This window comes from Roseovarius ramblicola, assembly GCF_042430665.1.
Lineage (GTDB): Bacteria > Pseudomonadota > Alphaproteobacteria > Rhodobacterales > Rhodobacteraceae > Roseovarius > Roseovarius ramblicola.
On the sequence record NZ_JBHMEC010000002.1, the window covers coordinates 1 to 55978 of the forward strand.

General features: G+C 64.6%; 51 protein-coding genes and 1 tRNA gene. 27 read left to right on the plus strand and 25 right to left on the minus strand.

The window, feature by feature from the left end; genetic code table 11:
* Positions 1–33 precede the first annotated feature (33 nt).
* On the minus strand, positions 34–459 hold the full coding sequence (locus ACFFU4_RS00635; RefSeq protein ID WP_377065993.1) for a response regulator transcription factor: 426 nt from the start codon (positions 457–459) through the stop codon (positions 34–36).
* Between the two features lie 257 nt (positions 460–716).
* Positions 717–4007 (minus strand): PAS domain-containing protein, encoded by a 3291-nt coding sequence (locus tag ACFFU4_RS00640; protein WP_377065995.1) that lies wholly within the window; start codon positions 4005–4007, stop codon positions 717–719.
* 884 nt (positions 4008–4891) lie between these two features.
* On the opposite strand from ACFFU4_RS00640, the gene ACFFU4_RS00645 reads away from it, so the two are divergent.
* The 3 genes from ACFFU4_RS00645 (at position 4892) to ACFFU4_RS00655 (ending at position 6378) form a co-directional block, all read left to right on the plus strand.
* The gene (locus ACFFU4_RS00645) at positions 4892–5596 is read left to right on the plus strand and encodes an OmpW/AlkL family protein (RefSeq protein ID WP_377065997.1); all 705 of its coding nucleotides are present in this window, start codon (positions 4892–4894) and stop codon (positions 5594–5596) included.
* A gap of 76 nt (positions 5597–5672) precedes the next feature.
* The gene (gene nrtS, locus ACFFU4_RS00650) at positions 5673–5966 is read left to right on the plus strand and encodes a nitrate/nitrite transporter NrtS (RefSeq protein ID WP_377065999.1); all 294 of its coding nucleotides are present in this window, start codon (positions 5673–5675) and stop codon (positions 5964–5966) included.
* On the plus strand, positions 5926–6378 hold the full coding sequence (locus tag ACFFU4_RS00655) for a MerR family transcriptional regulator (protein WP_377066001.1): 453 nt from the start codon (positions 5926–5928) through the stop codon (positions 6376–6378). The genes nrtS and ACFFU4_RS00655 overlap by 41 nt, the downstream gene beginning before the upstream one ends.
* A 14-nt stretch (positions 6379–6392) precedes the next feature.
* Here the strand turns inward: ACFFU4_RS00655 and ACFFU4_RS00660 are convergent, their stop codons facing one another.
* The 3 genes from ACFFU4_RS00660 to ACFFU4_RS00670 are packed head-to-tail and all read right to left on the minus strand — an operon-like array spanning position 6393 to position 8972.
* Positions 6393–7376: a GlxA family transcriptional regulator gene (locus tag ACFFU4_RS00660; RefSeq protein WP_377066003.1), complete on the minus strand. Its 984-nt coding sequence runs from the start codon at positions 7374–7376 to the stop codon at positions 6393–6395.
* 10 nt (positions 7377–7386) lie between these two features.
* Entirely contained in the window at positions 7387–8073 is a 687-nt protein-coding gene (locus ACFFU4_RS00665; RefSeq protein WP_377066005.1) for a class I SAM-dependent methyltransferase, read from the minus strand.
* 50 nt (positions 8074–8123) lie between these two features.
* A complete protein-coding gene (locus ACFFU4_RS00670) occupies positions 8124–8972 on the minus strand; it encodes a 3-methyl-2-oxobutanoate hydroxymethyltransferase (RefSeq protein WP_377066007.1) in 849 nt (282 codons plus the stop codon).
* 362 nt (positions 8973–9334) lie between these two features.
* Between ACFFU4_RS00670 and ACFFU4_RS00675 the strand changes: the two genes are divergently transcribed.
* Positions 9335–10531 (plus strand): hydantoinase/carbamoylase family amidase, encoded by a 1197-nt coding sequence (locus ACFFU4_RS00675; RefSeq protein WP_377066009.1) that lies wholly within the window; start codon positions 9335–9337, stop codon positions 10529–10531.
* 131 nt (positions 10532–10662) lie between these two features.
* Here the strand turns inward: ACFFU4_RS00675 and ACFFU4_RS00680 are convergent, their stop codons facing one another.
* Both ACFFU4_RS00680 and ACFFU4_RS00685 read right to left on the minus strand, forming a co-directional pair.
* A complete protein-coding gene (locus ACFFU4_RS00680; protein WP_377066011.1) occupies positions 10663–11376 on the minus strand; it encodes a response regulator transcription factor in 714 nt (237 codons plus the stop codon).
* Positions 11373–13280, minus strand: coding sequence for a hybrid sensor histidine kinase/response regulator (locus ACFFU4_RS00685; protein ID WP_377066013.1), 1908 nt, complete (start codon positions 13278–13280; stop codon positions 11373–11375). Before ACFFU4_RS00685 ends, ACFFU4_RS00680 begins: the two co-directional genes overlap by 4 nt.
* Positions 13281–13466: 186 nt before the next feature.
* Here ACFFU4_RS00685 and ACFFU4_RS00690 point away from each other — a divergent pair, with 186 nt between their 5' ends.
* The 8 genes from ACFFU4_RS00690 to ACFFU4_RS00725 all read left to right on the plus strand — a co-directional run bounded on the left by ACFFU4_RS00690 (position 13467) and on the right by ACFFU4_RS00725 (position 21447).
* On the plus strand, positions 13467–15458 hold the full coding sequence (locus tag ACFFU4_RS00690) for an AMP-binding protein (RefSeq protein WP_377066015.1): 1992 nt from the start codon (positions 13467–13469) through the stop codon (positions 15456–15458).
* The gene (locus ACFFU4_RS00695; protein WP_377066017.1) at positions 15455–16276 is read left to right on the plus strand and encodes an ABC transporter ATP-binding protein; all 822 of its coding nucleotides are present in this window, start codon (positions 15455–15457) and stop codon (positions 16274–16276) included. The genes ACFFU4_RS00690 and ACFFU4_RS00695 overlap by 4 nt, the downstream gene beginning before the upstream one ends.
* Positions 16269–16748, plus strand: coding sequence for a hypothetical protein (locus tag ACFFU4_RS00700; RefSeq protein WP_377066019.1), 480 nt, complete (start codon positions 16269–16271; stop codon positions 16746–16748). The genes ACFFU4_RS00695 and ACFFU4_RS00700 overlap by 8 nt, the downstream gene beginning before the upstream one ends.
* Positions 16749–16784: 36 nt before the next feature.
* Complete coding sequence (locus ACFFU4_RS00705; RefSeq protein WP_377066021.1) at positions 16785–17771, plus strand: branched-chain amino acid ABC transporter permease; 987 nt, start codon at positions 16785–16787, stop codon at positions 17769–17771.
* 4 nt (positions 17772–17775) lie between these two features.
* Positions 17776–18033, plus strand: a complete 258-nt coding sequence (locus tag ACFFU4_RS00710; protein ID WP_377066023.1) for a hypothetical protein — start codon at positions 17776–17778, stop codon at positions 18031–18033.
* A 1-nt stretch (position 18034) separates the two neighbouring features.
* The gene (locus ACFFU4_RS00715) at positions 18035–19111 is read left to right on the plus strand and encodes a branched-chain amino acid ABC transporter permease (protein ID WP_377066024.1); all 1077 of its coding nucleotides are present in this window, start codon (positions 18035–18037) and stop codon (positions 19109–19111) included.
* Between the two features lie 97 nt (positions 19112–19208).
* Positions 19209–20495: an ABC transporter substrate-binding protein gene (locus ACFFU4_RS00720; protein WP_377066026.1), complete on the plus strand. Its 1287-nt coding sequence runs from the start codon at positions 19209–19211 to the stop codon at positions 20493–20495.
* Between the two features lie 127 nt (positions 20496–20622).
* The gene (locus ACFFU4_RS00725; RefSeq protein ID WP_377066028.1) at positions 20623–21447 is read left to right on the plus strand and encodes an ABC transporter ATP-binding protein; all 825 of its coding nucleotides are present in this window, start codon (positions 20623–20625) and stop codon (positions 21445–21447) included.
* 5 nt (positions 21448–21452) lie between these two features.
* Here the strand turns inward: ACFFU4_RS00725 and ACFFU4_RS00730 are convergent, their stop codons facing one another.
* Entirely contained in the window at positions 21453–22304 is an 852-nt protein-coding gene (locus ACFFU4_RS00730; RefSeq protein WP_377066030.1) for a hypothetical protein, read from the minus strand.
* Positions 22305–22426: 122 nt separating this feature from the next.
* Between ACFFU4_RS00730 and ACFFU4_RS00735 the strand changes: the two genes are divergently transcribed.
* A complete protein-coding gene (locus ACFFU4_RS00735; protein WP_377066032.1) occupies positions 22427–23647 on the plus strand; it encodes a phenylacetate--CoA ligase family protein in 1221 nt (406 codons plus the stop codon).
* An 18-nt stretch (positions 23648–23665) separates the two neighbouring features.
* Complete coding sequence (locus ACFFU4_RS00740) at positions 23666–25294, plus strand: peptidoglycan-binding domain-containing protein (protein ID WP_377066034.1); 1629 nt, start codon at positions 23666–23668, stop codon at positions 25292–25294.
* A gap of 6 nt (positions 25295–25300) precedes the next feature.
* On the opposite strand, the gene ACFFU4_RS00745 is transcribed toward ACFFU4_RS00740, so the two are convergent.
* From ACFFU4_RS00745 to ald, 5 genes are all read right to left on the minus strand, one after another.
* The gene (locus tag ACFFU4_RS00745) at positions 25301–26545 is read right to left on the minus strand and encodes an NAD(P)/FAD-dependent oxidoreductase (protein WP_377066036.1); all 1245 of its coding nucleotides are present in this window, start codon (positions 26543–26545) and stop codon (positions 25301–25303) included.
* A 90-nt stretch (positions 26546–26635) separates the two neighbouring features.
* Positions 26636–28723, minus strand: a complete 2088-nt coding sequence (locus ACFFU4_RS00750) for a dipeptide ABC transporter ATP-binding protein (RefSeq protein ID WP_377066038.1) — start codon at positions 28721–28723, stop codon at positions 26636–26638.
* Between the two features lie 29 nt (positions 28724–28752).
* Positions 28753–29937, minus strand: coding sequence for an ABC transporter permease (locus ACFFU4_RS00755; RefSeq protein ID WP_377066040.1), 1185 nt, complete (start codon positions 29935–29937; stop codon positions 28753–28755).
* Between the two features lie 151 nt (positions 29938–30088).
* Complete coding sequence (locus ACFFU4_RS00760) at positions 30089–31135, minus strand: ABC transporter permease (RefSeq protein ID WP_377066042.1); 1047 nt, start codon at positions 31133–31135, stop codon at positions 30089–30091.
* Between the two features lie 129 nt (positions 31136–31264).
* Positions 31265–32377: an alanine dehydrogenase gene (ald, locus tag ACFFU4_RS00765; protein WP_377066044.1), complete on the minus strand. Its 1113-nt coding sequence runs from the start codon at positions 32375–32377 to the stop codon at positions 31265–31267.
* A gap of 135 nt (positions 32378–32512) precedes the next feature.
* On the opposite strand from ald, the gene ACFFU4_RS00770 reads away from it, so the two are divergent.
* Together ACFFU4_RS00770 and ACFFU4_RS00775 are read left to right on the plus strand one after the other, a co-directional pair.
* Complete coding sequence (locus ACFFU4_RS00770) at positions 32513–32977, plus strand: Lrp/AsnC family transcriptional regulator (protein WP_377066046.1); 465 nt, start codon at positions 32513–32515, stop codon at positions 32975–32977.
* Between the two features lie 81 nt (positions 32978–33058).
* On the plus strand, positions 33059–34723 hold the full coding sequence (locus ACFFU4_RS00775) for an ABC transporter permease (RefSeq protein ID WP_377066048.1): 1665 nt from the start codon (positions 33059–33061) through the stop codon (positions 34721–34723).
* A gap of 110 nt (positions 34724–34833) precedes the next feature.
* Here ACFFU4_RS00775 and ACFFU4_RS00780 read toward each other — a convergent pair whose 3' ends face one another.
* Together ACFFU4_RS00780 and ACFFU4_RS00785 are read right to left on the minus strand one after the other, a co-directional pair.
* Complete coding sequence (locus ACFFU4_RS00780) at positions 34834–35178, minus strand: hypothetical protein (protein WP_377066050.1); 345 nt, start codon at positions 35176–35178, stop codon at positions 34834–34836.
* A gap of 264 nt (positions 35179–35442) precedes the next feature.
* Positions 35443–36045 (minus strand): flavin reductase family protein, encoded by a 603-nt coding sequence (locus ACFFU4_RS00785; protein ID WP_377066052.1) that lies wholly within the window; start codon positions 36043–36045, stop codon positions 35443–35445.
* 91 nt (positions 36046–36136) lie between these two features.
* Between ACFFU4_RS00785 and ACFFU4_RS00790 the strand changes: the two genes are divergently transcribed.
* Positions 36137–36628: a GNAT family N-acetyltransferase gene (locus ACFFU4_RS00790; protein WP_377066054.1), complete on the plus strand. Its 492-nt coding sequence runs from the start codon at positions 36137–36139 to the stop codon at positions 36626–36628.
* A 61-nt stretch (positions 36629–36689) separates the two neighbouring features.
* On the opposite strand, the gene ACFFU4_RS00795 is transcribed toward ACFFU4_RS00790, so the two are convergent.
* From ACFFU4_RS00795 to ACFFU4_RS00810, 4 genes are read right to left on the minus strand one after another with little or no spacing between them, the layout of a single operon-like run.
* Entirely contained in the window at positions 36690–38186 is a 1497-nt protein-coding gene (locus ACFFU4_RS00795; protein WP_377066056.1) for a phosphomannomutase/phosphoglucomutase, read from the minus strand.
* A 19-nt stretch (positions 38187–38205) separates the two neighbouring features.
* Complete coding sequence (gene kdsA, locus ACFFU4_RS00800; RefSeq protein WP_377066058.1) at positions 38206–39039, minus strand: 3-deoxy-8-phosphooctulonate synthase; 834 nt, start codon at positions 39037–39039, stop codon at positions 38206–38208.
* 1 nt (position 39040) lies between these two features.
* On the minus strand, positions 39041–40708 hold the full coding sequence (locus ACFFU4_RS00805; protein WP_377066060.1) for a KpsE/RkpR family capsule polysaccharide export protein: 1668 nt from the start codon (positions 40706–40708) through the stop codon (positions 39041–39043).
* Positions 40686–41345, minus strand: coding sequence for an ABC transporter ATP-binding protein (locus tag ACFFU4_RS00810; RefSeq protein ID WP_377066062.1), 660 nt, complete (start codon positions 41343–41345; stop codon positions 40686–40688). Before ACFFU4_RS00810 ends, ACFFU4_RS00805 begins: the two co-directional genes overlap by 23 nt.
* A gap of 242 nt (positions 41346–41587) precedes the next feature.
* Between ACFFU4_RS00810 and ACFFU4_RS00815 the strand changes: the two genes are divergently transcribed.
* The 7 genes from ACFFU4_RS00815 (at position 41588) to ACFFU4_RS00845 (ending at position 47694) form a co-directional block, all read left to right on the plus strand.
* Positions 41588–42541, plus strand: coding sequence for a LuxR C-terminal-related transcriptional regulator (locus ACFFU4_RS00815; protein ID WP_377066064.1), 954 nt, complete (start codon positions 41588–41590; stop codon positions 42539–42541).
* A gap of 545 nt (positions 42542–43086) precedes the next feature.
* The gene (locus ACFFU4_RS00820) at positions 43087–44073 is read left to right on the plus strand and encodes an MBL fold metallo-hydrolase (protein ID WP_377066066.1); all 987 of its coding nucleotides are present in this window, start codon (positions 43087–43089) and stop codon (positions 44071–44073) included.
* A gap of 126 nt (positions 44074–44199) precedes the next feature.
* Positions 44200–44679, plus strand: a complete 480-nt coding sequence (locus tag ACFFU4_RS00825) for a UPF0262 family protein (RefSeq protein ID WP_377066068.1) — start codon at positions 44200–44202, stop codon at positions 44677–44679.
* Between the two features lie 4 nt (positions 44680–44683).
* The gene (locus ACFFU4_RS00830; RefSeq protein WP_377066070.1) at positions 44684–45151 is read left to right on the plus strand and encodes an arsenate-mycothiol transferase ArsC; all 468 of its coding nucleotides are present in this window, start codon (positions 44684–44686) and stop codon (positions 45149–45151) included.
* 146 nt (positions 45152–45297) lie between these two features.
* A complete protein-coding gene (locus ACFFU4_RS00835) occupies positions 45298–46653 on the plus strand; it encodes a hypothetical protein (protein ID WP_377066072.1) in 1356 nt (451 codons plus the stop codon).
* Positions 46654–46717: 64 nt separating this feature from the next.
* Positions 46718–47113 carry a ketosteroid isomerase-related protein gene (locus ACFFU4_RS00840; RefSeq protein WP_377066074.1) on the plus strand — a complete coding sequence of 132 codons (396 nt, stop codon included), beginning with the start codon at positions 46718–46720 and terminating at the stop codon, positions 47111–47113.
* On the plus strand, positions 47110–47694 hold the full coding sequence (locus tag ACFFU4_RS00845) for a GNAT family N-acetyltransferase (protein WP_377066076.1): 585 nt from the start codon (positions 47110–47112) through the stop codon (positions 47692–47694). The genes ACFFU4_RS00840 and ACFFU4_RS00845 overlap by 4 nt, the downstream gene beginning before the upstream one ends.
* Positions 47695–48267: 573 nt before the next feature.
* On the opposite strand, the gene ACFFU4_RS00850 is transcribed toward ACFFU4_RS00845, so the two are convergent.
* The 3 genes from ACFFU4_RS00850 to ACFFU4_RS00860 all read right to left on the minus strand — a co-directional run bounded on the left by ACFFU4_RS00850 (position 48268) and on the right by ACFFU4_RS00860 (position 49001).
* Positions 48268–48582 carry a hypothetical protein gene (locus ACFFU4_RS00850; protein WP_377066078.1) on the minus strand — a complete coding sequence of 105 codons (315 nt, stop codon included), beginning with the start codon at positions 48580–48582 and terminating at the stop codon, positions 48268–48270.
* 136 nt (positions 48583–48718) lie between these two features.
* Positions 48719–48844 carry a type B 50S ribosomal protein L36 gene (gene ykgO, locus ACFFU4_RS00855; protein WP_377066080.1) on the minus strand — a complete coding sequence of 42 codons (126 nt, stop codon included), beginning with the start codon at positions 48842–48844 and terminating at the stop codon, positions 48719–48721.
* A gap of 82 nt (positions 48845–48926) precedes the next feature.
* Positions 48927–49001 (minus strand) — tRNA-Val (locus ACFFU4_RS00860).
* A 107-nt stretch (positions 49002–49108) separates the two neighbouring features.
* On the opposite strand from ACFFU4_RS00860, the gene ACFFU4_RS00865 reads away from it, so the two are divergent.
* Positions 49109–49972, plus strand: coding sequence for an N-formylglutamate amidohydrolase (locus ACFFU4_RS00865; protein WP_377066082.1), 864 nt, complete (start codon positions 49109–49111; stop codon positions 49970–49972).
* A 224-nt stretch (positions 49973–50196) separates the two neighbouring features.
* The gene (locus tag ACFFU4_RS00870; protein ID WP_377066084.1) at positions 50197–52023 is read left to right on the plus strand and encodes a patatin-like phospholipase family protein; all 1827 of its coding nucleotides are present in this window, start codon (positions 50197–50199) and stop codon (positions 52021–52023) included.
* 99 nt (positions 52024–52122) lie between these two features.
* On the opposite strand, the gene ACFFU4_RS00875 is transcribed toward ACFFU4_RS00870, so the two are convergent.
* On the minus strand, positions 52123–53376 hold the full coding sequence (locus ACFFU4_RS00875; protein ID WP_377066086.1) for a DNA polymerase IV: 1254 nt from the start codon (positions 53374–53376) through the stop codon (positions 52123–52125).
* Positions 53377–53579: 203 nt separating this feature from the next.
* Between ACFFU4_RS00875 and ACFFU4_RS00880 the strand changes: the two genes are divergently transcribed.
* The gene (locus ACFFU4_RS00880; RefSeq protein ID WP_104019830.1) at positions 53580–53897 is read left to right on the plus strand and encodes a hypothetical protein; all 318 of its coding nucleotides are present in this window, start codon (positions 53580–53582) and stop codon (positions 53895–53897) included.
* A gap of 534 nt (positions 53898–54431) precedes the next feature.
* On the opposite strand, the gene ACFFU4_RS00885 is transcribed toward ACFFU4_RS00880, so the two are convergent.
* Together ACFFU4_RS00885 and ACFFU4_RS00890 are read right to left on the minus strand one after the other, a co-directional pair.
* Positions 54432–55265 carry an ATP F0F1 synthase synthase gene (locus tag ACFFU4_RS00885; RefSeq protein WP_377066088.1) on the minus strand — a complete coding sequence of 278 codons (834 nt, stop codon included), beginning with the start codon at positions 55263–55265 and terminating at the stop codon, positions 54432–54434.
* 3 nt (positions 55266–55268) lie between these two features.
* Complete coding sequence (locus ACFFU4_RS00890; protein WP_377066090.1) at positions 55269–55814, minus strand: KwaA family protein; 546 nt, start codon at positions 55812–55814, stop codon at positions 55269–55271.
* Positions 55815–55978 lie beyond the last annotated feature (164 nt).

Below are 55978 nucleotides of genomic sequence, written 5' to 3' on the forward strand. Positions count from 1 at the left end.
TTCGTCGAAGATCAGCAGACTGCAAATCGTAGCTTATGTCAGTGTCCGAATTTCGGGGGGTAGCTCAGCACGGCCTTGGACTGTGTTTTCTTGTTGCGTTCGGCGCAAGACGGCGCGCACACGCGCCATAAGTTCGCGCATCCGGAACGGCTTCTGAATGAAATCGTCTGCTCCAATCTCAAGGCCAACGATACGATCAGTGTCCGCTACGCGTCCACTCAAGATAATCACACCGCAAGCCGGGTTTCGCGATAGCTCTTGAATCAAGGACATGCCATTGCCGTCAGGTAGCCCAAGGTCGATGATATAGATTGCAAACGCCTCTTCGGCCTGTTTGTCCTGAAACTCGGAGATCGTTCTGACAGTGCTTACGTCATACCCGTCTCGGGACAATGCATGGTCGAGCATTGACGTGATTTCATTTTCGTCATCCAACACCAAGACCTTTGGCCGTAGCACGAGTAACTCCCGTTCGATGGCGCGACAGAACCTAGCTAGAAGTATATTCAAAATTGACTATATTGATACAGGCTTGTGACCTCTCGGCACCGAAGCCCCGCAACGGGAACACATCTACTCGCACGCAGTCTCCAAGGGGGCTGTTGAGTGTTGGCGGGACTCGCCAACCGCGGCACCGCTGAGGCGCGCACGCGGCGGGTGGTGATGCAAGCTGGCCTTTTACCAAGCCGCCGCCATACTGGCAGCATTGCGATGGCCTAAGCATCCAACTGTTCTCGCAGGCGCCGCGCAAGGTCTTCGCGGCGATAGGGTTTGCTCAGCAACTCGACATTCTCGTCCAGTCGGCCTTTTTGCAGGGTCACATTCTTCGTATAGCCAGACGTAAAGAGAACCTTGAGGTGCGGATATCTCGCCCTCGCTTCACGGGCAAGATCTGCACCATGCATACTTCCCGGCATGATCACATCGGTGAACAGCAAGTCGATATCTGGTTCGCGCTCCAGAAGAACTAGAGCCTCGTCGGCATTCTCGGCGACCGACACGCGATATCCAAGGGCCCGAATCAGGGCCTCGGCATGCTGGCGCAGGTCGGGATCATCTTCCACCACCAGTATGTGTTCTCCGTGACCAACCACGACCTCTTTCTGGGAGGAAGGTGCGAATCCATCCTCCATTTCCTTCGCCAAGGGCAGGAAAATATAGACACTCGTTCCCTCGTCCGGTTCCGAGTAGATCCTCGCCTCGCCGCCGGACTGCTTCACGAACCCGTAAGTAGAGCTGAGACCCAGGCCCGTGCCTTCCCCTGCAGGCTTCGTCGTGAAGAACGGATCGAACGCCCTCTGTTGGACCTCCCTCGACATGCCGATGCCATCATCAGACACTGAAATCGCCAGATAGCGCCCGGCTCCCATGTCCGCAGCCTTGAGCTCCGAGGAGTCATCAAAGATGCGGATCGAGGTTTCCACCGTGATTGTACCGCGCTCCTCAATGGCATGACGACTGTTGATCACCAGATTCAGGATTGCGGTCTGCAATCTCGCCGGATCAACGAGCACGACCGCATCCTCTGCCTCCAGTACAAAGCGCAACGTGATGCCCTCCTCTACCCCTTGTCGCAACAGGGCTTCCGACCGCAGTATGAGATCATTGACGTCAACCGGCACCGGATCCAGCGGTTGGCGACGAGAGAAGGCCAGCAGGCCGTCCGTCAGGTCGGCCCCCCTTTCAGCGGCGTTGAGGATTGCATTGACCATTTTCTCCTGACTCGGTTCGAGCATGCCATCAATGAGCAAGTCAGCATTGCCGAGTATGATGGTCAGCAAGTTATTGAAATCATGCGCGACGCCACCCGTCAGATGACCGATGGCTTCAAGCTTTTGAGATGCCCGGAATTTCTCATCCAATTCGCGCAGCGCGGTCACATCTGTCATGCCGGCCACCATCCGCAAGGCTTGCCCTTCCGGATTGCGAATGATGAATGCGCGATCCTCCACGATCGAGTATCCGCCTTGTGCGTTTCTCACCCTGTATTCAGCACTCCAGGTGGACAGTTCGCTCTGAATGGCGTCCAGAAGACTGCTACGTATCCTATCCTGATCTTCCGGGTGAATGCGGGCAACCGAGGCATCGAATGTCTGCGGTTCACTACTGATATCGAAGCCGAAAACCTCCTCGTAGTTGTCGCTGAGCCAAAAAAATCCGTTCGTAATATCCCAATCCCAAATCACATCGCTACTGGCGCGGCTAATGAGGCGGAAGCGCTCTTCGCTCTCGAGAATACGTTCTTCATATCGCTTGCGGTCAGTGACATCGCGAAGAACTGCAACCCGGTGCGTGATCTGCCCCTTTCGGCCGTGAATCGGGCTGGTGTGGGCTTCGAACCATTTGCCGCCACCCGGCTTGGCTTTCAAGAACACCTCAGCAGTGGCTGACTTTCCACTGCTTATGGCATGCTGCAGTTCTGCTACAGCCCGACCGGAACGTCCTATATCAACGAAGAACCAAGGGGACTTGCCGATGAAATCTTCGGAGCTGTAGCCTAGCTGCTTCTCGACAGTATTATTGGCATAGATGACTTCTTGGTCGCCCGGTTCACCTGGTCCGACTTTTACCACCGTTAGTATATCGTCCAGGCTTTGAACTGCAGATTCCAGCAATTTAAGCCATTGACGCGCATTCTGTTTTTCGCTGTCGTCTCGGAAATAGATTGCCAACCCACTTGGTGTGGGGTGGACATTCACATCCAACCAACGCGATATGGCGGACACGTATTCGACCGACGAGCGGCTCGCGCCTGTCTCGATTGCTTCCCGGCACTTGTGTTCGAAACTTGAGCCGCGGGCCGCAGGGAAAAGATCCCAGAAGTTCCTGCCTGGCACGTTCCTCAGGTCCAAGCCGAACAACTCGCTGCCGCGACGGTTGATGAAGGTCACGGTCCAAGCCTGGTCCAGGGTTACGAAGCCGTCCCCGATTGAGGCGAGAACGCTCTGCAACTGAGCATTACGGTGATCGGCTTCCTCTCGAGCCGACACGAGTTCAGTTACATCCTGAATCGCGCCCTGCACGGCGACGACCTCGCCTGCTTCGTTACGCTGGGGTTCCCCAAGCGTTCTGACCATGATCTGTCGCCCGTCGGCGGTGTTCATTCTGAAAATATCATCGAACGCTTCGCCGTCCTTAACGCAGGATTCGAAAAGGCGTCGCATGCGCTCACGGTCACCATTGGCATAATGCTCTATAGCCTCTGCCGGCGAAATCCTGCTATCTGGCTGAAGGCCGCGGACACGTGCGGTTCCATCGGACCACATCTCGTGCTCATCACCAACTTCATAGCGCCAGCCGCCGAAGCTGGCCTTTTCCGCTGCCATGCGCACCAGTGCTTCGCGTCGCTCGGCGCGGGCCTCAGCGGCGTCTCTTGCTGCCTTGGCCGCCTTGAGTTTCGAGATGTCGTGGATCGTGCCGACCGCATAGCGGATTTCGTTACTTCCATCTTCTACAAACTCGGCACGCTCCTCAATCCACCTTATCATCCCGTGCGGACCTGCGAGACGGTATTCCAGCTCCAGCGTGCCGCCGTCGCGCCACCAGGCATCGCGCAACTGCGCAACACGGTCCCGGTCATCGGGGTGGACGTGAGCACGCAGCACGTCCTCGAAACTTTCTGTGGCTGCGATGGACGTGCCGAGCAGTACCTCGCAGTTCTCGCTGCAGAACGTGCGTCCATCACGCAGGTCCTTTTCCCAGCTGGCGATCTCGCCGACGTGCTCTGCGCGAACGAGATGTTCTCGAAGACGCCGTTCAAGACGGTAGTATCCCAGAAGCTGGGCATGGACGCGATCGCCGAGATATTTCGCCAAGGCGGCGCAAAGGAAAACGAACAGTAGGCCCTTGAGCGTTTGCACCAGCTCGACATCGATCACGTCGCCGGTCTGCGCCACAAGATAATCACCAATAATGATCCAAGGCACCGAAAGTAATAAAAATATTCCAGCGAGCCACGAGCCGGCCCGGGGCTCTATCTCTTCGCTACGTCGCATGTGCTCTGCCATGGCTGTTCCAAACTTGAGTCTTGAAGGCAGGCACGAAGCGTATGCCGGCAGGTTGGCTTCCAGGCACGTCATCCAGATTGTGCCTGCTTTTCCGTATTCCCCAATGGCTTGGGGCCGGAGCCGCGGCCACCAGGTTCGAAATTACCAAAGAAGAGGCCACAACGAAACGCCTCGTTTGAGCGGTGAGATAGGATTTGGTTGTTCGGGACGCTTTTGACTTTGGTGTCGCGCTTCGGTGGTGGTTTTGATGGGCCGGGGAGATTGGTGAGGGAGCCGGGTTATCAGCCGTATCCCGTTTTGAGGCCTGCGCCTTTCCACAGGTTCCGGCCGATGGCCGCAAGACTGGTCAGGATTTGCATTTTGGCCCCCCGGGAACCGGGTTCGTCTCAGGCCCCAGTGCCGCTTCCAGTGGCCAGAAATCGCCTCCACCTGCCCGCGTGTGACGCCGATTTTAACGTTCCGGGTACGCTCCTGCGGCGTCAGCTTGGGCCTGCGGACCCCGTGCTTCTGAACCTGATCGCACATCCCGTGATCCGCCAGAATGGCCCGGGTTCGCGGCCCGATATGGGCGCTGTCCGCATAGAGGGCGGCCTCGCCGCCGGCCACCAGATCACACAGGCTGCCCACTTCGGCCCGGTTGCCGGGCCTCCGGTTCCGGCTGGATGAACGTTCAGTGGCAGGTCAGCCGGCCTCATGACCGCATGGATTCGTGAAGAGAGACCCTCGCGGCGATTGTTCTGCGGCAACATTCTGGCAAAGTGTGCTTGATTTCCATAAATCTATCAGTAATGTGAGATTCGTGTGAAGAAAGATTATTGTCGGAAAAGCAAAATACGTAACAGAATCTTTCTTATACAACACATTTCCAACGGGAGGAGGCCGTGATGAAATTGACATACGAATCGGGATCGGGATCAAGATGGGGAGAGCGTCTCCGCCGGACACTGCTTTATCCGGGGGTCGTGTTTCTGGCATGCGCCATGCTGGCAGAAGGCACGGGCGCAGCATTGGCGCAAGACGCCAAGCCCTCGGGCGACGGATGGGCGCACAGCTTTCTGGTTCGGGGCCGAGTGGCCGGCGTTTTGCCCGAGGACGACGCGAGCTACAACGTTCCGGTGAGTACGCATGTGTCGGACCAGGTCATTCCGGAAATCGACCTGTCGTATTTCTTTACCAACAACATCGCCGCGGAAACGATCTGCTGTATCACCAAGCATGACGTTTCCCTGTCCGGCGGGCCGGAACTTGGCGAGGCGTGGCTGATCCCGCTGTCCGTCATGGCCCAGTATCACTTTCATCTCGGCGGTGGCGTGAAACCCTATCTCGGGGCGGGTCCCGCGCTTGTGCTTGTCACGGCCAACAGCAAGAAAGGTCCCGCGACCTCGTTCAACCTCGAAACCTACAATCCCGGCTTCGTCTTGCAGGCCGGGGTCGATGTCCAGCTCAGGGACAACTGGTATCTCAATGCCGATATCAAGAAGTTCTTTGTCGATATCGACGCGGAGGTCACGACCGCCGGGGGCACCGTATCCGGAGATGCCTCGATCGATCCGATCGTCGCGAGCATCGGGATCGGGTATCGTTTCTGATCGCGATGCACCATCTGGAACAGACGGATGCCCCGCCCGGGGGCATCCGTTATTCACGTAACAGACGGATGGGTGAATGAACACCTTTCTTCTCAATGCCGGCGTGTCGAGGGCCATTGTCGTGCGGTCCATCCGGATTGCAATCGTGGTCGGGACGGTCCTGAACCTGATCAATCAGGGAGACGCGATCCTGGGGACAGCCGAAAGTGATCTCGCCAAGGCGGGCTTGACCTATTGTGTTCCATTTTTTGTTGCTATGTATGGGGCATTGTCCGCCACCAAAGACCACAGAAAGAAGACACTTGGCCAAGATCAGCCACACAAGACCGATGAAGATCGGAGAGCTCGCGCGCCTGAGCCGCTTGAGTGAACGCTCACTGCGGCATTATGAGGATCTCGGTATCCTGAAGCCGGAGCGCAGCGATGGCGGCACGCGGACCTATGGCGAGCGTGACGTGGTTCTGGCCATGATGATCCAGAACATGCGTGATCTCGACATTCCGCTGGAGGTCATCGCCTCGATTGCGGGTGTCCGGGCAAACCACTCCACTGGCGCGGACTCCTCGCGGGAGGTGGCTGACAAACTCAATGAATTGTCCGACACTCTGATGCTCATGGCCCGGCTCGCGATCGAAATTCAGGGCGAGGTGAACCATGTCTTGAGCGCGGTCAACGAATGCCGTGGCTGCCAGAACAAGCCATCCCGGTCCGGATGTCCAGGCTGTCCGATGAACACGGTATCGGAAACATCGCCCCTCGCGGATATGATCTGGCGCGGCTAACCCGCTTGAGCCCGTCAGACCTTGGCTGAATAATCCAGCACACGCTCTTTGTGTTTGCCCCGGAATTCCGAGGGGGTGATGCCGTAGGTTTTCCTGAACGCGGTTGCGAGCGTACTGGACGAACCAAAGCCGGTGGCGGCGGCGATGTCGACCAGCGGCAGCCTGGTGCTCTGGATCAGATGATGCGCACGGCCCGCCCGCAGCTTTCTGTAGTATTGCCCCGGCGACGTTCCAAACGCCGCGCGAAAGCGGCGTTCGAGGCATCTTTGCGAGGTGTCCACCTGATTGGCGATCCGGGCGATGGAAAGCGGGTCGGAGAGATTGTCCTCCATGATGGTGAGGACATCCGCCACGGTCTTGTCATAAAATTTGTGAAACGCCTCGGGGGCGAAGGGTTGGGTGCTGGAACTGGTACGGATAGACGGGAGCAACAGGTGGCGACCGATCTCTGTGATCTCGGACACGGGCAATTCGCGGGCCAGAAGGCCGATCAGCAGCTCCGCCGTCGCCGCGCGCCCCGCCGCCGTGATGATGCCGTTGGAGAATTCCGAGAGGGTCCCGGTCAGGCGCGGTTGATCGCGGGTCTCGCGCAGGATCGCCGCATCGGCCCAATGGGTCGTGACGGCACCGGTCTCTATCTGGGTGCGGGCGATAAAGGCGGTGGCGGCGTCCGCCAGCAGGATCACCGGCCGCCCCAGCCGCCGCATGCTGCGCAGGCGCGCCATCCAGACGGCGGGGTCGGCGGATTTCGATGCGATCACGATCAGGACATCGGCCATGCAGTGATCGGCAATGACCGGCTCCGCCCGCACGAGGCAGACACCGTCACCCTGCACGAGTCCCGGCCTGTCCGAGATGACCCGCCAGCCGAAATACGGCGCGTCGTGCACCATGTTGGCGGTTTGCAGGGTGTGGATGACCGACGTCAGTTCCAGATCGCAGAATTCGCGCTGTACGAAAATCTCGAAGTCTTTGGATTGGGGCGCTGCGGTCGTCATCTTCGCGTGTTCAGGATCGGTGTCTTTGACGGGTTTCGGGGGGCATTCGAAATACCTGGCCAACAATCGGCCAGGAAATCCTGACAGTTGAGCATCCCAGCAAGAGTAGACGTGCGTGCGCAGCCTGAAGAGCCTGCGCGCAGTCCCGCTGCCCTGCCTTGTACGCGCTCCAGCTCTGAAAGAGTGCGATCAACGCCTCTGCCGTAACCGTTCTTGACATGACCGCGCAGGGCAGGGCGATCTGCTCGCCGGAAAATGCAAGCCCGGCATAGCCGGAAACCACCCAGTCCCGTTCGGGTTCCCAGAATGGCGTCACCGCCGAGAGGAAATCCTTGCAGGCGGTTCCGACATCCATGGGCAGGGCGATCTCGCCCCAGGCGAGCGCGGCAAACACTCCGCCCGGACTCAGCACGCGATGGGCTTCGGCAAGGTGCTGTGCGAGGTCGAAATGATGCAGGGCCTGCATGGACACAACCATGTCAACACTATCTGATGGCAAAGGCAGATGTTCCGCCCGGCATTTGACATACCCGATGGCGGCGTCCGCCGCCACGGGATAGGCTGATTTCGGAGGGCATGCGTCCGTGGCGATGGCGAGGTTGAAATGCTCTGCCATGAAATAGCTGACTTCGGCATTTCCGGCACCACATTCGATACAAACACGATGTTGGCGCGGAAGACCGACGAGCCAGCGCATGAGATGCGCTGGCTCCAGGGCTGTCTTGGCAGCATCATGAGGCACGGGTATCAGCCGACCAGCGACATGAACTTTTCATGTTCCCCGTCCAGCATGGTGTGCGACAGGTCCGGATTGGGAAACTGCCCGCCCCTGGCTGCGTTGAAATAGGCGGAATAGGCTCTTTGCATCTCGCCCCAGACGTCGCCGAAAACTTCGCGCTTTGGCGGGATCGGAAAGACGGAACAGCCGATGATGTCGCTCGACACATGGAAGATGCCATGCGCATAGGGGCCCGACCCGAGGCTGGCGACGGCAACCGGCAGGTTCTCGTAGCACCATTTCGTCAACTCGACCGAGGTATGCTCGAACAGGGCGGCAAAGATGCCGGCGTCTATCGAGGCGCGGACCAGTTCGATGATGGCCGCCGCTTCCTCTGCGGTCCGCCCCGCCGGGCTATGGCCCGAATTCATCACGGCCCGTTCCCCCTGAACACCGAAATGGCCCACGACCGGAATCCCCGCATCGACGATGGCGCGAATATGCGGGACCGTGCCGAGCGAGGGCTCGATATGGACGCCATCGGCACCCAGCTTGACCACTTTCGCGGCGTTTCGCACGGATTCCTCGACGGAAATACTCGCCGTTGTATTGGGCATGTTGCAAATGATGAACGGAGAGGACGCGCCGCGCAGCACACCTTCCAGCATGTAGAGCTGTTCCTCAAAATCCACCGTGGCCATCGACTTGTGCCCCATGAGGCCCATCGGCCCGGGGCTGCCACAGCACAGAAGGTCCATGCCAAGCTCTTCGGCGATCAGGGCGCTCGGCGTGTCGTGACACTCCATGCCGATGATGCGCTCTCCCTTTTGCACCTTTTCTCCCAGATGCTTCAGACGGGTCTTTCTGCGTTTTGCCATTTTGGTTTCCTCCCTATGGTCGGCATGGGTGCCGCAATTTCGAACATATCTAACATTCATGTTAGATATCAACCAGAATCGATCAAAGGCGCGCGCGTCCCGGTCGCGGATCGGGCTGATCAATGACGAGGCCCTGCGGAATCCCGGGGCGCAGCCGGTGTCACCCGACGATTTGCCGAGCCCGGTCCCGGGCGGCCTGCTGTGGCGGTTGCGTGGCGGCGGCACGCTGCGGCCAGACGCTGCCATGGGTGGGACCGGGCAGATCGCCCCGGCGGTCCCGCTGACGCGCCGAGGCGGGTCGGGGCTGGTCATCGCGGCGAAACTATGCTCCCTCTGCGCGCATGCGAAAGGGAGGCTGCACGATGATCCGAGTGAACCCCGAGAGATTTCTGGCCGATCTGCACCGGCTGCGCGGGTTCGGCGCGGCGGGGGTGGGCAAAGGCGTGGTGCGCCCCGCCTACAGCGAGGCAGACATCGCGGCGCGCGACTGGTTGGCGGAGCGGATGCGCGAGGCGGGGCTGGCACCGCATGTCGATCCGGTGGGCAACCTCTTTGGCCTTGCCGAGGGGCGCTCGATCCTGCTGGGCAGCCACAGCGACAGCCAGCCCGAGGGCGGCTGGCTCGACGGCGCGCTGGGGGTGATCGCCGCATTGGAAGTGGCGCGCGCGAGCGTCGAGGTGGGCGGACCGCCGGTTTCGGTGGTGTCGTTCCAGGACGAGGAGGGGCGCTTTGGCGTCACCACCGGGAGCGCCATCTGGTCGGGTAACCTGGGCCTCGACGAAGCCGACCGGCAGACCGACCGCGACGGCGTGACATTCGCCGAGGCGCGGGCGGGCATGGCGGGGCGGGCCGATGGCTTCGTCGATCCGGGGCGGTTCTCGGGCTTTGTCGAGATGCATATCGAGCAGGGTCCGTGGCTTTACGAGGCGGGTGAGGCGGTGGGGGTGGTGACCGATATCGTCGGTATCCGCGACATGCGCATCACCCTTGACGGCGAGCAGAACCACGCAGGCACCACACCGATGCACCGCCGCCGCGACGCTTTCCAGGGGCTTTCGCGGTTCAATGCGCTGCTGAATGACCGGCTTCGGAACGTGGTCACACCGCAGACGGTGTGGACCATCGGCCATGTGCGGCTGCACCCGGATGCCCATTCCATCGTGCCGGGGCAGGCGGTGTTTTCCATGCAGTGGCGCGATGGCTGCGCGGACCGGCTGCGCCGGATGGAGGCGGTCATCCGCGAAACGGCCGCCGAGGTGGCGGACGAGGCCGGGCTATCGGTGAGTTTTGGCGACATGCTCGGGCTGGAGCCGATGCCGATGGATGATACCTTGCGCGACGCGCTGGCCGCGAGCGCCGAGGCGGTGGCGCCGGGGCGCTGGCGGCGGATGCAATCGGGCGCGCTGCACGATGCCACCAACGTGGCGCGGCTGATGCCCGCGGCGATGCTGTTCGTGCCGTCGATCGACGGGATCAGCCATGCCTTCGCCGAGGATACCGACGAGGCCGACCTGGCGACCGGGCTGGAGGTGCTGGCGGGGGCGGTGGGGCGTCCGTGATCTTGTAGGCTGCGTCATCGTCCGGCGCGCCCATTGCATCGTCCCGCCCGACCGGATGATCTCCTTGATCCCGGAGATCCCCGGGTCGGGGCCCGGGGGTGACGGGGGCGGGCCGGGGCGACGGGATACCCTCACCCCCAATTCACATCGCCCAGGAAGATATACCCGGCGCCGTAGATCGTCTTGATCAGGCGCGGGTTGCGGGGGTCTTCGCGTAGCTTGGTGCGCAGGCGCGAGATGCGCACGTCCATCGCCCGGTCAAAGCTCTCGCCCGCCGCGCCGCCAAGCGCCTCCTGCATCGCCTGACGCGAGATCAGCCGCTTGGGCCGTTCCAGGAACAGCCGCAGCACCTCGCCTTCGGCGTGGGAAAACGGTGTCTCGGTGCCGCTCTCGTCCTCGAGCACATAGCGGTCGAAATGCGCGGTCCAGCCGTTGAACCGCGCGACCTCGCCGGTCTGGGGGGCGGGTATGCCGCGGCGCAGGCGGGCGCGGATCCGGGCCACCACCTCGGTCGGGTCGAACGGCTTGATGATGTAGTCGTCGGCCCCGAGCTCCAGTCCGGTCACGCGGTCCTGCACCTGCGCGCGGCCCGATATGATGATCACCGTCGCGCCCTGTTCCAGCGCCAGCCGGTGCACGAGGCCGAGGCCGTCGCGGTCGGGCAGCGACAGGTCGACGAGGCAGACATCGGGGCTGGCCTGTCGCAATGCCGCCTCGAACTCTGTCGCGCGACCGAACGTCATGGTGCGAAAGCCCGCCTCTTCAAGCGCCTCGGCGAGCATGGTGCGGATCGCGGGCTCGTCGTCGAGGATGGTCACGAGGGGGGCGTTCGCGGGGGCTGTCATGGGCGGTCTCCGGCGGAAAGGGCGGCGTCGAGCTGCGCGGCGGTGAACGGCTTGCGCAGCACCGGCGCCACGCCTGCGGCGGCGCGGTGGAGCGGGTCGTCGGGCGGCAGCGAGGTCATCAGCACCAGCGGGCAATCGCCGGGACGGGGCAGGGCGGCGAGGTCGATGCCCGTGGCGCTGCCCTCGAGCACGATATCCGACAGGATGGCGGTAATCCCGGGCAGGTCGGCGAGGATCGCGGCGGCCTCGGGCACGCTTGCGGCCTCGATCACGCTGTGGCCCGCGCCGCGCAGCATGTCGCGCAGGGCCGAGCGCAGGTCGGGGCTGTCCTCGACCAGCAGCACGAGACCCGGGGGGCGTGCGTCGCCTGCGGGCCGCAAGGGAAGGCGCAGGGCGACGCGCCCGCCGCTGCCGGTATTGCCCAGGATGATGCGCCCGCCCGCCAGCTTGGTCATGTCGTAGACCATCGACAGCCCGAGGCCCGAGCCCTCGCCGCCCTTGGTGGTGAAGAACGGATCGAGCGCGTGTTCGAGCGCCTGCGCCGAAAAACCGGGGCCGGTATCGGTGACGCTGAATTCCAGCCATGTCTCCTGCACCGGGCGCACGGTGAGGGTGACGCGACCGCGGCTGCCGCAGGCGTCGCGGGCGTTGAGCACCAGGTTCAGCAGCGAATCCTGCAACATGCCGGCGTCGAGCAGGTAGCGCCCGTCCGCGCCCAGCCGGTCGATGGTGAAGGTGATGCCCGAGGTCAGGGCCGAGCGCGCCAGCGTGTCGAGATCGGCGAGAAAGGCCGCAAGATCGGTGGGCACAGGCTCGTGCTCGCGCGGGCCGGTCATGTCGGCGATGCGGCCCAGCAGACCGCCGCCGCGCCGTGCCGCCGCCAGCGTGGCGTCGATCAACTCGCGCGCCTCGCCCGGAAGGCCCATCCGCGCCAGCCGCGACTGCATGCCCAATATGATCGTCAGCAGATTGGAGAAATCATGCGCGAGGCCCGAGGTGAGTTGCGCCGCCATCTCGCGCCGCCTGGTCTGTTGCAGTGCTGCGCGCGCCTGGCTCTCGCGGGTGATGTCCATCGACAGGATGTAGACGCCGCCCGAGATCGGATCGGGGGTGAGCGCCACGCGCACCCGCCGCGACGAGGGCGGGTGGGTGAACTCGAATACCGAGGGCTCGCCTGCGTAGGCACGGTCGAGTTGCGGGCCGATTTCCACCCATGTTCCGGGGTCGAATACCTGTGCCGCGTCGGTGCCGATGATATCGCTGGGCGTGCCGGGCATCACCGAGGTGAGCCGCCGGTTGGAATAGGTATAGCGCCGGTCCGGCCCGACATGGGCGATATGGGCCGGCATCATCTCGGTGGTGAGGCGGGTGCGCGCCTCGGCCTCGGTGATCTGGCGCTTGGCCTCTTCCAGCGCGGTGATGGTGGCCTGCAACTCGCGGTTGGCGGTGGCGAGATCCTCGGAATAGGCGAGGATCTGGTCCGACAGTTCCTCGGACCGGGCGCGCAGCAGCGCCTCCTGTCGCTTCGACGGCGTGATGTCGGTATAGACGGTCACCCACCCGCCCTGCGGCAGCGGCGAACCCTCGACGCTGATCGTGCGGCCATTGGCGCGGGTGCGCTCCATGTAATGCGGCTCGAAGGCGCGCGCGGTCTCGACCCGCTCGGCGACGAAGGTCTCGACGCAGCCCACGTCGCCGTAATCGCCGCGCCGGGCCAGGTAGCGGATGGTATCGGCGAAATCCGCGCCGGGGGTGACGAGGTCGTCGGGCAGGGCGAACATCTCCTGGAAGCGGCGGTTGCAGACGGCGAGCCGCAGATCGCGGTCATAGATGGTGAGCGCCTGCTGAATCAGGTTCAGCCCGGCCATGGTCATGGCGTCGCGGTCGGCGTGGTTGGGGCTCATTGCCGTCTCCTCCGATATCTTCGCTAGCACCGGAGCCGGGGGCGGCAAAGGCTCTATCGGGGCGTGTTACAATTCGTAAGGATTGCGACACGCTCAGGAAAAAGTTGACCGCCAGCAATATTCGCGCACCCTTGAGGCAAGAAGAATCGCGGCCCACGGGGCGCGGCCCGCGTGGAGGATGCGGGCATGAGGGAGGAGAAAGACTTGGCACAGCCGTCACAAGCGGCGGATGGGGCGCGCTCCATCCCGGCGCTCCTGCAACGCAACGCCACCCGGTTCGCGGATCGTCACGCCTATCGCGAAAAGGAATACGGCATCTGGCAGACCTGGACCTGGGCCGAGGCCGCAGGTGAAATCGAGACGCTGGCGCTCGGGCTCATCAATCTCGGCGTCAACGAGGGCGATTTCATCGCCATCATCGGGCGCAACCGGCCGCATTTCTACTGGGCGATGGTGGCCGCGCAATCGGTGGGGGCGATCCCGGTGCCGCTCTACCAGGATGCCGCCGCCGACGAGATGGCCTATGTGATGGATCATTGCGGCGCGCGCTTTGCCATCGTCGAGGATCAGGAGCAGGTCGACAAGCTGATCGAAGTGCAGGACCGGCTTCATAAGCTCGAGCACATGATCTATGTCGACCCGCGTGGCCTGCGCAAATACGACCATCACAAGCTGCACCGCTTCATCGACATTCAGGAGCAGGGGCGCGCGGCCCATTACGAATTCATCGAGGATCTCAAGGCGCGGCGCGACAAGCTCGATTACGACAGCGTCTGCGTGATGCTCTATACCTCCGGCACCACCGGCAAGCCCAAGGGCGTGGTGCTGAGCAATCGCAACATCATCGAGGCGTCGAAATCCTCGGCGGAGTTCGACACCCTGACGGTGGACGAGGAGGCGCTGGCCTACCTGCCGATGGCCTGGGTGGGCGACTTCATCTTTTCCATCGGGCAGGCGTACTGGTGCGGCTTCTGCGTCAACTGCCCCGAGAGCGCCGACACCATGCAGACCGACCTGCGCGAGATCGGGCCGACCTATTATTTCGCCCCGCCGCGGGTGTTCGAGACGCAGCTCACCAACGTGATGATCCGCATGGAGGATGCCAGCCGGTTCAAGAAATGGCTGTTCGATCACTTCATGGCGGTGGCGCGCCGGGTCGGCCCCGATATCCTGGATGGCAAGCCGGTGAGCGGCATGGACCGGCTGCGCTATGCCTTGGGCAACCTGTTCGTCTACGGCCCGCTGAAGGACACGCTGGGCCTGAGCCGGGTGCGCGTGGGGTACACTGCGGGCGAGGCGATCGGGCCGGAAATCTTCGATTTCTACCGCTCGCTCGGCATCAATCTCAAGCAGCTCTACGGCCAGACCGAGGCCAGCGTTTTCATCACCCTCCAGCCCGATGGCGAGGTGCGCAGCGACACGGTGGGCGTGCCCGCCCCCGGCGTGGAGGTGCGCATCGGCGAGAATGGCGAGGTGTTCTATCGCGGGGCTGGCACGTTCGAGTATTATTACAAGAACGCGGAAAGCACGCAGAAGACCAAGGACCCCGACGGCTGGGTCGCCACCGGCGACGCCGGCTTTTTCGAGGAGGGGTCCGGCCACCTGCGCATCATCGACCGCGCCAAGGATGTGGGCAAGATGGCCGACGGCAAGCTCTTTGCCCCGAAATACGTGGAGAACAAGCTCAAGTTCTTCCCCAACATCCTGGAGGCGGTGGTGTTCGGCAACGACCGCTCCGAATGCACCGCGTTCGTCAATATCGACCTGACGGCGGTGGGCAACTGGGCCGAGCGCAACAATATCGGCTATGCCTCCTACCAGGAACTGGCCGGGCACCCGGAGGTGCTCGAGATGATCCGCGGCCATGTCGAGGAGGTGAACCGCAGTCTGGCGGACGACCCTATGCTGTCGCATTGCCAGGTGCATCGCTTCCTCGTGCTGCACAAGGAGCTGGACGCCGACGACGGCGAGATGACGCGCACGCGCAAGGTGCGCCGCGGCGTGATCTCGGAGAAGTTCGAGGATCTTCTGGTGGCGCTCTATGACGGCTCCGAGGAGGTCTACACCACCACCGAAGTGACCTATGAGGACGGGCGCAAGGGCAGCATCAGCGCGACGCTGAAGATCGTGCCGGTCGGGGTCGCGGTGGAGCAGACAGCGAAGGTGGCGGCGGAATGAAGGACATGGACGCAGAAGGCTACACCACCGAGGACGGCCGCAAGATCGGCGGCGTGCTGATGGAGATGCGCAACATCACCCTGCGCTTTGGCGGGGTGGTGGCGATCGAGGATATCAGCTTCGACATCCGCGAGGGCGAAATCCGCGCGATCATCGGCCCCAACGGCGCGGGCAAGTCGTCGATGCTCAACGTCATCAGCGGTTTTTACAACCCGCAGGAGGGCGAGGTCTGGTACAAGGGGGCCAGGCGCCCGCAGATGAAGCCCTACCAGGTGGCGCAGCAGGGCATCGCGCGCACCTTCCAGAACATCGCGCTCTTTGACGGGATGAGCGTGCTCGACAACGTCATGACGGGCCGCATCCGGCAGATGAGCGCGGGGCTGCTGGCGCAGGCGCTCTGGAAGGGCCGCGCCGAGGCCGAGGAGACCGAGAACCGCGCTGCGGTGGAGAAGATCATCGACTTTCTCGAAATCCAGCACATCCGCAAGACGCCGGTGGGCCGGCTGCCCTATGGCCTGAAGAAGCGGGTGGAGCTGGCCCGCGCACTGGCTGCGGAGCCGTCGATCCTGCTTCTGGACGAGCCGATGGCGGGGATGAACGTCGAGGAGAAGGAGGACATGAGCCGCTTCATCCTCGACGTGAACGACGAGTTCGGCACCACCATCGCGCTGATCGAGCACGACATGGGCGTGGTGATGGATCTGAGCGACCGTGTGGTCGTGATGGATTACGGCAAGAAGATCGGCGACGGCACGCCCGACGAGGTGCGCGGGAATCAGGCGGTGATCGACGCCTACCTGGGGGTGGCGCATGACTGATGTCGCAAGGCGAAGTCACCCCGGACGCGATCACGGGTCTCCGGCCCTTGGCGCGGCGACGCTGTTTCTCTCGCTGTTGCCCGCCGCGGCGCAGGCCGGGGCGTGGGCCGATTTCGAGGCGCGCTGCCTGTCGGCGCTGCAGGACTTCGCGGCGCCGGTGGTGGCCCGGCTGGGGCCGGGCACGGCCGGGGGCGGCGTGACGCGCTATGCGCTGGACGGGGACCGCGCGCTCCGCGTCGAGACCGCTCCCGCCGGCGGGCGCATCGCCTGTGCCGTGCGCGACCCCTCGGGCGATGCGGTGCCCGGTTTCGACGCGTGGGTCGCGGAGGCGGTGGCGGCAGGGCGCTACGTGCCCGTGGCCGACGGCCGCTGGCGCAGCAAGGGCTGGATCGAGCCGGTGCTGGAAGTGCAGGAAACGCGGACGGACGCGGGCCTGACCCTGCGGATACTGGAGACGAACCTTGAAGCCTGAGACGACGCATCTGCGCAAGGGAAAAGGAGGCAGACCATGCCCGACCAACTGATCTGGGGAATGGAGGTCTTTCTCAACGGCCTCATGGCCGGGGTGCTCTATGCGCTGGTGGCGCTGGGCTTCGTGCTGATTTTCAAGGCGAGCGGCATCTTCAATTTCGCCCAAGGGGTGCTGGCGCTCTTTGCGGCATTGACGCTGGTGGGAATCATGGAGGGGCAGGTGCCCTTCAGCCACCTGATCAACGCGGTCTTCGGCACCGATATCCACCATTTCGGCTGGCACGTCCCGGCGCTGTTCGCGATCCTCTTGACCATGCTGGTGATGGTGGGCCTCGCCTGGGCGGTCAATCATTTCATCTTCCGCCACCTCGTGGGGCAGGAGCCGATCATCCTGTTCATGGCCACCATTGGCCTCGCCTATTTCCTCGAAGGGTTCGGCGATGTCATGTGGGGGGCCGACATCAAGGAACTGGATGTGGGCGTGCCGCAGGGCATCAACGTCTTCATCGACGAGGTGACCTACAATCTCTTCGGCTACGGCTTCTACATCGACAATCTCGACCTGTGGGCGACATTCGTGGCGGCGCTGCTGGTGATCGCGCTGGTGATCTTCGCGCAGTATTCCAAGCATGGCCGCGCCATGCGCGCGGTGGCCGACGACCATCAGGCGGCGCTGTCTGTGGGCGTGTCGCTCAACTTCATCTGGGTGATGGTGTGGTCGCTGGCGGGCTTCGTGGCGCTGGTGGCAGGCATCATGTGGGGGACCAAGATGGGGGTGCAGTTCTCGCTGTCGCTGATCGCGTTGAAGGCGCTTCCCGTTCTCATGCTGGGTGGCTTTACCTCGATCCCCGGTGCCATCGTCGGCGGGCTGATCATCGGGGTGGGCGAAAAGCTCTTCGAGTTCGCCATCGGCCCGATGGTGGGCGGCGCGACCGAGAACTGGTTCGCCTACGTGCTGGCGCTCATCTTCCTCGTGTTCCGGCCGCAGGGCCTGTTCGGCGAGAAGATCATCGAGAGGGTGTGACGGGATGCACAAGCTCATCGCCATCCTCAACGTGATCGCCTGGGCCGGGTTCTGGGCGTTCGGCTACCTCGCGCTGACGGCGCAGGCCGGCCATACCGGGCAGATGGTCACCGCCGCCGTGCTGGCGGCCATCGGCGGGGGGGCGGGGATGCTCGCCTTCCTCTGGCTGGTGCGCCACACCGAGACGACAGGCTATGCAAGACCCGCCAACCGCGCGGCAAAGCGCGACGACGACGATGAAATCCACGGGGAGGTTCTCTGAGATGTTTTACCGTGAGGCGGGGGATTTCAAGACCTCCTATACCGACGACAGCCAGACCTTTCCGATCCGGTTCGACCGCTACCGCTATTACGCGGTGCTGGTGGCGGGGTTCGCCGTGGTGCCGTTCGTCATCAACGACTACTGGGTGAACGCGGTGTTCCTGCCGTTCCTGATCTACGCCATCGCGGCGATCGGGCTGAATATCCTCGTGGGGTATTGCGGGCAGGTCAGCCTCGGCACCGGCGGGTTCATGGCGGTGGGGGCCTATGCGGTCTACAAGCTGATGACCGGCTTTCCCGAGGTGAGCATCTTCATTCACGTCATCCTCGCGGGCGGGATCACGGCGGCGGTCTGCGTGCTCTTCGGCCTGCCAAGCTTGCGGATCAAGGGGTTCTACCTCGCGGTGGCGACGCTGGCGGCGCAGTTCTTCCTGGTGTGGCTGTTCAACCGGGTGCCGTGGTTCTACAACTATTCGGCCTCGGGCCAGATCAGCGCGCCCGAGCGCACCATCGCGGGCGTGCCGGTCACCGGTGCGGAAACCGCGCCCTGGGCGGCCTATCTGTTCTGTCTGGTCTTCGTCACCGCCTCGGCGATCGTCGCGCGCAACCTGACGCGCGGCATGGCAGGGCGCAAGTGGATGGCCATCCGCGACATGGACATCGCCGCCGAAATCATCGGGGTGAACCCCTTGAAGGCGAAGCTGTCGGCGTTTGCCGCCTCGGGCTTTTTCGTGGGCATCTCGGGGGCGCTGTTCTTTGCCGTCTATCTCGGCGCGGTCGAGGTCGGCGAGGCGTTCGGCATCAACAAGTCGTTCCTCGTCTTGTTCATGGTGATCATCGGCGGGCTTGGCTCGATCTTCGGCAGCTTTGCCGGGGCGGCGTTCCTGGTGCTGTTGCCGGTGCTCTTGAAAAACACGCTGGTGGGCGGGCTGGGCTGGCCTACGGACCTTGCCGCGCATCTCGAACTGATCATCGTCGGCGCGCTCATCATCGTCTTTCTCGTGGCCGAGCCGCACGGGCTGGCCCAACTGTGGCGTGTGGCAAAGGAGAAACTGAGGCTTTGGCCCTTCCCGCATTAGGAGGGGTGGCGGCGGGGTGAACCCCGCCCTACGGGATTGGGCGCAGACAATCGCGTTCAAGACAAGACATCGGATAAACCAAGGGAGGATAAGACCGATGAAACAGAAACTCATGGCAACCGCGCTGGCGGCGGCGATGGTGGCAGGACCGGCGCTCGCCGATCTGACCGTCGTCGATACCAGCTACCGGACCGGACCCTATGCCGCCAACGGCATCCCGTTCTCGGATGGCTATCAGGACTATTTCACGCTTCTGAACGAGCGTGACGGCGGCATCGGCGGAGAGCCGATCAACCTCGTGGAATGCGAGACCGGCTACAACACCGAGAAAGGCGTCGAGTGTTACGAGGCCACCAAGGGCGAAGGCAATGGCGCGCTGGTCTATCAGCCGCTCTCGACCGGCATCACCTATCAGCTCATCCCCAAAGCCACGTCAGACGGCATCCCGCTCCACACGATGGGGTACGGGCGCACCTCGGCCAAGAACGGCGCGGTGTTCAAGTGGGTGTTCAACTACCCGGCCAACTACTGGGACGGGGCGAGCCACGCCATCACCCATATCCTCAACGAGAATGGCGGTGACATCTCGGATCGCAAGATCGCGCTGGTCTATCACAACTCCGCCTATGGCAAGGAGCCGATCCGCACGCTGGAGGAATTGGCGAAGAAGCACGGCTTCGAGCTGATGCTGCTGCCGGTGGATCACCCCGGCCAGGAGCAGAAGTCGCAATGGCTCCAGATCCGGCGCGAGCGCCCCGATAACGTGATCATGTGGGGCTGGGGCGTGATGAACCAGGTCGCCATCCAGGAGGCCGTCAACATCCGCTACCCGATGGACCAGTTCATCGGCATCTGGTGGTCCGGCTCGGAGAACGACGTCAAGGCGGCCGGCGCCAAGGCCGACGGCTACAAGGCGCTGACCTTCCACAACCTCGGCGACGACTACCCGGTCTATGACGATATCCAGACGCACGTCGTCGACACCGGCAAGGCCGCCGGCGCGGGCGACCAGATCGGCACCGTGCTCTATAACCGGGGCATGTATGCCGCGATGCTGGCCGCCGAGGCGATCAAGACCGCGCAGGAGATGCACGGCACCGCCGCGATCAGTGCCGCGCAGATGCGCGACGGCATGGAGAACCTCGAAATGACCGAAGAGAAGATGGCCGCGCTTGGCCTGCCGAATTTCGGTCCCGAGTTCACCGTGTCCTGCGAGAACCACGGCGGCAACGGCTATGGCGCCGTGTCGCAATGGGACGCCGAAGCGGGCGAGTTCGAGCTGATCACCGACTACTACCAGTCCGACCAGGAGATCATCTCGGCGTTGGTGGCCGAGGATTCGAAGCAGTTCGCCGAAGAGAACGGCATCGAGCCCGGCTGCTGAGGCGGCCTTTCCCCCGGCCGTGGCGCGCGGCCGCGGCCGGGGGACCATGAGTATTTTTGCCAAGAAGAAACCGGGATGCGTGCCCTGAAACGGGGCTGGCGCGGCCTGAGGAAACGGAGCCTGGGCGATGCTGGATGCAGGACGGACCGACGAGGCGCTTCTCGAGGTCAACAATATCGAGGTGATCTACAACCACGTGATCCTCGTTCTCAAGGGTGTCAGCCTCAAGGTGCCGAAGGGCGGGATCACCGCGCTGCTGGGAGGCAACGGCGCGGGCAAGACCACCACGCTCAAGGCGATTTCCAACCTGCTGAAATCCGAGCGCGGCGAGGTCACCAAGGGTGCGATCCGCTATCGCGGCGAGCGGGTGCAGGACCTGCTGCCCTCCGACCTGGTCAAGATGGGGGTGGTGCAGGTGATGGAGGGCCGGCACTGTTTCGAGCACCTGACCGTCGAGGAGAACCTGCTGACAGGGGCCTATACACGCGGGGCGAGCCGCGCCGATATCGACGCCGACCTGCAGAAGGTCTATGATTATTTCCCGCGCCTCAAGGAGCGCCGCCGCAGCCAGGCGGGCTATACCTCGGGCGGCGAGCAGCAGATGTGCGCGATCGGCCGCGCGCTGATGGCGCGGCCCGAGACGATCCTGCTGGACGAGCCGTCGATGGGGCTGGCGCCGCAGCTTGTGGAGCAGATCTTCGAGATCGTGAAGTCACTCAACGAAAAGGAAGGCTATACCTTCCTGCTGGCCGAGCAGAACACCAACGTGGCGCTGCGGTTTGCCCATCACGGCTATATCCTCGAGTCGGGGCGCGTGGTGATGGACGGCCCCGCCGCCGCGCTGCGCGAGAACCCCGACGTCAAGGAATTCTATCTCGGCGTGTCCGACGAGGGGCGCAAGTCGTTCCGCGAGGTGCGCAGCTATCGCCGCCGCAAGCGGTGGCTGAGCTGAGGGTGTCACCCGTGCAGCAGGTCCGCCCGCATCTCCGCGATCAGGTCGAGCGCCTCTTGCCGCGTGTTGCGGATATTGGGGCGGAAGCCTTCGGACTGCGCGCGCAGGCGGATGTCCTGCTCTGTCTCGGACCCGGCGGCATAGCGCGCCGAGCCGAGCGAGGCGGCGATGTTGAGCCGCTTGCCGCGATGGGCATAGCGCACCCAGGCCGCGGGCAGGATCTGGCACCCGTTGAGATTGACGAGGAAGAACCACTTGCGGTCGGTGTCCCGGATACGGGCCTCGATATGGTCGTAGACATGATCGACATCGCGCCGGTGGTGGAAGGTGAAATCCGAGAAATCCACGTCCATGATGGCCTGGTCGGGATCGAAGCGGATGCGCACGGCGATCTCTTCGGCGCTGTGGCTTGGGGCGCGGACCACGCGCTTGCGCCGCGTGCTGGGAAAGCCGGCGAGGCGTTCGAGCGCGGCGTCGCGGGTCAGGCACAGGTTGGGATCGAAGGTCTCGGTATCGGCGGCGCGTTCGATCTGGCGGCGGGTCTCGTCGGAGGCGTCGAACCGCACCGAGCCCATCGAATGCGCGTAGTTGAGCGCGCGGCCGCGGCGCGAATAGGCGACCCATGCCGCCGGGTCGATGCGCGTGCCGTTGAGGTTGACGAGGAAGAACCAGAGGTCTTCGCCGGTCGCGCCGATGCGTGCCTCGAGCCGGTCGTAGACCCGGTTGACGGTGGCGGAATCTTTGAAATGGAGCCCCGAGAAATCGGCCTCCATCACCTGTATGTCGGGATGAAAGTCGATCCGGCGGTCAATGGCGGCATCGTCGAGCGCCGCGGGCGCGTCTGTCGGGGTCGTCATGGCGGGGCCTCACGCAAGATATGTGTTCGGTATACAAAAGTGCACTGCTTATGCGCCGGACGCCGGTTTCAAACAATTGGTCAAGCTGTCGCAACGTAAGGCGGCAGGCAGAGGATAATGCGATGACCCAGTTTTTCGACGCGTTGGAGACACGCAGGCCCGAGGCACGCGCCGAGGCGCTGGCGCGGGTGCTGCCCGAACAGATCGCCCGGGCGCAGCGATGTCCCGGATATGGTGGCGCCCTCGACGGGGTGGATCCGGCGGCCATCACCGATGCGACCGCGCTCGCCACGCTGCCTGTGCTGCGCAAGTCGGACCTCGGTCGCGCGCAGGGCGCGGCGGCGCCGTTCGGCGGGCTGACGACGCGGCCCGCGCATGGCTTTGCCCATGTCTTCCAGAGCCCCGGGCCGATCTACGAGCCGGGCGGCGATGGCCATGACTGGTGGCGGATGGGCCGCTTTTTGCACGCCTGCGGCGTCGGGGCGGGCGATATCGTGCAGAACTGTTTCGGCTATCACCTGACGCCCGCCGGCATGATCTTCGAGAACGGCGCGCGGGCGGTGGGCGCGGCGGTGCTGCCTGCCGGCACCGGCCAGACCGAGTTGCAGGCGCGCGCGGCGCATGACGTGGGCGTGACCGCCTATGCCGGGACACCCGATTACCTGAAGGTGATCCTCGACAAGGCCGGGGAGATGGGCCTCGCGCTGAACATCACCAGGGCGGCGGTGGGGGGTGGCGCGCTGTTTCCGTCCCTGCGCGCGGAATACGCGGATCGCGGCATCCAGTGCCTGCAATGCTATGCCACCGCCGATCTGGGCAACATCGCCTATGAGAGCGCGGCCCAGGACGGCATGATCGTGGACGAGGGCGTGATCGTCGAGATCGTGCGCCCCGGCACCGGCGATCCGGTCCCCGAGGGGGAGGTGGGCGAGGTGGTGGTGACCACGCTCAACCCCGACTACCCGCTCATCCGCTTTGCCACCGGCGATCTGAGCGCCGTGATGGACGGGGAAAGCCCCTGTGGGCGCACCAACATGCGCATCAGGGGCTGGATGGGCCGGGCCGACCAGACCACCAAGATCAAGGGCATGTTCGTGCGCCCCGAGCAGGTGGCGGCCCTGGTGGCGCGCCACGACGGGATCGGGCGCGCCCGCGTGATCGCCAGCCGCGAGGGCGAGACCGACGTGATGACCGTGCGGATCGAGGCCACCGGCGGCGAGGCCGATCATTATGCCGGGGCGGTGAGCGAGGTGCTCAAGCTCAAGGGCCGGATCGAGATCGTGCCGCCCGGCAGCCTGCCCAATGACGGCAAGGTGATCGAGGATGCGCGCAGCTACGAGTGAGCATGGGAGGATATCGTCATGGTGATGCGTTGTATTCTGTCGGTGGCGCTGTGTCTCTTTTTCGCGGCGGGGCCGTCGCATGCGGCAGATATGGCGCTGATCCTCGATACCCGCGCGGGTGACGCGCGGCGTTCGGCGGTGGCGTTCGATCCGGGCGCGGCGCTGGAGGAGGCCGGGTTCGAGGTGGTGGCCCCGGATGGCCGCGGAGTCGCGCCGCTGCGCGCGGCGGCGCTCAATCTCGAGACACGGATATCGGCAGGCGAGGTGGCGCGGCTGGTGATCCTCGTCGCCGGAGAGATGGCCGGGGACGGGCGCGATAGCTGGCTCCTGCCGCGCGGCGCGGCTCCGGTCTCGCGGTTGCGCGTCGGTACGGCGGGGCTGTCGGTCAACGCGCTGTCGGCGATTGCCGGGGCGGTGGACGGGCCCGCGGTGCTGCTGCTGTCGCCGGAGACGGGCAATGCGGCGGGGGCGGGGCTGAGGCCGGGACTTGCGGGGTTTTCCGAGGTGACGGGCGTGACCTATGCCACCGGCCCGCGCAAGGGCATCGCCGCGCTTCTCGACGGTCCGCTGCTTGTCCCCGGTGCCAGCTTTGCCGAAGCGGCGCGCGCGGCCCCGGAGGGGGTGAGCCTGTCGGGCAACCTGTCGGGGCAGTCTGGTCTGATGGGGCCTGGGACGCTCTCCGAGGCGCAACGGGCCGAGGCGCGCGAGGATGGCTTCTGGCAGGCGGTGGACACGCTCGACACTGTGGCAGGCTATGATGCCTATATCGCCGCTTGGCCCGAGGGCCGTTACCTGAGTCAGGCGCGCGAGCGGCGCGACTGGCTGCGCGATGCGCCCGAGCGCGCGGCGCAGTCCGCCGAGGCGGCGCTCGGCCTGACCCGCGCGGCGCGGCGCGACGTGCAGCGCTGGCTGTCGGTGCTGGGCCATTACGAACGTGGCATCGACGGTATTTTCGGGCGCGGAACGCGCGGTGCCATCGCCGCCTGGCAGGATCGCGCGGGCATGGCGTCGACCGGTTATCTCGACGGCGATGCTCTCGCACGGCTGCGCGCCGATGCCGCCGCGCGGCAGCGTGAGATCGAGGAGAAAGAGCGGCGGGAGCAGATGCGCGAGGAGCGCCGCGACCGGGCGTATTGGCGCGACACCGGGCGCGGTGGCGACGAGGCCGGGCTGCGCGCCTATCTCGACCGCTACCCCGAGGGGCTCTTTGCCGACACCGCGCGTGCCCGCCTCGCCGGAATCGAGGAGGCCCGCCGGGACGAGGCCGACCGGGCGGCGCGCGCGGACTGGCGGGCGGCCCGCGAGGCCGATACGGCAGAGGCCTATGCCGCCTTCCTGCGCGACCATCCCGAGAGCCGCTTTGCCGGGGAGGCGCGCGCGCGCCTCGACGAAATCGAGCAGGGCCGCACCGAGCAGGAGGCCATCGCGCGGGCGCGCGAGGACGAGCGGATCTATGCCGGGGCCGAGGTGGTGCGCGTGCTGATCGAGCGCCGCCTCGCGCAGATCGGGGCCGAACCGGGGCCGGTGGATGGCCGCTTCACCGAGGAGACGCGCGACGCGATCCGCCGTTTCCAGCGTCACCGCGACCTGCCGGTGACCGGCTATGTCTCGCAGGCGACGGCGGCGGCGCTGATGGGGATGCGCTGACCCGCGTCAGGCGAAGCGGTTGGCGTCGTAGGGGGCGAGGTCGAAATTGGGGCGTCGCCCGGCGATCATGTCGGCGACAAGGCGCCCGGTCTTGGGCCCTGCCGTCAGGCCGATATGCTGGTGCCCGAACGCCGCGTGCACGCCGGTCTGGCCGATTTCGCCGATCAGCGGCAGGCTGTCGGGGGTCGAGGGGCGAAAGCCCATCCATTCCTCGACGCTGTCAAACGTCAGATCGGGGAAGACCTGCGCCGAGACGCGGCGGATCAGATCGAGCGGCGCGCGGGACGGCCCCTTGGCGATGCCGCCCAGTTCCACGGTGCCCGCGCAGCGCAGACCGTGGGCCATCGGGTTGACCGCGAATTTTCCGCTGGAGATCATCAGCGGGTGGCGCGGCATCTGCGACGGGCCTTTGAAATGCAGGTGATAGCCGCGCTCGGCCTCCAACGGCACCTTGAGGCCGAGTTTGCCCATCAGCGGTTTCGACCAGATGCCCGCCGCCAAAACAGCGGTATCGCAGGGCAGTGTCCCTTGATCCGTCACCACGCCGGTGATGCGCCCGTCGGTGAGGGTGATGTCGCGCACCTCGGCGCGGCGATACTGGCCGCCCTCGGATTCCAGAACCCTTGCGAGATCGGCCATGTAGGCGAGCGGGTCGCGGATATGGCCGTGACCCTTGAGCAAGGCGAGGCATTGGGTGGCGGGGCCCAGCATCGGCTCCACCTCCTGCACCGCGGCCCCCTCGATCACCTCGGGAATGTACCCCGCGGCGCGCTTCATCTCCCACCCGTAGCTGTCGGCGTCAAAGGCTGCGCGGCTGGGATAGGCGTAGGCGAAATCGCTGGTGGCGAGCCATTTTTCGGCCGGTGTGCCGCGCACCAGCGCGCGGTGCTGATCGACGCTGTCGCCGACGATGGGGGTCAGCCCCTCGACCATGCGGCGGGTACCTTCCGGGGTGGCGTTGCGGGTGAACTGCCACAACCACGGCAGCAGGCGCGGCAGGTAGGACCATTGCAGGAACAGCGGCGAGCGCGGGTTGCTGAGATATTTGATCGCGGTGGGGATCAGGTCGGGCGTGTTGACCGGCACGATGGCCCATTGCGCGAGCAGCCCGGCATTGCCCTGCGACGCCCCCGCGCCGGGATAGTCTCGATCCACCAGCGTGACCGCGTGGCCCGCGCGGCGCAGCCAGATGGCGGAACTCAGCCCGCAGATGCCTGCGCCGATGACGACGATGGTGCGGGGATGGCTCATGCGCGCGGGGCTCCTTCGGGCGATGTGGTCGCCCGAGAGGGAAGCGCAGGCCGCGCGCGGGTGCAAGCCCTGTCGCGCGAGGGGGCCGCGTTATTCCGCCGCGATGCGGATCACCGGCCCCATCCGCGCGAGGGCCTCCTCGGAGAGGTGGCATTTCACCTGATGGCCGGGGGCGAGATCGCGCACCGGCGGCACCTCGCGTTCGCACAGGTTGCCGGGCACCTCCGTCTTCCAGCGGCAGCGCGTCTGGAACGGACAGCCGGGCGGCGGGTTCATCGCCGAGGGCACGTCGCCCTCGAGCACGATATGGGTCTTTTCCACGCTGGTATCGGCGATCGGCACCGCCGACAGAAGCGCCTCGGTATAGGGGTGGTAGGGCGGCGAGAACACCTGATCCGTCGTGCCGATCTCGACCACATGGCCGAGATACATCACCATCACCCGGTCGCTGAGATAGCGCACGATGCTGAGGTCGTGGGAGATGAACAAGAGCGTCGTCTTGTGCTCGCGCTGGATCTCCATCAGCAGGTCGGTCACCGCCGCCTGCACGCTCACGTCGAGCGCCGAGACCGGCTCGTCGGCGACCACGATGCGCGCGCCGCCGGCAAAGGCGCGGGCGATGCCGACGCGCTGTTTCTGCCCGCCGGACAATTGCCGCGGCATCCGGTCGGCAAACTCGCGCGGCAGCTTGACCAGATCGAGCAGGCGCAGCATCTCGTCGCGCCGCGCCTGATCCGTCGCCCCGATCCCGAACACCTCCAGCGCGCGGATGATCTGGCGGCCCACGGTCATCGACGGGTTGAGCGTGTCGAACGGGTTCTGGAACACCATCTGCACATCGGCGACGGTCTGCGTGTCGCGCGCCTCGATGGGGGTCTGTTCGATATTGCGGTCGTCGAGCAGGATTTCACCATCGGTCGCCGTCTCCAGCCCCATGAGGACCTTGGCGAAGGTGGATTTGCCACAGCCCGATTCGCCGACGATGGCCAGCGTCTCGCTCTCGCGCGCCTCGAAGCTCAGGCTCTCGTTGGCCTTGACCACCTTTTTCGCGCCGCCGCCGCCAAAGAGCGCGTTGGCCGCCACCTCGTAATACTTTCTGAGCTTGTCCATCCGGAGCACGACCCGCCCAGGCGCGCCGGCCTCGTTCTGCGTCATCGCCGCGACCGGGGCGTGCCAGTCGATGTCATCATGACGCAGGCAGCGGGTGAAATGGCGGTCGTCGCCCTCGATCGCCGCCATCGGGATGTCGCCCGCGTCGCACAGCCCCTGTTTGAAGTAATCGCAGCGCGGCCCGAAATTGCAGCCCGGCGGGCGCTCGTGCGGCAGCGGGAAATTGCCGGGAATGGCCTTGAGCGGACGATCGTTCTTGTTTGCGCCCGGCAGCGGGATCGAGCGAAACAGCGCCTGCGTATAGGGGTGCTGCATCTTGTCGAACACGTCCTTGATGCTGCCGGTCTCCACCGCCTCGCCGGAATACATCACGCAGATGCGGTCGCAGGTTTCCAGCACCAGCCCGAGATTGTGGGAGATGAACAGCATCGAGGTGCCGTATTTGCGCCCCAGGTCCTTGACCAGATCGACCACCGCCGCCTCGACCGTGACGTCGAGCGCGGTGGTCGGCTCGTCGAGAATGAGCAGCGAGGGCTTGGACATCAGCGCCATGGCGATGACGATGCGCTGTTGCTGCCCGCCCGAGAGCTGGTGCGGGAAGCTCTTGAGGATGCGCTCCGGGTCCGGCAGCTTGACGTCGCTGACCACTTCGAGCGCGCGGGCCCAGGCCTCTTTCTCGGAGATGCCCTCGTGGATCATTGGCACCTCGATCAACTGCTTGCCGACCTTCATCGCCGGGTTGAGCGAGGCCATCGGCTCCTGATAGATCATCGCGATCTCGTTGCCGCGGATGTCGCGCAGCTCGGCGGCGCTCATCTGTCCCAGGTCGCGGCCCTTGAAGCGGATGGTGCCGTCGACGATGCGACCGTTGACGCCGAGATCCTGCATCACGCCCAGTGCCACGGTGGATTTGCCGCAGCCCGACTCGCCCACCAGGCCCACGGCCTCGCCCGGCTGCACAGAGACCGAGAAATCCATCACCGCCGGAATTTCGCGCAGGCGGGTGAAGAAGGAAATCGACAGGTTCCCGATCTCGAGGATCGGTCCGTCATAGTCCGGCGTGGCCATGTCCGTCTCCTTCATCTTTCCTCAAATACTCAATCCCGCAGGCTTTCCTCGCGCAGCCCGTCTGCCAGCAGGTTGAGCCCCAGCACCAGGCTCAGCAGCGCCAGCGCCGGCGGCAGCGCGGGGTGGAGGTAAAGCGACAGCAGTTTGCGCCCCTCGTTGATCGTGCTGCCCCAGTCCGGGCTCTCGGGGCTGAGGCCGAGGCCGAAGAAGCCCAGGGTGCCCAGCAGGATGGTGGTATAGCCGATGCGCAGGCAGAAATCGACCAGAAGCGGCCCGCGCACGTTGGGCAGGATTTCCCACAGCATGATGTACCACGGCCCCTCGCCACGGGTCTGCGCGGCGGCGACATAGTCGCGCGTCTTGATGTCCATGGTCAGGCCCCGCACGATGCGGAACACGGTGGGCGAGTTGACGAACACGACCGCCACGAACACCACCAGCAGGTTGGGTGGAAAGCCGACCAGGCCCAGCGGGTCTGCGTTCCACGCGATCCCCGAATAGAGCCACAGCCCCACCACCAACGTGATGCCGACATAGATGTTGCGCGTTTTCGGCTGCGTGTGAAAGCGCGAGTTCCACAACAGCACGAGGAAGATGATGGGAAAGATGAACAGCACGGCGGCCATGTAGACGGGGATACCTGTGAGCACGATCTCGGGCGTGACCAGCAGGTAGAAGAGCAGGATCACCGGGAAGGCGAGGATCAGGTTGGCGGCAAACGACAGCACCGTGTCGAGCCGCCCGCCGTAATAGCCCGCCGGCAGGCCCAGCGTGATGCCGACCATGAAGGCGAAGAGGCTGGCGAAGGGGGCGATCTTGATCACCTCCCACGCGCCCACGACCATGCGGCTGAACACGTCGCGTCCCAGGTTGTCGCCGCCCAGCAGGTAATAGGGATAGGCACCGGGCGCGACCTCGCCCATCAGCTTGGAATAGGGGGTGCCCGGCCCCTTGTTCTTCATCGAGGCGGATTGGTCGAGCACGTCATGCGTGGCGATCATGTCGAACGCTCCGGCGAGGATGCCGGTGAACACCCAGAACATCACCAGAGCAAAGCCCACCATGCCGATCGGGCTGTCGAACAGTTTGCCGTAAAGGCCCAGCCGCCGCTTGAAGGTGGCGGACAGCACGAAGGTGATGATCAGCGCGATCCAGACCGGCGTGAACCGCGCGAGCAGACGCAGGATGATTTCGCCCCAGCTCAGCAGGTCCATGGCAGCCTCCCGGCGGTTGTTCCCTGACGGCGCCGCGCCGCCCCCGTCATGCGCCGGCCAGACCGGAGCGTCTCTTGCCGTGGCGCCCGGCGTGCGGGCGAGTGTCCGGTCAGGCCGGACAATGACGGGGCCTGCGGGGGCAGCCGGGTGCTCATGTCACACTGATCCTCGGGTTGAGATAGACGTAGCCGATATCCGAGATGAGCTGCGTCACCAGCACGACGATGACCGAAACCACCGACACGGCGAGCAGCAGCTCGATGTCGTTGTTGCTCGCCGCCTGCACCAGCGTCCAGCCAAAGCCCTTGTAGTTGAACAGCGTCTCGACGATGACAACGCCGTTCAGCAGCCACGGGAATTGCAGCATGATCACCGTGAAGGGCGCGATCAGCGCGTTTCGCAGCGCGTGTTTCAGCACGATATTGGGAAAGCTCACCCCCTTGAGCCGGGCGGTGCGGATGTATTGCGCGGTCATCACCTCGGCCATCGAGGCGCGTGTCATCCGCGCGATATAGCCCATGCCGTAGAGCGCGATGGTCAGCACCGGCAGGAAGAAATTCTCGAACGACGGGTTCTCCATCGCGCTCGTCGCCGTGCCCTTGAACCATTTGAGCCCGACAGCAGAGCTTGCGAAGATGGCGATGAACAGCACGCCCGAGACGTATTCGGGCGTCGCCGTGGTGGTGATCGCAAAGGTCGAGAGCGTGCGGTCGGTGCGCGAGCCCTCGCGCATCCCCGCCAGCACCCCGAGGATCAGCGCGCCGGGCACCATCAGCAGCATCACCCACAGCATCAGCCGCCCCGTCAGGCCCAGCTTCTCTCCGATGATGCCGCTCACCTCGGCGCGGAACACGGTGGAATACCCCCAGTCACCCTGCAGGATGCCGCAGAAGCGCGGGGCCTCCCCGGCGGGGGTGTCCTGGTCGATGCAGCGCCCGCGCAGGGTGCCGTCCTCGCCCTCCTGCGTCCAGCCGGGCAGCACGCCCAGCCATTGCCCGTACTTCACCGGCAGCGGTTGCAGGTATCCGTTGCGCCCCAGATAGCTCGCCACCTCCTCGTCCGTCATGCGGAAATTGCCCTGCGTCTTGGCGAGCTTTTCGAGGTTCGGGTAGAGATTCGTCAGGAAGAAGACGATGAAGGTCAGGCAGAGCGCCGTGAGCAGCATGACGCCCACGCGGCGCAGGAAGAACTTGGCCAATGTCACGCCCCCCTGTCGGCGTATTTTGTCCAGTGACGCTAAGCGAGGGGGCGCGCCCGGTCCAGTTCAAATTGCGACACGAATAGCCCGAATGCGACCCCGGCCCGTCGGGCGGGCCGGGGGGATGGTTCAGAGCAGCGCCTCGGGGTGAACGGTCTCGATGCCGAGCGCCTCGCCCACCGCGGCGTAGGTGAGCTGACCCGCGTGGACGTTGAGGCCCGCCAGCAGGTGCGGGTCGTCGGCGCAGGCCTTTTTCCAGCCCTTGTCGGCCAGCGCCAGCATGAAGGGCATGGTGGCGTTTCCGAGCGCGATGGTGGAGGTGCGTGCCACGGCCCCGGGCATGTTGGCCACGCAGTAATGCATGATCCCGTCCACCTCGTAGACCGGGTCGGCATGGGTGGTGGCGCGCGAGGTCTCGAAACAGCCGCCCTGGTCGATCGCCACATCCACCAGCGCCGCGCCGGGCTTCATCATCCCGAACTGATCACGGCGCACCAGCTTGGGCGCGGCGGCGCCGGGGATGAGCACCGCGCCGATCACCATGTCGGCCTGCGGCAGCAGCTCTTCCAACAGACCGGCGGAGGAATAGCCGGTCTTGAACATGTCGCCGAATATGTCGTCGAGTGTGCGCAGACGGGGCAGCGAGCGGTCGAGCACGGTCACCTCCGCGCCCATGCCCGCCGCGATGCGTGCGGCATGGGTGCCCACCACGCCGCCACCGATCACGATCACGCGGGCGGGGCCCACGCCGGGCACGCCGCCCATCAGCACGCCGCGCCCGCCATTGGCCTTTTGCAGGGTCCAGGCACCCATCTGCGGGGCGAGACGGCCCGCCACCTCGGACATCGGGGCCAGCAGCGGCAGGCCGCCTGCGCGGTCCGTCACCGTCTCGTAGGCGATGGCGGTGCAGCCCGAGGCGATGAGATCGCGGGTCTGTGCCTCGTCGGGGGCGAGGTGCAGGTAGGTGAAGAGCACCTGCCCCTCGCGCAGCATCTTGCGCTCGACCGCCTGCGGCTCCTTGACCTTGACGATCATGTCGGCTTCGGCGAACACTTCGGCGGCGGTGGCGATGATGCGCGCGCCTGCGGCCTCATAGGCGGCGTCGTCGAAGCCCGCGCCGAGCCCTGCGCCGGATTGCACGATCACTTCGTGGCCGTGGGCCACGGCCTCTTTCGCGGCGATGGGGGTGAGGCCGACGCGGTATTCCTGTGGCTTGATCTCGGTGGGGCAGCCGATCTTCATTGGGGTCTCCTCCTGTTCTGATGGCAACAGTGTGCCGCGGATGACCCGCAAGGCGGTTGAAATTCCGCTCGCCACAGGGGCAATCTTGTGAATATATTTCGACAATTGGCAGGTTCTGAGGGAGGGTCTTGCGGCATGGCGCTGGATGACACGGACAGGCGGCTGTTGCGCGTGCTTCAGAAACGCGGGCGCATCTCCAACGCGGACCTCGCCGAGGCGGTGAACCTGTCGGCCTCGGCCTGTCACCGGCGGGTGCAGCGGCTGGAGGCCGAGGGCTATATCACCGGCTATGTCGCGCTGCTCGACGCGCGGAGAATGGGCGTGCCGGCGGTGATCTTTGTGGAGATCACGCTTACCACGCAGGCCGATGACGTGCTCGACGCCTTCGAAAAGGCGGTGGCGCGGGTGCCCGATGTGCTGGAATGCCACCTGACGGCGGGGGCGGCGGATTACGTGCTCAAGGTGGTGGCCGAGGATACCGAGGATTTCGCCCGCATCCACCGTCAATACCTCGCCCGCCTGCCCGGCGTGGCCAAGATGCAGTCGAGTTTCGCGCTGCGCACGGTGTTCTCGACCACGGCGCTGCCGGTCAACGGCTGACGGCCTGCGCGGCTTGACCGCGCGGGGCGGGGCGAATACGGATCGAATTCGTCGGATCAACGCCGGAGCCCGTCCCCCGAGATGAGCGAGAGTTTCCTGCACCGCCTCGCATGGATCGTGGTGATCCTGTGCCTCGCGCCCATCGTGGCGGCGGCGCTGGCGGCGCTGACGGGCGATCTCGATACCTGGCGCAACGTGCTCTCGTCGGTGCTGCCGCGCTACACGGCCAACACGCTCAGGCTGGTGGCGATCGTGGCGGTGGGCACGGCCATCATCGGCGCGGGGGCGGCATGGCTGGTGACGGTCTACCGCTTTCCGGGCGTGCGCCTTCTGGAGGTGACGCTGGCGCTGCCGCTGGCCTTTCCGGCCTACGTGATGGCGTATGCCTATACCCACATGCTGGATCATCCCGGCCCGGTGCAGACGGCGCTGCGCGCGGTGATGGGATGGGGCCCGCGCGAGTACTGGTTTCCCGAGGTGCGCTCGCTTGGCGGCGCGGCGGCGATGCTGACCATCGTTCTCTATCCGTATGTCTACCTGCTGGCGCGTGCCTCGTTCCGGCAGCAATCGGCCAACGCGTTCCTCGTGGCGCGCACGCTGGGGCGCTCGCCCGCGCGGGCGTTCTGGCATGTGGCGCTGCCGATGGCGCGGCCCGCGATCGCCGGGGGCGTGCTGCTGGCGATCATGGAGACCATCGCCGATTTCGGCACGGTGGCGTTCTTCAACGTTCAGACCTTTGCCACCGGCATCTACCAGGCGTGGTTCAGCCTTGGCGACCGGGCGGCGGCGGCGCAGCTTGCGCTGTGCCTGCTGGCCTTTGCGCTGCTGCTGGCGGGGCTGGAACGGGCGAGCCGGGGGCGGGCGCGCACGGCGGGGCGTGGCGGCCGGTTCGAGACGATGGAACGTCCGCGCCTGCGCGGCGCGGCGGCGGCGGGGGCGTTCGCCTTCTGCTTCCTGCCGGTTCTGCTGGGCTTTCTGCTGCCTGTGGTGATGCTGGGGGTGATGGCGGTGGGCTCGGGGCAGGACCTGCTGGCCCCGCGTTACCTCGGCTTCATGTCCAACTCGCTGGTGCTGGCCTCGGTCGCGTCGGTGCTGACGGTGCTGGGCGCGGTACTGGTGGGGTTCCGCGCGCGGATGCGGCCCGGGCGGGCCTCGCGCGCGCTGGTGGTGGGCGCGGGGCTGGGATACGCGGTGCCCGGCGGCGTGATCGCGGTCGGGCTGATGGTGCCGATGGCGGCGTTCGACAATGCGCTTGACGCGGTGATGCGCGACTATTTCGGTATCCGCACCGGCCTGCTGATCACCGGGTCGATCTGGCTGATGGTGATGGCCTATGTGGTGCGGTTCATGGCCGCCGCGCTCAACGCCTATGACAGCGGCATGGCGACGGTGCCGCACAATCTCGACGCGATCGGGCGGTCGCTGGGGCAGCCGGGGCCGGGGCTTCTGCGGCGGGTGCACCTGCCGGTGGCGCGGACCTCGGTGCTGACGGCGCTGCTGATCGTGTTCGTGGACGTCATGAAGGAGTTGCCCGCGACGCTGATCCTGCACCCGTTCAACTTCCAGACGCTGGCGGTGCAGGCGCACCGCCTCGCCTCGGACGAGCGGCTGGCCGAGGCGGCGGTGCCGTCGCTGGTGCTGGTGGCGTTCGGCCTCATCCCGGTGGCGATCCTGTGCCGGACACTGGGCCGCGACGCACAGAGCCGCCGCGCGGCGCGGCTGGGGGCGGCGATCTCGGCGGGGTGAGGGGAATGAGTGTGCTTCTTCTCCGCGCGCACCGCGTCACATTCCATGTCGAGTGCCTCAAGCGCATGAGAGTGCCGCTAAACAGATCAATGCTTGAGCAATACGGGCATCTACTCGACGACACCGGCGAAGATCACGGATAGGCCGCGCCCGGTGCTTCCAGCCACGCGGGCCTCGTAGCGTGACCGGATCTCGGTACCAAAGCTGTTCTGCGCCGCAACCTCTCCGTGCACTTCATAGGTGCAATCCCCGCGCTGGGTGATCACCGGATCGGACCAGACATCGAACCGTGCGCTGCCTGGCGATTTCAGTTCGCCGCGCACTGCCTCTTTAGCCACAGAATACGCCCGGCTTTCAGAGCACGTCATGACCTTGCCGTAGCCGAACACGGCTGCACCAGCGAGCACCCCGATCAGCGCGGTTGTTACTATCGCTTTTTTCAGCTCGATGGCCATCGTCGTTAAACTCACACTATCGGATCAGGCTATGCAACGATAGTGGGACTCGGCATAGATGTCGACTTGCGTCAAATTCGCATGAATCGCGAGGACAGGAAGGGAGTCGGACGGCACACGGCTTCAAATGTTTCGGTGCCGACATAACCACTTTTTGACGCTGTTTGGAGTCTGCTACCAAGCGTTTTAACTATGTGCGCCATCGCGGATAAGTCCCACGCGGAGTTCGCTTCAATAGTTTGCACTAGATCAATCTCGCCCGCCCTATTCCGGCCTTTGAAGGCTGAACGTCTCGCGCACCACCGTGTAGTCCATGTAGCCCAGCCGCGAGAGCGGGTTGTAGCGGGTGACGTCGAAGCGGCCATCGTTGAGGCAGGCGTCATCCATGTAGACGCCCGTGACCTCGCCGAAAACGACGACATTGGCCTCGCCGGGAAGCTGCACGATCTGCGTCAGGCGGCATTCGAGCGCGGCGGGGCTGGCGGCGACGCGGGCGCAATCCACCGTCTCGCACGCGGCCTTTTCCAGCGCGGCGTCGGCGAACTCGTCCACCTCGCGGCCCCACGGCCCCGAGGTGCGGTTCATGGCGTCGGTCAGCGCCTCGCTCACCACGTTGACGCAGAACACGCCCGTCTCGCGGATATTGGCGACGCTGTCCTTGGTGCCGTCGCGGTCGGGCTTCACGGAAGTGGAGGCGAACATCACCTGCGGCGGCACATAGGCCACCGCGTTGAAGAACGAATAGGGCGCGAGGTTGTCGCGGCCTTCGCTGTCGCGGGTCGATATCCAGCCGATCGGGCGCGGCGTGACGATGGCGTTGAACGGGTTGTGCGGCAGGCCGTGGCCGTCCTCGGGGCGGTAGAACATGCTCTCTCCTTCGGGGGTGATCCGGTTTGTGCCAGCGGTAACGCCGTGCTACGCGCCCTTCCAGTCAATTCTCGCGAAGGTGCGGCGCGTCATGGTCGAGCTCGGGCCCGAGGGGCCGCAGGATCTGTGGGAGGTCGAGGCGCTCTTTGACCTGTGCTTCGCGCCGGGGCGCGAGGCGCTGTCGTCCTACCGGCTGCGCGAGGGCGTGGCCCCGGTGGCCGAGCTGTGTCTGGTGGCGCGCGAGGACGGCATCGTCGCGGGTGCGATCCGCTACTGGCCGGTGCGGGTCGGTGCGGCGCGCGCGCTTCTGCTGGGCCCGGTGGCCGTGCACCCCACCCACCAGGGCGAGGGGTTGGGCGGCTGGCTCATCCGCGAGAGCGTCGAGCGGGCGCGTGCCCTGCGCTGGGCACGGGTGATGCTGGTGGGCGACACACCCTATTACGGGCGCTTCGGCTTTGCCCGGCTCGACGGGGTCGCGATGCCGCCGCCGACGGATCCTGGCCGTGTGCTTGGGCTCGCGCTCGTGCCCGGCGCGTGGGACGGGGTCAGCGGCAAGGTGATGCCTGCCGCCGACGCTGAATGATGCTGTCGGGCGACGGCGTGTGCCGGTCCGGCCGGACTTCGCCCGAACCGCACGCCACACCTCAGATGGTCTGATCGTAGTCGCCGACACCCGGCTCGGTGCGGATGACCGCGTCGAGATCGGCAAAGATCGCGCGCATCTCGGCTTCGCTCTCGCTGCTTTCGCAGACCACCACGAGGTTGGGCGTGTTGCTTGAGGCGCGTACCAGCCCCCAGGAGCCATTGTCGAGGATGACGCGTGCGCCGTTCACCGTCACCACCTCCTTGATGGTGCGGCACGCGACAGGCTCGCCCGCCTCGTGCTTGGCGACCAGCCGCGCGACGATGCGCTCCAGCACCTGATATTTCTCGGTATCGGCGCACCAGGGCGACATGGTGGGGGTGGACCAGGTCACCGGCAGGGCGCGCCGCAGGTCCGACATCGACATTTCCGGGTTGCGGTCCATCAGCTTGCAGATCTCAACGGCCACGCGCATGCCGCAGTCATAGCCGCGCCCCACCGGCTCGGCCAGAAAGTAGTGCCCGGATTTCTCGAACCCGGCCAATGCGCCGAGTTCCCTGACCCGGCGCTTCATGTGGCTGTGCCCGGTCTTCCAGTAATCCGCCCTGGCACCGTGCTTGCGCAATTCGGGGTCCGAGGCGAACAGCCCGGTGGATTTCACATCCGCGACAAAGGTCGCATTGGGGTAAATCTTCGACAGATCCCGCGCCATGATGACGCCCATCTTGTCGGCGAAAATCTCTTCGCCCTCGTCATCGACCACGCCGCAGCGGTCGCCGTCGCCATCAAAGCCAAGCGCGAAATCGGCCCCCGTGGCGCGCACCGTCGCGGCCATGTCGTGCAGCATTTCCATCGCTTCGGGGTTCGGGTTGTAATGCGGGAAGGTATAGTCGAGCCGGGTGTGCGAGGGGATCACCTCGACGCCGATGCGCTCCAACAGCTCGGGCGCAAAGGCCGAGGCGGTGCCGTTGCCGGTGGCGCAGACGACGCGCAGCTTGCGGGTCATCCTGAAATCGCCCGCGAGGTCGTCAAGATAGGCCTCGCGCACGCCATCGACAAATTCATACGCCCCGCCCGGATGCGGCTGCCCGCGCCCCTCCAGCACGATACCCTTCAGTTCGGCCATCTCGTCGGGGCCATGCGTCAGCGGCCGCTCGAACCCCATCTTGACCCCGGTCCAGCCGTTCGGGTTATGCGAGGCGGTGACCATGGCGACGGCGGGCACATCGAGGTGAAACTGCGCGAAATACGCCATCGGCGACAGGCAGGGTCCGATATCCTTGACCGTGATGCCGGCCTGCATCAGCCCGAGGATGAGCGCGTTCTTGATGCTCAGGGAATAGTCGCGATAATCGTTGCCGACCGCGATCACCGGCGCGATCCCGCGCGCGCGGATCTGCGTGCCGAGCCCGAGGCCAAGCGCGGTGATGCCGGGCAGGTTGATCTCGTCGGGGTATTTCCAGCGCGCGTCGTATTCGCGAAAGCCGGTGGGCGCGATCATCGGGTCGCGCAGAAACGCCCACGTGTTGGGGGTGACGGTGGGCAGGGGTCTGGTCATCAAAGGAACCGGTCCGCGGTCAAAGGGTGATCGGGTGCGCCTTGGCCAGCCGGTCGAACGCCATCAGCGTGTCGATGAGCGCGGGCATCTGATCGAGCGGGATCATGTTGGGCCCGTCGGAGGGGGCGGTGTCGGGGGCCTCGTGCGTCTCGATGAAGACGGCGGCCACGCCGAGCGCCACCGCCGCGCGGGCCATGACGGGGGCGAATTCGCGCTGTCCGCCGCTGCTGCCGCCCTGCCCGCCGGGCTGCTGCACCGAATGGGTGGCGTCCATCACCACCGGATAGCCGGTGCGCGCCATCTGCGGCAGGCTGCGCATGTCGGCCACGAGCGTGTTGTAGCCGAACGACGTGCCGCGCTCGGTCAGCAGGATGCGGCGGTTGCCGGTCGCTTCGATCTTGGCCACCACGTTGGGCATGTCCCAGGGGGCCAGGAACTGGCCCTTCTTGACGTTGATCGCCGCCCCGGTCTCGCCCGCCGCGAGCAGCAAATCCGTCTGGCGGCAGAGAAAGGCGGGGATTTGCAGCACGTCGGCGACCTCGGCCACCGTTGCGCATTGATCGGGCAGGTGCACATCCGTCAGCACCGGAATCCCGAGCGTGTCGCGCACCGATTGCAGCACCTTGAGCCCCTCGTCGAGGCCCAGCCCGCGCCGCCCCGAGAGCGAGGTGCGGTTGGCCTTGTCGAAACTGCCCTTGAAGATCAGCCCGGCCCCGGCGGCGCGGCACGCCTCCTGCAGACTGCCGGCGATCATCCGGGCATGATCGGCGGATTCGAGCTGGCAGGGACCGGCGATGAGGGTGAGCGCCCGGTCATTGCCGAGCGTCAGGTTGTTGAGATCGACATGTTGCATATCAGGAAGACACCTGTTCGCGCAGAATGGACGCCGTGAGCGAGATCATCAGGTAGATACCAGAAAAGATCAGGAAGGCCAGAACGGTGTTTTCGAACACCTTCGGATAGGCGGCTTCCTGCGGGGCGACGGGGCGCGCGCTGACGGTGAGATAGCGCACCTGCTTGTTGGCCTCGACCTGCGCCATGCGCATCGATTCGAGCGCGGATTGCATCACCAGATCGGCGGTGGCGAGATCGGCCTGCGCCATCTGGATCGCCGCCGTCTTGGAGGCGAGCGATTTTTCGCCCGCCGCGGCGTCGGTCAGGCGGCGTTTCTGGCTGTCGAGCTCGGCGCGCAGCACCGAGATCTCGCTCTCGAGCGCCTCGACCCTGGCGGCGTTGGGGCGCGGGTTGTTGTTCTGGATGCTGAGCGCGAGCTCCTTTTCCTGGAGTTGAAGCTCGACGGTGTTGATGAGGTTGCGGATGCCGGCGATCTCGCCCTCGGGATCGAGGATGCTGTCTTCCTGCAGCGAGACGAGCCGCTCCTGCGCCTCGCGGCGCTCGGCCTTGGCCCGCTCCAGGCTCTCGGCGGCGGTCTCGACCGCGTCGTTGCGCTTGTCGCGGCTGAGTTCGTCCACGCGCTCCTCGGCATAGGCGATGAGCTGTTCGTTGAACCGCACACTGGTCTCGGGGTTGGCGGCGATCACCTCCATCCGCATCACGCCCTCGGTCGGATCGTAGCCGATCTTCACATGGTCGCGGAAATGGCTGTAGAGGTCCTCGGTGCTGGCATCCGCGTCGAGCCGCTGGACCGGGTCGATCCGGGGCTGGCTGAAATGTGCGCGATAATCCTGTTCCCGGTCGAGACGCAGCATGGCATCCTTGGATTCCAGGTATTCCTGCGTGGCGATCGCGTCCTGGCCGGTGGCGAACTGGCTGGGGATGAGGCCGCCGAGCCCGCCCTTGCCGCCGCCGCCGCCATCGGCCGACAGGATCAGGAAGGCCGAGTTGGACGAATACATCGGCGTCGCCATCACCGCGAAATAATAGCCCGCGAGAAAGGTGGGCAGGATGACGAAGGCCGCAAGCCGCGAGAACAAGAGCAGCAGCTTGCGCCGCCGGCGTCTGGCGATGTCGCGCTGGATGCCGACGATCTCGCTGGCGCGGCGGTCTGCGGGGGCGGTCTCGGTGGCGGGCAGGTTATGGCCCGGCGCCGGCACCGTCTGCGGCAGTTGCACGCGGTCCTCCCCCGGGGGCTCGCCGTCGCCCTTGCCCTTGACGAGTTCGAGCATGGTGGTGCGCTGGAACGGATCGACACCACGGGCGCGCAAGAGCCGCACCGCGTCGAAATCCGAGGTTGGGGCAAGCCCGTGCTTCTGTGCCACGCGGCGCGCCATGCGCAATTCGCGCCCCGTCAGCCCCTCGCGGCGGATGTCGTCGATGCTGGTGCCCGGCGCCCCGGCGCGGGTCTGGTCGATCTGGCCGTCGCGGGGCGGCTCCGGCTGCGGCTCCGGTTGCGGCTCGGCCTGCGGGTCCGCTTGCGGGTCCGGCGCATGACCGGGCTGCGCCAATGCGTCGGGCCGGGCCTCGGCGGCGTTGCCGTGATGCCCGTGATGCCCCGTGGCGGCGGTCGCGGCGGGGGCGCTGCGGCGGATGCGGAATTTGCTAACCTTGGGTTTCGTAGTCATAAAGCTCTTTTGCCTCTTCCAAGGTGTCGAACATGTGCAGCTTGCCGCCCATCAGAACGGCGGCGGAACTGGCGAATTTCTCGAGCACGCGCGGATCGTGCGAGACGATGATGATCGTGGTGGTGCGGAGCCTTTCCTGCAGGATCTGCCCGGCCTTGCGGTTGAACTCGACATCGGTGGTGCCGGGCATGCCCTCGTCGATGAGATACATGTCGAAATCCAGCGCCAGCATCAACGCAAAGCTGAACCGTGCGCGCATCCCCGAGGAATAGGTGCCCAGCGGCTGGTCGAAATACTCGCCCAGCCCGCACAGCCAGCGGCAATAGGCCTCGACGTAATCGGGCTCGATGCCGTAGAGCTGGGCGATGTAGCGCGCGTTTTCCCGTGCCGACAGGCGCGAGACGACCCCGCCCATGAACCCCAGCGGAAACGAGATGCGGCAGCCGCGGCGGATCACGCCCTCGTCGGGCTTTTCCAGCCCCGCCATCATGTTGATGACGGTGGTCTTGCCGGTGCCGTTCGGCGCGAGGATGCCGAGGCTGCGCCCGATTTCGACGCGGAACGAGACCCTCTCCAGGATCACCTTGTACTGTGTTCCCGTCCAGAAGGACTTGGAGACGTTTTCGAACTCGAGCATTCACAGCGTCCTGTTGATCGTCCGCGTCTTGCCAGTGGTCCCGGTTGCCGGGGCCGTGCGGGTCGCGTCATTATTCCTGATCTGCGGACAATATGCCATTGGATCAGGGCAATATTATGCAAGAGGCAACGAACATCGTGGCAATTTCCTGTCCTTGCACCGGACCGAACTTGCCGGAAACGATCCGCGCGGGATAGGCTGCACAGGGTCGCAGCAACCGGGGCACAGGGATGACAGGCGCGGTGCAGGAGATTCCCCCGCAGACGCTGGCAAACTGGCAACGCATCGTGGACCTCATCGCCCGCCTCGCGGACGTCCCCGCAAGCCTGGTGATGCGCAGCGACCCGCCGCATCATTCCGTCCATGTCAGCAGCGCCGGCGGTGACAACCCCTATGTGCCGGGCCTGCGGTTCACGCTGGGCCCGCGTCTCTACTGTCACGGCGTGATGAGCCGCGACGGAGAGCTGGTGGTCGAGGACGCCCATCAGGACCCGGACTGGCACGACAATGACGATCTCGAACACGGCATGAGCTTTTACATCGGCTACCCGCTGAAATGGCCCGATGGCCGGGTGTTCGGCACGATCTGCGTGCTGGATCGCCGCCGCAACCGCCGCGCGCTGATGTTCCGCGAGGGGCTGCGCGAATTCGCGCGTGTGATCGAGGCCGATCTCGCGCTGCTGTCGGAGATGGCCGGGCGCAAGGCGCTGGAGCGGGATTTGCAGAGCGCGCTCGACGAGATGGAACAGCGCGTTGCCGACCGCACCCGCGATATGGAAGAGGCCAACACCGCCCTGCGCGTCCTTCTGGCCAATCTCGAAGCGGCGCGGGCCGAGCATGACAAGGGTGTCGCGCAGCAGATCAAGGGGCTGGTCATGCCGCATCTGGGCAAGCTGCGGGCGCGGGTCGGCACCGACGAGACCGCCGCGCTCTACCTGCGCCTGATCGAGGAGAACCTTGCCCGGCTTACCGGCGCTCAGGCCGCCGGGCTGACCGCGCTGATGGACGGGCTGACCCCGACCGAACGCGACGTGGCGCAGATGGTCCTGCGCGGCATGACCACCAAGGACATCGCCCGGGCCCTGTCGCGCGGGACCAGCACGGTGGATTTCCACCGGCGCAACATACGCCGCAAGCTCGGCCTCGGGGGCAGTGGGCGAGGGCTGCGGGCGCTGTTGCTCGACCGTCAGGGATAGCGATGTGTCGATGCTCGCGACGGGACAGAGGGGGTGGTCGTCTGCCAGGTGAGTGTCCGATATTGGCCTCTTGCTGCCGTTGACCCATCAGGTGATGAGCCGCGCGAGCGCCAGCCCGCGGGATGGCGATGCAAGGGCTGGTCTATTGCGCTTTATGTCGGGGTTCCCGAGTAATATCAAAGCCTTGCGCCAGCGGCACCCAATCGCCAGCCCTGTCGGGCGGGTCATGCCAGAGGCATGCCTCTGGCATGACCGCTCGCGCGGCGGCGTGCAAGCACGCCTTGATTCCGCGCGGGGGAAGGCAGGCGAATGGCGGGAACAGGCCAATCTTGACCTTGAGGTCATTCGGATAAAGGCCAGCCAGGCCCCCATACCCGACAATCGAAAGGGACCGACATTTCGCTCTGTCCGCAATCAAGGATAAATAGGGGGATTTGCCCCGCATTTCGCCCCGGTTTTTCCCATAGTCCGGCCTTGTGTGCGCGCTGTTACCCTGTCCCCGCCGGGATGCACCCGGCGACAAGCAAGACAACAGGGATGACATCATGGACAGAAAAGACATCAAACCCGCGCTGATCGATGGCCGCTCCGGGGGGCTTGCCCCCGGCGTGTCGCGGCGCTCGTTCTTCATGGCCGCCGGGGCGGCGGGGATCGGTGCTGCCACGCAGGTGATCGGCGCGCGCCCCGCCGAGGCGCAATCGACGGCCTGGCTGCAACCGGGTAACAACAACCACGTCATCGACCTTCAGGATGAGACCGGGCAGCCGGGCGAGGGCAGCGTCGGTCTCGATTTCTACGGCCATTGCGCGTTCAGGATCACCTCGCCCAAGGGCGCGACGGTGCTGTTCGACCCGTGGCGCGACGATCCCTCCGGCGCCTGGGGGATGTGGTTCAAGACCGAGTTCCCCGAGACCGTGGTCGATATCTGCATGTCCACCCACGCCCATTTCGACCATGACGCGGTGGACCGGCCGCACTCCACCATGGTGCTCGACCGGATGGTGGGCCGCTTCGATTTCGCCGATCTCAGCATCACCGGTTTCGCCGACAAGCACACCTGCGTCGCCCCCGGCTGGTATCACTGGACCGATGCGCTGGCCGAATTCGGCGTCGATGCCTGCCCGCCGAACAACGTGGGCCACATGGACAACGTGGCATTTCTGGTCGAGACCGGCGGCATCCGCACGCTGATCTGGGGCGACAACCGGCACAACCCGTCCGAGGCCTTCTGGCAGTCGGTGGGGCGGGTCGACGTGCTGACCCTGCCGGTCGACGGCTCCGAGCATATCCTCTCGTTCGAGCAGGGCAACGAGATCGTCGCCCGGCTCAAGCCGCGGATCGTGATCCCCACGCATTACCTCAACGAGACCACAAGCTACACGCTGACCACGCTTCAGGTCGCCGATGACTGGGTGAAGGCGCAAAGGAACCACCGCTTCCTCGACGGGCCAAGCCTGCGCCTCGACGCCGCCGAAATCGCCGGAATGGAGCAGGAGTTCCACTATTTCGGCCATCACGCGATGACCGCCTGACCACGCCGGGGCGTGGCACATCGGGCACGGGGGGCGCATCGCGTCCCCCGGTTTGCGTGGTGCCGATTGCCCGCCGCGTGCCGCTGGGCTAGGGACAGGCAGGAAAAGGCCCGAACGGGGAACGCCATGAGCCGGATTTGCCATATCGAACTGGATGACGCCAACCTGCCGCCGCCCACGCCCGAGATCGAGCAGGAGCGCAAGGTGGCGATGTATGACCTCATCGAGGAGAACAGCTTTGCCCTGCCGCTGCGCGACGATCGGCGGGTGCCCGACGGCCCCTACCGCGTCGGCCTCGCGATCCGCGACAAGCGGCTGGTGTTCGACATCCGCACCGAGGACGGCGAGCCGGCGGCCGAGTTTCACCTGTCGCTGTCGCCGTTCCGGCAGGTGGTCAAGGATTACTGGGCCATCTGCGAGAGCTATTTCGACGCCGTGAAGAACATGCCGCCCGGCCAGATCGAGACCATCGACATGGCCCGCCGCGGCATCCACAACGAGGGCGCGCGCGTGCTGGCCGAGCGGCTGGAGGGCAAGGCGGAGGTGGACGCCGACACCGCGCGGCGGCTGTTCACGCTCATCTGCGTGCTGCATCACGGGGGCTGAGCGGATGCCCGCACCCCTGCCGCAATCGGTGCTGTTCTGCTGCGATCACAACGCGGTGCGCTCGCCGATGGCGGAGGGCATCATGAAGAAGTTCTACGGCACCGAGAGCTACGTGCAGTCGGCGGGCGTCAAGAGCGACATGGATATCGACGGCTTCGCCATCGCCGTGTGCCGCGAGATCGGGGTCGAGCTGGAACGCCACCGCACCCGCAGTTTCGACGAGATGGAGCAATGGGGCGACGACCTGTCGTCGTTCGACCTGATCGTCGCGCTGAGCCCGGCGAGCCAGCGCCGCGCGCTCGATCTCACGCGGTTCTTTCACCTCGATGTCGTTTACTGGCCGATCATGGACCCCACCGGGCTTGCGCAGGACCGCGAGGCCAAGCTTGTTGCCTATCGCAAGACCCGCGACCAGATCGTCGGCCACCTGACCGGGCGGTGGGGGCCGCCCCAGACCGGGGAGGAAACATGAACGAGACCGTGAGTGGACCGGTGCGGGAGGTGATAAATTGTGCGCGCCGCATGACTTTGGCTGATAAGAATCTGGTATTACCATTTGAGGTTGAACGCTAACAACCCATCGGACTACGCTCCCCTGACTTTTGAAAGGATCGCGAGATGGAACGTCCAGATTATCTTGTTCAGGGAGAGGCTGCGCGCCTTTTTCCGGTTTTGGCGACGACGTCAAAAGAAGGGCGAACAACTTCAATTGTGCTGGCCTGTGTTTCGAAGATCGAGGAGTTCGGCGCTGACCTATTGACTACGATCGGACAGCGTGTCGGCAAGAGGGCGCAGATCGGATCCTTCACTGAGATTGTATTTAAAAGCGAAAAGGCAAAGGTCAATGATCGTCCTGACGGCCTGATCGTTTTGCGAAGCGGGACCAAAGAGTGGCGCGCATTGGTAGAGGCCAAGGTCGGGAATGCCGAGCTTGGGTTTGAACAGGTCGAAAAATATCGGGAGATCGCAAAAGAGCAGGGCATCGACTGCGTCATAACGATTTCCAATCAGTTTGCGACCACACCGATCAATCATCCAATCGAGGAGGTCCGTAAAAGCAGGTCCAAGATACCGGTCTACCATTGGTCGTGGATGTCCATCCTGACCATTATCGACTTGTTGTTGAACCGAGATGGTGTGGCGGACGAGGATCAGAAACTGCTTTTGAACGAGTTGCGACGGTTCCTGACCCACGAGAGTGCCGGGGTTAAGGGTTTTGATCGTATGCCGCCGGAGTGGGGCGAGATCAATCGCTTGGTCTCAGCAGGCGGCAAGATACCGGTGAAGTCTCATGAAGCGGGCGCAGTGCTCGACGCTTGGCATCAGGAAACCCGTGACCTGTCGCTCATCCTTAGTCGTCAAGCTGAAACATTGGTCACGGAGAAGCTGCCGAGGAAACACCGCAATGCAACGTCGGAGCGCCGAAAGGACGAATTGTCAATACTTAGGGACACGGGTCAACTCAGATCGGCGCTTGACATACCCGACGCCGCCGCGCCCCTCGAGGTGGTCGCAGATATTGCCCGTAGAACCATCGACATAGGCATGACCCTGCGCGCACCCGAAGACAAGGTATCGTCCAAGGCACGGGTCAACTGGTTGCTAAGGCAGATAAAGTCGGAAAAGTTAGGCGAGGTGTTCGTTAGATTGAGTTGGCCGGGACGAAGCGAAGCCACGCAGTTTCCGGTCGCGGATTTGCTGGCCGATCCAAGTATCTGCGAGAAGGACAAGGCTGGGCTTCAGGTTGTGAAATTCCATATCTTTATGGCGAAACGCCTTGGAGGGAAATTTACGCAGCAAACGAACTTCATAAAGGAGTTGGAGGATGCGGTGCCATTGTTCTATCGAGAAATAGGTCAGAACCTTGCCGCGTGGCGTAAACCGGCACCGCGTATCAAGTCGGATCGGTCTTCCTCTGCTGATGTGAGCGTCTCGGCTTTGCAGGATGAGGCGGAGGAGGGCATGGAGGAGTGACCCGCGACCAGATCGTCGGCCACCTGACCGGGCGGTGGGGGCCGCCCCAGACCGAGGAGGAAACATGAACGAGACCGTGCGCGCCTATTTCGAGGCGTTCAACCGGGGCGACACAGAGGGGATGATCGCCTGCCTGAGCGACGATGTGCGGCATTTCGTCAACGAGGGGCAGGTGCGGACCGGCAAGCCCGCGTTTCGCGCCTTCTGCGGTCACATGAGCCGGTGCTATGCCGAAGAGCTGACCGACATGGTGATCCTCAACGCCGGGGGCGGCACGCGGGCGGCGGCGGAATACATCGTCAACGGCACCTACCTGGAGACCGACGAGGGCCTGCCGGAGGCGCGCGGCCAGAGCTATCGGCTGCCCGCCGGGTCGTTCTTTTCGCTTGAGAACGGCCTGATCACCCGCGTCGTGACCTACTACAACCTCGCCGACTGGATGCGGCAGGTCTCGGCATGATCGCGGTCGGGCGGCTGACCGGCGACGCGCTCACCGCCGCGTTGCCCGATGTGGCGCGGCTGCGGATCGAGGTGTTCCGCGCGTTTCCCTATCTCTACGACGGTGATCTCGCCTACGAGGAAAGCTATCTTCAGGTCTACCGCGAGAGCGGCGACGCGATCCTCGTCGGCGCGTGGGACGGCGACCGGCTGGTGGGGGCCGCGACCGGCACGCCGATGGAGGATCACGCCGATGATTTCGGCGCGGCGATGGCGGGCTGCGGGGTGCCGCTGGAGCGGATATTCTACTGTGCCGAGAGCGTGCTCCTGCCCGGCTGCCGGGGGCGGGGGATCGGTCACCGCTTCTTCGACGCGCGCGAGGCGCACGCCGGCGCGCTGGGCCGCACGCATTGCGCATTCTGCGCGGTGGTGCGCCCGCATGATCATCCCCGGCGCCCCGAAGGCTACCGTCCGCTCGACGGCTTCTGGCGCAAGCGCGGCTACGCGCCGGTCGAGGGTGCGGTGGCGCGGTTCCGCTGGAAGGACATCGACAGCGCCGCCGAGACCGACCATGCCCTGCAATTCTGGATGCGGGCGCTGTAGGGGGCGGGGTGGGTGAAACCCACCATTGCCCCGCAGCGCCGCGCGCGGTGGATTGGCACCCACCCCACGCTTGCTGCGTGTGCGATGAAGGCCGGGTGAGAGCCCGGACCCTGCGGTACAGCGGATCGGAGCGGCCGATGGGAATGGCCTGGAGGGGACATTGGGGTGAGCCGCGCATCGACGGGCCGCGGCGCGGCGATCCGACGGTCTTGCTGCTGCGCTTTATGGCAGCCACATCCGAAAAAGACCCGAGCGGCGCGCAGGTTGCAGCCAAATCGCCGTGCCGTGGGGGCGGGTCATGCTGAAAGCATGCCTCCGGCATGACCGATGCGCGGCGGCGTGCAAGCACGCCTCGATTCCGCGCATTTTCACCAAGACCTGAACGGCAGCAAAAGACCATAAAGGGTCACATCCACCCCCGCGACAGACCGCTCCGTCACCCGTCTTGCCAGGTCCCGGCCCGCGCGGCGAAGCTCGGCTATCGCGGACATCACCAGGGGCCATCGGTCCGCTCCGGGCTGACCCCGGTCGCTTGTACCGATCCGGAGTATCGCCACCGCGAGCCCGCCCTCGTCACCTCCCCAACACTCCCCGCTCGAACGCCGCCCGCCGTTCCGCCTCGGCCTGCCGGCTGATGGCGTCGCGGCGGCGGGCCTGATCCTCTAGCCGTTCGCGCATGCGCCATTCGGCATAGACCGCGCTCTCGTGGTCGAGGGTCCACAGCGCCCGCGCCTCGGTCACCGTCACGAGCCCCGCCACCGGGCGGCCACGGCGCAGCACGATCCGTTGCTGCCCGCTCAGCCGCACCTCTTCGAGGCAGGCACCGAGCGAGCGGCGCAGCGTCTCGATGGTGATCTCGGGGACGGGGGGAAACAGCGGCTCGGTCATGGCCCTCCTCGGCATCGGGAGGGGCAGCCTCACGCGCCACGGTGAACAAATCCTTGCCCCGGCGCACGCGAAAGGGCGCGAACCGTGCGGTTCACGCCCCGAACCTGTAGCTTCGGCCCGGGATCCGGGCCCGGTCTCAGCCCTGGCGGGCCTTGAATTTCTTCTGCGTCTTGTTGATGACGTAGACGCGGCCCTTGCGGCGCACGACACGGCAATCGCGGTGCCGGTTCTTCAGCGAACGCAGCGAATTGCGCACCTTCATGGTCGTCTCCTGTCTGTCGCGGCGCGCGCCGGCGCACCTTGGGTTGCGGGTGTTACGTGATTGACACGCAACGGAAATTCGGTGGTGGGCGATACTAGGTTCGAACTAGTGACCCCTTCGATGTCAACGAAGTGCTCTACCACTGAGCTAATCGCCCGGACACGGCCCTGCCGCCGGTTCGCTGGCGTATAAAAGGAGTCGGGGAGGGGATCAAGGGCTTTTAGCGCTGCGATTTCCGTCTATTATGTGTTTCGAGGAGTTCCCATGCCCAAGACCGCCTATCATCTCGCCCACCCCGAGCGCCGCACCACCTCGGTGGTTTTTGCCTCGCCGCACAGCGGGCGGGACTATTCCTGGAGCTTCCTGCGCCGCACGCGGCTCAACGAGCATTCGGTGCGCTCGTCCGAAGATGCCTATGTGGATCAACTGTTTGACTGTGCCCCGCGGGCCGGTGCACCGCTCCTGAGGGCGGGGGTGCCGCGCGCCTTCGTCGATCTCAACCGAAGCCCGGACGAGCTCGACCCGGCGCTGATCGAAGGCGTTTCCCGGCAGGGCCACAACCCGCGCATCGCCTCGGGGCTCGGTGTCATTCCCCGCGTTGTCGCCAACGGTCGCGCGATCTATTCAGGCAAAATCCCCCTCGCCGAGGCGCAGCACCGCATCGACACCTTCTGGCGGCCCTATCACGAGGCGCTTCAGGGTCAGCTTGATCAGGCGCATCTGATGTTCGGGCAGGCGATCCTGGTGGATTGCCACTCGATGCCCCACGAGGCGATGGACTCGGTTGCGAACCGCGGCGTCCGCCGGCCCGAAATCGTGCTGGGCGACCGCTTCGGTGCCGCCGCCGACAGCGGGATCGTGGACCGGATCGAGGCCGCCTTCACCCGCGCGGGCCTCGTGGTCACGCGCAACACGCCTTTTGCCGGGGCCTATATCACGCAGGCCTATGGGCGGCCCGCACGCGGGCGTCACGCTGTGCAGATCGAGATCGACCGCGCGCTTTACATGAACGAGCGGCTGATCCGGCCCAACGGGAATTTCGAGGCATTCCGAAGGCTTATGCGCGGTGTCATCCGCGAGATCACCGAGATCGGGCGTGGGCAGGCGATGCCGGTCGCGGCGGAATGAGCCGCGTCAAGGCCTGGCCGAGGGCCGAACAGCCGACCGCAGTTCAGGGACGGGGTGCCCTGTCTCGCGCTGCGAAGGTGATGGTCGCGGTCCGCAAGCAGGTGCCGTCGGCTACGTAATTCCCTTGATCAATCAAAGAGATCGCGCAAGAGTTCGCCGAAGCGTGGGGTCGTCTGCGGATCGTCAGGAGCTTGGCATACCGCGCATGTGTTTGGAGATCATGCATGACAGTTGACAAGACGCGCATCAAGACAATGCTTGCCGGGCTCCCGGTTTTTGACGGGCTCGAGGCCGAAACGCTGGACGAGATCGCGCGCGGCGTTTCCTTGCAGCATGTTCCGACCGGCGAGACGCTGATCGAACAGGACAGCCGGGCGGACACGCTCTACCTTGTGGCGAGCGGGCGGTTTCGTGTTGCTCGTGACGGGCAGGCAATCGCCACGGTCGGCGTGGGGGAGCCGCTCGGCGAACTGGCATTTTTCTCGGGAGGGCGGCGCACCGCGCGCGTCACAGCGCTGCGGGAGAGCGAGGTCCTGGGCCTGACCCGCGAGGGCTTTGACGCGGTCGCGCAACACCACCCGGGTCTGCCGCAAGCCATACTCGCCACCGTCGCGGCCCGGCTGGCTGCCGTCACGGCCAAGGCTCCCGCGCTGTCCCCGATGGCCGGATTGGTGGTCTCCATCGGTCCCGTCGCGGGCGGTGACCCGCTGCCCGAGCCACTGGTGGAGGGCCTGCTCCGATCCGCGGACGAATTGGGTCATCTCAACATTCACACAGCCGAAACGGCACCGGTCTCTGCCGGGGCCGATGCGCTTGCGGAATGGTTTGCCCCTCTGGAGCGCGCGGGCGAGCGGCATATCCTGCTGGTACGCGACCCGCAGGCCACGCCCGACTGGGCGCATTTTGCCGAGACCCGCAGCGACAGCCGGTTCCGTGTCGGTCGCCTCGGCGCGACGCCGCCTGCGCCACAGCCGGACACCCTGGTCGTAGAACCGCGCGACCATCTCGTCCTGTGGCGACCCACCGCCGCCACGCCGATCAGCGGGACAGTCGACTGGTTGTCGGGGCGCGACATCGAGATGCATCATCACCTGGCCCTCGATGCGCCGGGTGATTTCGCGCGCATTCTGCGGTTTGCCAGCGACCGGGCGCTGGGGGTCGTGCTGGCCGGCGGAGGTGCCTTCGGGACCGCACATGTCGGGGCCTTGCAGGCCATGTCCGAGGCCGGGGTTCCGGTGGATTATATCGGCGGCACCAGCGTCGGCGCGGCGATGGCGGCAGCCATTGCGCGGGCACTGCCGGCCGAGGAGATCATGCGCCGCTGCAATGAGATATTCGTGACCAGCCGCGCTATGAACCGTCTCAACGTGCCGCTCTACTCGGTGCTCGATCATCGGATATTCGACACCCAGCTTGCCAAACATTTTGGCGAGGGCCTCATCGAAGATCTGGCCCTGCCGTTCTTCGCGGTCTCGTCCAACCTGTCGCGCAACGATATCCATGTCCACCGGTTCGGCCAGTTGTGGAAAGCCGTGCGCTCCTCCGGGTCGATTCCCGCGCTGCTGCCGCCCATGCTGACCGATGAGGGGGAGGTGCTTATTGATGGCGGGTTGCTGGAGAACGTGCCACTGGAAACAATGCGGCGGCTAAAGTCCGGCGCGAATGTCGTGTTCGATTTCCGCCTTGGCAGCACCTGGCGTGTCGAGGCGGATTACGATGCGTTGCCCGGACGGTTGGGCGCGCTGCGCGGGTTCCTGTTGAAGGGCAGCCGTAAGAACAGGTATCCGCGCATTCCCTCTATCCTGTCGCGCTCGATGATCATCAACTCCCGGCGCGAAGCGGGCCGGATGGACATGGGGCGCGATATCCTCGTTCAGTTGCCGACGGCACCGCGCGCCAATTTCCTCGACTGGACCAAGGGTCAGCAGAATTACGAGATTGGCCACAGGACTCTCGCAACGGCTCTTTCGGAAACCGACCCCGGGGCCGCACCCGATGCCCGGATGCGAGAGGCCGCGCGCAGGATGGCCGAGGACGATCTCGCAGGCTGATCTCTGGCCTGATCTCTGGCCTGCGCGCTGCCGTGTGAGCGCCGGGCCTTGTGCGGTTGCCCTGTTGTCGCGGTGGTGCGCAGTCATTCGAGTGGGCTCTCAGCGCAGCGCCCGCCCCTTGACGATGGCGTCCGGGCCGAACCGCGCTCGGATCGCGTCGGTGGCGCGCTCGGCCCCGGCGCGACGCGGGGCGTCGGGGTCGAGCAGGTCGCCTGCCCGGTCCGCCTCTGCCGCGGCTACAAGCTCTGACAGCCCCACCCCCAGAAGCCGCCACGCCGCCCCGTCCGCCGCCTGGTCCATCAGTGCCCGCGCCGCGCGATAGAGCGTGTCCGCAAGTTGCGTGGGCTCGCGCAGGGCCTGCCTGCGGGTGACGGTCCGATGGTCGCTGTGCTTGAGCTTGAGCGTCACAACCCGGCCCGCCAGCGCCCGCGCCTTGGCCCGGTCCGCCACCTTTTCCGACAGCCGCCAGAGGTGGCCGTCGAGCAGGTCGGGATCGGCGATATCCTCGCCGAAGGTGGTTTCGTTGGAGATCGACTTGACCGGCGCGTTCGCCGTTACGCGCCGCCGGTCCTGCCCGCGCGCGAGGTGCCAGAGCCGCTCACCCATCGCGCCGAACCGGGCCACGAGGTCTGTCCGTTCCCATCGCAGCAGGTCGGCGAAGCTGCGGATCCCGGCCTCGTGCAGGGCCGTTCGCGTGGCCTGTCCCACGCCCCAGATCAGGCTCACCGGCTTGTCGCGCAGGAAATCGGCGGTCTCGGCGCGGCCGATCACCGAGAAGCCCTGCGGTTTGTCGAGGTCCGAGGCGATCTTGGCGAGGAACTTGTTGTGGCTCAGACCGATGGAGCCGCTGAGCCCAAGCTCGTCGCGCATCCGACCGATCAGCCGGGCCAGCATCACCGCAGGTGGGGCGCCGTGCAGCCGGGCGGTGCCCGTGAGGTCCAGAAACGCCTCGTCGAGCGACAGCGGTTCCACCGAAGGGGTGAGGTCGCGCATCATCGCGCGGATGGTGCGGGATATGTCGGCATAGACCTCCATTCGCGGGCGGATCACCACCGCCTCGGGGCAGAGCCGCAGCGCCTGAAACATCGGCATGGCCGAGCGCACGCCCCGGATTCTCGCGATATAACAGGCGGTTGAGACAACGCCGCGCCGCCCGCCGCCGATGATGACGGGCTTGTCCGCGATCTCGGGATTGTCACGCTTCTCGACACTGGCATAGAACGCGTCGCAATCCATGTGCGCGATGCTCAGGTCCCACAGTTCGGGATGCGCCACGATGCGCGGGCCGCCGCAGGCGGGGCAGCGTCGGGCACGCTCGAACGGGTGGAGGCAATCGCGGCAGAGGCTGGGCATGATGGATGCAGTCTACCGGAGGGCGCGGCGGGCCCGCAACAGCGGCGGTGCGGGGGCGGGCAGGCCGCGCGAACCGCACGGTTCGGCGCACGAACCGCACGGTTCGCGGCACGATGCAGGGCGAGGGGCGTGCGCGGCGTCAAGGGTTTGGTCACCGGGCCCGGCGAGGCTGCGCCGATGATCCCCGACACCAAAGGCCCGCCATGTCAGAGACGCCGCTCTTTCCCCCGGTGCCCGAGATCACCATCGAGGAATTGCGCCGGTCGGTCGGGGCCACGGTCGAGGCGGTGCGCCTGAGCGGCGCGCAGCGGCTGGTGACGCGGCGCGGGCGGCCGGTGGCGGGGCTGGTCACGGTGACCGAGGCCCGCGCGCTCTGGACGCTGGACCACGAGAGCGCGCTCTACACCGAATGGCGCGCGATGCAGAACCTCGACACCCACGCCCGCCGCCGCGCCGCCGTGGCCCGTCAGGCCGAGGCGGAGCGGCGGGCGGCGTTCGAGCGGGGGGTGTTGGGGAGGTGAGGGGGGCTTTGGGAGGCGAGGGGCGGGTTTCAGCCTCAGAGCGGACCTATAGCCCTCTGCTCGAAACTGCGAGAGCTGACTTTCGCCCCACGCGCCACGAATAGCAAGATGCGGGCAACTCGGTCACTCGACTGACGCGCCTCGAAGGTCCGCTCTGACCAGCTCGACTGTTTCCCGCAATGACCGCCTCTGGCTGGCACCGGCCGAATGTAGGTGCAGCATCCGAGGCTCTGACGGCGGTCAATGCGGTCTATTCGCGTCGGCGGTTAGGGGCAAAACTCAGGCGTTTCTGTTCAGGACGCAATTGACCGTTTCTGAGCAGACCGGCGGCGGCTCGACTGGCTCAGCGCGGAGTGCCAAGAGCGAGCGCTTCGTGAGCGGCGCAACCCCTAATCGGAAACCGAAGACAACGGTAAAGGAAAGCTAACTGACAGTTTTGCTAAATTTTGCGACACGCAATAAGAGCTGTGAAAAGAAAAGCAGGAGAAATGCCTCAATATAGAATAAAGGCCAGATAAAAGTTCAAGCCGTTAGTTATCCCATCGTTTCCACGGAATTGGCGAGGCGCTTCTCTTGGCTGTACTGCGTAGTATAAAAGCGTTCTTCAATGCCATAAAGTATTAGCTTTAGCTGCTTGTCATTCGACAGATTGAAGCTCTCCTCGTCATCCGTCAGTTCGATGCCATCTCGACAATATTCCTTGATGTATAAAATCAAATTATTTCTTTGATCCCTAGGCATGTTTTGCAACGTGTCTGCGACAAGTGCGAGTCGCTTTCTGTTGGGCTTAGACACCATCGAGTGGTCATAACCGTTAGATAGTTTAATAAACTCCGAGTCTAAGAACTCCTTTACTTGTTCTTCGGTGGCCTCTTTATACAGCTCGTCAATACCTCTAAATATGGAGGATACCGTGGCAATGTCTCGAAAGAGGAGCTGATCGGTGTTCCGAATAAAAACTGCGTCTGGGCGGCCCTTTATAACGATACGGCTTGCGCCTACTTCAAGGTTTACTGTTTCCCCAAAGCATATCAGTTTGCGCTTAATAAATGATGATGGCGTTACTTTTTGAAAGAAAATGTCATCATCCTGCAATGCAAGCAAGAAGGCGATTTCATCAAACTTATCTTTAGTTATATCGTCACAATCTTTTGAATCAATAGGCGCCCTTAATTCCTCTATGAAGAAGTCTTGATCGCTGAAGTTATCTATTTTAAACCAAGCATCTTCATCTAGATTGTGGTCGGGGTTGTAATCCACAAGTGTAACCCTTGCGAGATCTATTGGAGGATACAGGGTCGTGTTTGAAATAAGCTTCTTGTATGGATTCTTTCTGAGGCGCTTTACTTTAGCAAGTACGTGGTCCAATTTTTACCCCCTTTCAATGAAAGTATAGTCATTTATTCGACGTGCCGACGAGACTTTTACAGCGTCCGGTTTTTTGTATCTTTCCTTACTTATAAGAAATAATGTTGTTCCATTTTTGGTTTCTACGTTGTAGAACTCATATCCAAAAATGAGAAATAAGGGATTGAAGTAGAGGGCCTGAGATAGAAATGTAAAAACAAATAGCATGCCATATACGAATGACAGGGTTTGCCAGTCAGAAACACTTAAAGCCACAAAGAAGTAACCAAGATAGCTTGGAAGGAAGCTGTTATTCGCATGCTCTATACTGATGACTTCACCAGCCGTGAATTCATCCGCTCCTAAAAAGGCTGAGAGGTACAGGCTAAATCCAGTAAGAAATATTGGTACAATAGCGTATGCAATGTATGAAATATAGCTTGGGGTATAATTCGTTATGCTGTGGGGATAAAAATAAGATGCATCATAATCATGTTGAATGCAAAATATAATCACCAGTAGCGATGTGGCGTTAAATGTGAGTAATATTCTAAAAGCTATGTTACCCATAATTCGTTACGAAACACTTTCTGCGCGGGTTCTATGTCCTAGGCTGGATGGGTTTTATCTTATATTTGTGGCCGAGCCAACCAATTAGAACGCTTGTACATGGCATGCGTCAAGTCGGTCTTTAGCGAGACAAAAACAATCGTTTCTGACCCCCACTCATGCTA

Bases quoted from the DNA above. Each gene is read 5' to 3' on its own strand.
- ACFFU4_RS00770 (WP_377066046.1), top strand. From the start codon at position 32,513: ATGGCGCTGGATGACACGGACAGGCGGCTGTTGCGCGTGCTTCAGAAA.
- ACFFU4_RS00780 (WP_377066050.1), bottom strand. From the start codon at position 35,178: ATGGCCATCGAGCTGAAAAAAGCGATAGTAACAACCGCGCTGATCGGG.
- ACFFU4_RS00685 (WP_377066013.1), bottom strand. From the start codon at position 13,280: ATGAGCCCCAACCACGCCGACCGCGACGCCATGACCATGGCCGGGCTG.
- ACFFU4_RS00785 (WP_377066052.1), bottom strand. From the start codon at position 36,045: ATGTTCTACCGCCCCGAGGACGGCCACGGCCTGCCGCACAACCCGTTC.
- ACFFU4_RS00705 (WP_377066021.1), top strand. From the start codon at position 16,785: ATGCCCGACCAACTGATCTGGGGAATGGAGGTCTTTCTCAACGGCCTC.
- ACFFU4_RS00745 (WP_377066036.1), bottom strand. From the start codon at position 26,545: ATGAGCCATCCCCGCACCATCGTCGTCATCGGCGCAGGCATCTGCGGG.
- ACFFU4_RS00660 (WP_377066003.1), bottom strand. From the start codon at position 7,376: ATGACGACCGCAGCGCCCCAATCCAAAGACTTCGAGATTTTCGTACAG.
- ACFFU4_RS00820 (WP_377066066.1), top strand. From the start codon at position 43,087: ATGGACAGAAAAGACATCAAACCCGCGCTGATCGATGGCCGCTCCGGG.
- ACFFU4_RS00740 (WP_377066034.1), top strand. From the start codon at position 23,666: ATGGTGATGCGTTGTATTCTGTCGGTGGCGCTGTGTCTCTTTTTCGCG.
- ACFFU4_RS00845 (WP_377066076.1), top strand. From the start codon at position 47,110: ATGATCGCGGTCGGGCGGCTGACCGGCGACGCGCTCACCGCCGCGTTG.
- ACFFU4_RS00690 (WP_377066015.1), top strand. From the start codon at position 13,467: ATGAGGGAGGAGAAAGACTTGGCACAGCCGTCACAAGCGGCGGATGGG.
- ACFFU4_RS00670 (WP_377066007.1), bottom strand. From the start codon at position 8,972: ATGGCAAAACGCAGAAAGACCCGTCTGAAGCATCTGGGAGAAAAGGTG.
- ACFFU4_RS00665 (WP_377066005.1), bottom strand. From the start codon at position 8,073: ATGCGCTGGCTCGTCGGTCTTCCGCGCCAACATCGTGTTTGTATCGAA.
- ACFFU4_RS00875 (WP_377066086.1), bottom strand. From the start codon at position 53,376: ATGCCCAGCCTCTGCCGCGATTGCCTCCACCCGTTCGAGCGTGCCCGA.
- ACFFU4_RS00730 (WP_377066030.1), bottom strand. From the start codon at position 22,304: ATGACGACCCCGACAGACGCGCCCGCGGCGCTCGACGATGCCGCCATT.
- ACFFU4_RS00890 (WP_377066090.1), bottom strand. From the start codon at position 55,814: ATGGGTAACATAGCTTTTAGAATATTACTCACATTTAACGCCACATCG.
- ACFFU4_RS00675 (WP_377066009.1), top strand. From the start codon at position 9,335: ATGATCCGAGTGAACCCCGAGAGATTTCTGGCCGATCTGCACCGGCTG.
- ACFFU4_RS00790 (WP_377066054.1), top strand. From the start codon at position 36,137: ATGGTCGAGCTCGGGCCCGAGGGGCCGCAGGATCTGTGGGAGGTCGAG.
- ACFFU4_RS00865 (WP_377066082.1), top strand. From the start codon at position 49,109: ATGCCCAAGACCGCCTATCATCTCGCCCACCCCGAGCGCCGCACCACC.
- ACFFU4_RS00825 (WP_377066068.1), top strand. From the start codon at position 44,200: ATGAGCCGGATTTGCCATATCGAACTGGATGACGCCAACCTGCCGCCG.
- ykgO (WP_377066080.1), bottom strand. From the start codon at position 48,844: ATGAAGGTGCGCAATTCGCTGCGTTCGCTGAAGAACCGGCACCGCGAT.
- ald (WP_377066044.1), bottom strand. From the start codon at position 32,377: ATGAAGATCGGCTGCCCCACCGAGATCAAGCCACAGGAATACCGCGTC.
- ACFFU4_RS00880 (WP_104019830.1), top strand. From the start codon at position 53,580: ATGTCAGAGACGCCGCTCTTTCCCCCGGTGCCCGAGATCACCATCGAG.
- ACFFU4_RS00715 (WP_377066024.1), top strand. From the start codon at position 18,035: ATGTTTTACCGTGAGGCGGGGGATTTCAAGACCTCCTATACCGACGAC.
- ACFFU4_RS00830 (WP_377066070.1), top strand. From the start codon at position 44,684: ATGCCCGCACCCCTGCCGCAATCGGTGCTGTTCTGCTGCGATCACAAC.
- ACFFU4_RS00680 (WP_377066011.1), bottom strand. From the start codon at position 11,376: ATGACAGCCCCCGCGAACGCCCCCCTCGTGACCATCCTCGACGACGAG.
- ACFFU4_RS00735 (WP_377066032.1), top strand. From the start codon at position 22,427: ATGACCCAGTTTTTCGACGCGTTGGAGACACGCAGGCCCGAGGCACGC.
- ACFFU4_RS00795 (WP_377066056.1), bottom strand. From the start codon at position 38,186: ATGACCAGACCCCTGCCCACCGTCACCCCCAACACGTGGGCGTTTCTG.
- ACFFU4_RS00710 (WP_377066023.1), top strand. From the start codon at position 17,776: ATGCACAAGCTCATCGCCATCCTCAACGTGATCGCCTGGGCCGGGTTC.
- ACFFU4_RS00725 (WP_377066028.1), top strand. From the start codon at position 20,623: ATGCTGGATGCAGGACGGACCGACGAGGCGCTTCTCGAGGTCAACAAT.
- ACFFU4_RS00850 (WP_377066078.1), bottom strand. From the start codon at position 48,582: ATGACCGAGCCGCTGTTTCCCCCCGTCCCCGAGATCACCATCGAGACG.
- ACFFU4_RS00750 (WP_377066038.1), bottom strand. From the start codon at position 28,723: ATGGCCACGCCGGACTATGACGGACCGATCCTCGAGATCGGGAACCTG.
- ACFFU4_RS00870 (WP_377066084.1), top strand. From the start codon at position 50,197: ATGACAGTTGACAAGACGCGCATCAAGACAATGCTTGCCGGGCTCCCG.
- ACFFU4_RS00840 (WP_377066074.1), top strand. From the start codon at position 46,718: ATGAACGAGACCGTGCGCGCCTATTTCGAGGCGTTCAACCGGGGCGAC.
- nrtS (WP_377065999.1), top strand. From the start codon at position 5,673: ATGAACACCTTTCTTCTCAATGCCGGCGTGTCGAGGGCCATTGTCGTG.
- ACFFU4_RS00810 (WP_377066062.1), bottom strand. From the start codon at position 41,345: ATGCTCGAGTTCGAAAACGTCTCCAAGTCCTTCTGGACGGGAACACAG.
- ACFFU4_RS00775 (WP_377066048.1), top strand. From the start codon at position 33,059: ATGAGCGAGAGTTTCCTGCACCGCCTCGCATGGATCGTGGTGATCCTG.
- ACFFU4_RS00695 (WP_377066017.1), top strand. From the start codon at position 15,455: ATGAAGGACATGGACGCAGAAGGCTACACCACCGAGGACGGCCGCAAG.
- ACFFU4_RS00655 (WP_377066001.1), top strand. From the start codon at position 5,926: ATGAAGATCGGAGAGCTCGCGCGCCTGAGCCGCTTGAGTGAACGCTCA.
- ACFFU4_RS00640 (WP_377065995.1), bottom strand. From the start codon at position 4,007: ATGGCAGAGCACATGCGACGTAGCGAAGAGATAGAGCCCCGGGCCGGC.
- ACFFU4_RS00755 (WP_377066040.1), bottom strand. From the start codon at position 29,937: ATGGACCTGCTGAGCTGGGGCGAAATCATCCTGCGTCTGCTCGCGCGG.
- ACFFU4_RS00645 (WP_377065997.1), top strand. From the start codon at position 4,892: ATGAAATTGACATACGAATCGGGATCGGGATCAAGATGGGGAGAGCGT.
- ACFFU4_RS00700 (WP_377066019.1), top strand. From the start codon at position 16,269: ATGACTGATGTCGCAAGGCGAAGTCACCCCGGACGCGATCACGGGTCT.
- ACFFU4_RS00835 (WP_377066072.1), top strand. From the start codon at position 45,298: ATGGAACGTCCAGATTATCTTGTTCAGGGAGAGGCTGCGCGCCTTTTT.
- ACFFU4_RS00720 (WP_377066026.1), top strand. From the start codon at position 19,209: ATGAAACAGAAACTCATGGCAACCGCGCTGGCGGCGGCGATGGTGGCA.
- kdsA (WP_377066058.1), bottom strand. From the start codon at position 39,039: ATGCAACATGTCGATCTCAACAACCTGACGCTCGGCAATGACCGGGCG.
- ACFFU4_RS00805 (WP_377066060.1), bottom strand. From the start codon at position 40,708: ATGACTACGAAACCCAAGGTTAGCAAATTCCGCATCCGCCGCAGCGCC.